This window comes from Streptomyces hygroscopicus, from assembly GCF_026168105.1.
GTDB lineage: Bacteria > Actinomycetota > Actinomycetes > Streptomycetales > Streptomycetaceae > Streptomyces > Streptomyces hygroscopicus_D.
The window spans coordinates 1-57,211 of the sequence record NZ_LBMW01000012.1; the positions used below are offsets into that span (position 1 = coordinate 1).

52 protein-coding genes and 1 tRNA gene (1 of these 53 cut by a window edge) are annotated in these 57,211 nt (G+C 71.1%); 28 read left to right on the plus strand and 25 right to left on the minus strand.

Features of this window, described 5'->3' with window-relative positions; all coding sequences use genetic code 11:
• Window positions 1-77: 77 nt before the first annotated feature.
• Complete coding sequence (locus AAW14_RS14230; RefSeq protein WP_265563818.1) at window positions 78-713, minus strand: TIGR03085 family metal-binding protein; 636 nt, start codon at window positions 711-713, stop codon at window positions 78-80.
• 82 nt (window positions 714-795) lie between these two features.
• On the opposite strand from AAW14_RS14230, the gene hisI reads away from it, so the two are divergent.
• The 11 genes from hisI to lgt all read left to right on the plus strand — a co-directional run bounded on the left by hisI (window position 796) and on the right by lgt (window position 9,790).
• Complete coding sequence (gene hisI / locus AAW14_RS14235) at window positions 796-1,197, plus strand: phosphoribosyl-AMP cyclohydrolase (protein WP_265563820.1); 402 nt, start codon at window positions 796-798, stop codon at window positions 1,195-1,197.
• A gap of 11 nt (window positions 1,198-1,208) precedes the next feature.
• A complete protein-coding gene (locus tag AAW14_RS14240) occupies window positions 1,209-2,696 on the plus strand; it encodes an anthranilate synthase component I (RefSeq protein ID WP_265563822.1) in 1,488 nt (495 codons plus the stop codon).
• A 55-nt stretch (window positions 2,697-2,751) separates the two neighbouring features.
• Complete coding sequence (locus AAW14_RS14245) at window positions 2,752-3,390, plus strand: TIGR02234 family membrane protein (RefSeq protein ID WP_265563824.1); 639 nt, start codon at window positions 2,752-2,754, stop codon at window positions 3,388-3,390.
• Window positions 3,391-3,506: 116 nt separating this feature from the next.
• Entirely contained in the window at window positions 3,507-3,743 is a 237-nt protein-coding gene (locus AAW14_RS14250; protein ID WP_265563826.1) for an HGxxPAAW family protein, read from the plus strand.
• Between the two features lie 105 nt (window positions 3,744-3,848).
• Complete coding sequence (locus AAW14_RS14255; RefSeq protein ID WP_265563828.1) at window positions 3,849-4,307, plus strand: DUF2752 domain-containing protein; 459 nt, start codon at window positions 3,849-3,851, stop codon at window positions 4,305-4,307.
• 172 nt (window positions 4,308-4,479) lie between these two features.
• Window positions 4,480-5,289, plus strand: a complete 810-nt coding sequence (gene trpC, locus AAW14_RS14260) for an indole-3-glycerol phosphate synthase TrpC (protein ID WP_265563830.1) — start codon at window positions 4,480-4,482, stop codon at window positions 5,287-5,289.
• A gap of 22 nt (window positions 5,290-5,311) precedes the next feature.
• The gene (trpM, locus tag AAW14_RS39735) at window positions 5,312-5,509 is read left to right on the plus strand and encodes a tryptophan biosynthesis modulator TrpM (RefSeq protein WP_416223300.1); all 198 of its coding nucleotides are present in this window, start codon (window positions 5,312-5,314) and stop codon (window positions 5,507-5,509) included.
• Between the two features lie 135 nt (window positions 5,510-5,644).
• On the plus strand, window positions 5,645-6,931 hold the full coding sequence (trpB, locus tag AAW14_RS14265; protein ID WP_265563832.1) for a tryptophan synthase subunit beta: 1,287 nt from the start codon (window positions 5,645-5,647) through the stop codon (window positions 6,929-6,931).
• On the plus strand, window positions 6,928-7,743 hold the full coding sequence (trpA, locus tag AAW14_RS14270) for a tryptophan synthase subunit alpha (protein ID WP_265563834.1): 816 nt from the start codon (window positions 6,928-6,930) through the stop codon (window positions 7,741-7,743). Before trpB ends, trpA begins: the two co-directional genes overlap by 4 nt.
• Window positions 7,744-7,862: 119 nt before the next feature.
• On the plus strand, window positions 7,863-8,639 hold the full coding sequence (locus AAW14_RS14275) for a DsbA family protein (protein ID WP_265563836.1): 777 nt from the start codon (window positions 7,863-7,865) through the stop codon (window positions 8,637-8,639).
• Between the two features lie 119 nt (window positions 8,640-8,758).
• A complete protein-coding gene (gene lgt / locus AAW14_RS14280; protein WP_265563838.1) occupies window positions 8,759-9,790 on the plus strand; it encodes a prolipoprotein diacylglyceryl transferase in 1,032 nt (343 codons plus the stop codon).
• A gap of 77 nt (window positions 9,791-9,867) precedes the next feature.
• Here lgt and AAW14_RS14285 read toward each other — a convergent pair whose 3' ends face one another.
• The 6 genes from AAW14_RS14285 to AAW14_RS14310 are packed head-to-tail and all read right to left on the minus strand — an operon-like array spanning window position 9,868 to window position 16,724.
• Window positions 9,868-10,710: an HpcH/HpaI aldolase/citrate lyase family protein gene (locus AAW14_RS14285; protein WP_265563840.1), complete on the minus strand. Its 843-nt coding sequence runs from the start codon at window positions 10,708-10,710 to the stop codon at window positions 9,868-9,870.
• Window positions 10,710-11,900, minus strand: a complete 1,191-nt coding sequence (locus AAW14_RS14290) for a CaiB/BaiF CoA transferase family protein (protein ID WP_265563842.1) — start codon at window positions 11,898-11,900, stop codon at window positions 10,710-10,712. The genes AAW14_RS14285 and AAW14_RS14290 overlap by 1 nt, the downstream gene beginning before the upstream one ends.
• Window positions 11,897-13,255, minus strand: coding sequence for an ADP-ribosylglycohydrolase family protein (locus AAW14_RS14295; RefSeq protein WP_265563844.1), 1,359 nt, complete (start codon window positions 13,253-13,255; stop codon window positions 11,897-11,899). Before AAW14_RS14295 ends, AAW14_RS14290 begins: the two co-directional genes overlap by 4 nt.
• Before the next feature lies 1 nt (window position 13,256).
• Window positions 13,257-14,411, minus strand: coding sequence for an ADP-ribosylglycohydrolase family protein (locus AAW14_RS14300; protein ID WP_265563846.1), 1,155 nt, complete (start codon window positions 14,409-14,411; stop codon window positions 13,257-13,259).
• A gap of 7 nt (window positions 14,412-14,418) precedes the next feature.
• Entirely contained in the window at window positions 14,419-15,576 is a 1,158-nt protein-coding gene (locus AAW14_RS14305) for an ADP-ribosylglycohydrolase family protein (protein WP_265563848.1), read from the minus strand.
• Window positions 15,573-16,724 (minus strand): ADP-ribosylglycohydrolase family protein, encoded by a 1,152-nt coding sequence (locus tag AAW14_RS14310; protein WP_265563850.1) that lies wholly within the window; start codon window positions 16,722-16,724, stop codon window positions 15,573-15,575. Before AAW14_RS14310 ends, AAW14_RS14305 begins: the two co-directional genes overlap by 4 nt.
• Window positions 16,725-17,018: 294 nt before the next feature.
• On the opposite strand from AAW14_RS14310, the gene AAW14_RS14315 reads away from it, so the two are divergent.
• From AAW14_RS14315 to AAW14_RS14330, 4 genes are all read left to right on the plus strand, one after another.
• A complete protein-coding gene (locus tag AAW14_RS14315) occupies window positions 17,019-17,750 on the plus strand; it encodes a VIT1/CCC1 transporter family protein (protein WP_265563852.1) in 732 nt (243 codons plus the stop codon).
• Between the two features lie 406 nt (window positions 17,751-18,156).
• Window positions 18,157-22,779 (plus strand): glutamate synthase large subunit, encoded by a 4,623-nt coding sequence (gltB, locus tag AAW14_RS14320; protein WP_265564113.1) that lies wholly within the window; start codon window positions 18,157-18,159, stop codon window positions 22,777-22,779.
• A complete protein-coding gene (locus AAW14_RS14325) occupies window positions 22,772-24,235 on the plus strand; it encodes a glutamate synthase subunit beta (RefSeq protein ID WP_265563854.1) in 1,464 nt (487 codons plus the stop codon). Before gltB ends, AAW14_RS14325 begins: the two co-directional genes overlap by 8 nt.
• 180 nt (window positions 24,236-24,415) lie before the next feature.
• Complete coding sequence (locus AAW14_RS14330; protein ID WP_265563855.1) at window positions 24,416-25,135, plus strand: vWA domain-containing protein; 720 nt, start codon at window positions 24,416-24,418, stop codon at window positions 25,133-25,135.
• A 55-nt stretch (window positions 25,136-25,190) separates the two neighbouring features.
• Here AAW14_RS14330 and AAW14_RS14335 read toward each other — a convergent pair whose 3' ends face one another.
• Both AAW14_RS14335 and AAW14_RS14340 read right to left on the minus strand, forming a co-directional pair.
• Complete coding sequence (locus AAW14_RS14335) at window positions 25,191-26,147, minus strand: acyl-CoA dehydrogenase family protein (protein WP_265563857.1); 957 nt, start codon at window positions 26,145-26,147, stop codon at window positions 25,191-25,193.
• The gene (locus AAW14_RS14340; protein WP_265563859.1) at window positions 26,147-27,322 is read right to left on the minus strand and encodes an acyl-CoA dehydrogenase family protein; all 1,176 of its coding nucleotides are present in this window, start codon (window positions 27,320-27,322) and stop codon (window positions 26,147-26,149) included. The genes AAW14_RS14335 and AAW14_RS14340 overlap by 1 nt, the downstream gene beginning before the upstream one ends.
• Before the next feature lie 47 nt (window positions 27,323-27,369).
• Here AAW14_RS14340 and AAW14_RS14345 point away from each other — a divergent pair, with 47 nt between their 5' ends.
• The 3 genes from AAW14_RS14345 to AAW14_RS14355 are packed head-to-tail and all read left to right on the plus strand — an operon-like array spanning window position 27,370 to window position 29,978.
• Entirely contained in the window at window positions 27,370-28,155 is a 786-nt protein-coding gene (locus AAW14_RS14345) for an SDR family oxidoreductase (protein ID WP_265563861.1), read from the plus strand.
• 15 nt (window positions 28,156-28,170) lie between these two features.
• Complete coding sequence (locus AAW14_RS14350) at window positions 28,171-28,782, plus strand: TetR/AcrR family transcriptional regulator (RefSeq protein ID WP_265563863.1); 612 nt, start codon at window positions 28,171-28,173, stop codon at window positions 28,780-28,782.
• A gap of 38 nt (window positions 28,783-28,820) precedes the next feature.
• A complete protein-coding gene (locus tag AAW14_RS14355) occupies window positions 28,821-29,978 on the plus strand; it encodes an acetyl-CoA C-acetyltransferase (RefSeq protein WP_265563865.1) in 1,158 nt (385 codons plus the stop codon).
• Here the strand turns inward: AAW14_RS14355 and AAW14_RS14360 are convergent.
• From AAW14_RS14360 to AAW14_RS14375, 4 genes are read right to left on the minus strand one after another with little or no spacing between them, the layout of a single operon-like run.
• Complete coding sequence (locus tag AAW14_RS14360; RefSeq protein WP_265563867.1) at window positions 29,962-31,020, minus strand: NAD(P)H-dependent flavin oxidoreductase; 1,059 nt, start codon at window positions 31,018-31,020, stop codon at window positions 29,962-29,964. The genes AAW14_RS14355 and AAW14_RS14360 overlap by 17 nt on opposite strands.
• Window positions 31,020-31,796, minus strand: coding sequence for a CoA-transferase subunit beta (locus tag AAW14_RS14365; protein WP_265563870.1), 777 nt, complete (start codon window positions 31,794-31,796; stop codon window positions 31,020-31,022). Before AAW14_RS14365 ends, AAW14_RS14360 begins: the two co-directional genes overlap by 1 nt.
• Entirely contained in the window at window positions 31,793-32,779 is a 987-nt protein-coding gene (locus tag AAW14_RS14370; RefSeq protein ID WP_265563872.1) for a CoA transferase subunit A, read from the minus strand. The genes AAW14_RS14365 and AAW14_RS14370 overlap by 4 nt, the downstream gene beginning before the upstream one ends.
• Entirely contained in the window at window positions 32,780-33,523 is a 744-nt protein-coding gene (locus tag AAW14_RS14375) for an enoyl-CoA hydratase family protein (protein WP_265563874.1), read from the minus strand. It abuts the gene before it with no gap.
• Between the two features lie 151 nt (window positions 33,524-33,674).
• Between AAW14_RS14375 and AAW14_RS14380 the strand changes: the two genes are divergently transcribed.
• Window positions 33,675-34,454, plus strand: coding sequence for an SDR family oxidoreductase (locus tag AAW14_RS14380; RefSeq protein WP_265564115.1), 780 nt, complete (start codon window positions 33,675-33,677; stop codon window positions 34,452-34,454).
• Between the two features lie 11 nt (window positions 34,455-34,465).
• Window positions 34,466-35,374 carry an SDR family oxidoreductase gene (locus tag AAW14_RS14385; RefSeq protein WP_265563876.1) on the plus strand — a complete coding sequence of 303 codons (909 nt, stop codon included), beginning with the start codon at window positions 34,466-34,468 and terminating at the stop codon, window positions 35,372-35,374.
• A 145-nt stretch (window positions 35,375-35,519) separates the two neighbouring features.
• Here AAW14_RS14385 and AAW14_RS14390 read toward each other — a convergent pair whose 3' ends face one another.
• Both AAW14_RS14390 and AAW14_RS14395 read right to left on the minus strand, forming a co-directional pair.
• A complete protein-coding gene (locus tag AAW14_RS14390) occupies window positions 35,520-36,263 on the minus strand; it encodes an ankyrin repeat domain-containing protein (RefSeq protein ID WP_265563877.1) in 744 nt (247 codons plus the stop codon).
• Window positions 36,264-36,374: 111 nt separating this feature from the next.
• A complete protein-coding gene (locus AAW14_RS14395; protein WP_265563880.1) occupies window positions 36,375-37,271 on the minus strand; it encodes a hypothetical protein in 897 nt (298 codons plus the stop codon).
• A 354-nt stretch (window positions 37,272-37,625) separates the two neighbouring features.
• On the opposite strand from AAW14_RS14395, the gene AAW14_RS14400 reads away from it, so the two are divergent.
• From AAW14_RS14400 to pyk, 7 genes are all read left to right on the plus strand, one after another.
• Window positions 37,626-37,976, plus strand: a complete 351-nt coding sequence (locus tag AAW14_RS14400; protein ID WP_265563882.1) for a chorismate mutase — start codon at window positions 37,626-37,628, stop codon at window positions 37,974-37,976.
• Window positions 37,977-38,136: 160 nt separating this feature from the next.
• On the plus strand, window positions 38,137-38,694 hold the full coding sequence (locus AAW14_RS14405) for a response regulator (RefSeq protein ID WP_265563884.1): 558 nt from the start codon (window positions 38,137-38,139) through the stop codon (window positions 38,692-38,694).
• Between the two features lie 47 nt (window positions 38,695-38,741).
• Window positions 38,742-41,273 (plus strand): aminopeptidase N, encoded by a 2,532-nt coding sequence (gene pepN, locus AAW14_RS14410; protein ID WP_265563885.1) that lies wholly within the window; start codon window positions 38,742-38,744, stop codon window positions 41,271-41,273.
• A gap of 192 nt (window positions 41,274-41,465) precedes the next feature.
• Window positions 41,466-42,821 (plus strand): pyridoxal phosphate-dependent decarboxylase family protein, encoded by a 1,356-nt coding sequence (locus AAW14_RS14415; RefSeq protein WP_265563886.1) that lies wholly within the window; start codon window positions 41,466-41,468, stop codon window positions 42,819-42,821.
• The gene (locus AAW14_RS14420) at window positions 42,818-44,227 is read left to right on the plus strand and encodes a lysine N(6)-hydroxylase/L-ornithine N(5)-oxygenase family protein (RefSeq protein ID WP_265563887.1); all 1,410 of its coding nucleotides are present in this window, start codon (window positions 42,818-42,820) and stop codon (window positions 44,225-44,227) included. The genes AAW14_RS14415 and AAW14_RS14420 overlap by 4 nt, the downstream gene beginning before the upstream one ends.
• 46 nt (window positions 44,228-44,273) lie before the next feature.
• Complete coding sequence (locus AAW14_RS14425; RefSeq protein ID WP_265563888.1) at window positions 44,274-44,984, plus strand: SIMPL domain-containing protein; 711 nt, start codon at window positions 44,274-44,276, stop codon at window positions 44,982-44,984.
• Window positions 44,985-45,175: 191 nt separating this feature from the next.
• Complete coding sequence (gene pyk / locus AAW14_RS14430; protein ID WP_265563890.1) at window positions 45,176-46,612, plus strand: pyruvate kinase; 1,437 nt, start codon at window positions 45,176-45,178, stop codon at window positions 46,610-46,612.
• Window positions 46,613-46,696: 84 nt separating this feature from the next.
• Here the strand turns inward: pyk and AAW14_RS14435 are convergent.
• Window positions 46,697-46,779 (minus strand) — tRNA-Leu (locus AAW14_RS14435).
• A gap of 98 nt (window positions 46,780-46,877) precedes the next feature.
• Between AAW14_RS14435 and AAW14_RS14440 the strand changes: the two genes are divergently transcribed.
• Window positions 46,878-47,528 (plus strand): ANTAR domain-containing response regulator, encoded by a 651-nt coding sequence (locus tag AAW14_RS14440; protein WP_265563894.1) that lies wholly within the window; start codon window positions 46,878-46,880, stop codon window positions 47,526-47,528.
• Between the two features lie 100 nt (window positions 47,529-47,628).
• On the opposite strand, the gene AAW14_RS14445 is transcribed toward AAW14_RS14440, so the two are convergent.
• The 9 genes from AAW14_RS14445 to AAW14_RS14485 all read right to left on the minus strand — a co-directional run.
• Window positions 47,629-48,345 (minus strand): ABC transporter ATP-binding protein, encoded by a 717-nt coding sequence (locus tag AAW14_RS14445; RefSeq protein WP_265563896.1) that lies wholly within the window; start codon window positions 48,343-48,345, stop codon window positions 47,629-47,631.
• Window positions 48,342-49,253, minus strand: coding sequence for an ABC transporter ATP-binding protein (locus AAW14_RS14450; protein ID WP_265563898.1), 912 nt, complete (start codon window positions 49,251-49,253; stop codon window positions 48,342-48,344). The genes AAW14_RS14445 and AAW14_RS14450 overlap by 4 nt, the downstream gene beginning before the upstream one ends.
• A gap of 5 nt (window positions 49,254-49,258) precedes the next feature.
• Complete coding sequence (locus AAW14_RS14455) at window positions 49,259-51,088, minus strand: branched-chain amino acid ABC transporter permease (RefSeq protein WP_265563900.1); 1,830 nt, start codon at window positions 51,086-51,088, stop codon at window positions 49,259-49,261.
• A gap of 5 nt (window positions 51,089-51,093) precedes the next feature.
• Window positions 51,094-52,026, minus strand: coding sequence for a branched-chain amino acid ABC transporter permease (locus AAW14_RS14460; protein WP_265563902.1), 933 nt, complete (start codon window positions 52,024-52,026; stop codon window positions 51,094-51,096).
• A 111-nt stretch (window positions 52,027-52,137) separates the two neighbouring features.
• Window positions 52,138-53,367, minus strand: coding sequence for a branched-chain amino acid ABC transporter substrate-binding protein (locus AAW14_RS14465; RefSeq protein ID WP_265563904.1), 1,230 nt, complete (start codon window positions 53,365-53,367; stop codon window positions 52,138-52,140).
• A gap of 288 nt (window positions 53,368-53,655) precedes the next feature.
• Complete coding sequence (locus AAW14_RS14470; RefSeq protein WP_265564117.1) at window positions 53,656-54,273, minus strand: Tat pathway signal sequence domain protein; 618 nt, start codon at window positions 54,271-54,273, stop codon at window positions 53,656-53,658.
• Window positions 54,270-54,692: a hypothetical protein gene (locus AAW14_RS14475; RefSeq protein WP_265563905.1), complete on the minus strand. Its 423-nt coding sequence runs from the start codon at window positions 54,690-54,692 to the stop codon at window positions 54,270-54,272. The genes AAW14_RS14470 and AAW14_RS14475 overlap by 4 nt, the downstream gene beginning before the upstream one ends.
• A gap of 62 nt (window positions 54,693-54,754) precedes the next feature.
• Window positions 54,755-55,243: a hotdog fold thioesterase gene (locus AAW14_RS14480; RefSeq protein ID WP_265563907.1), complete on the minus strand. Its 489-nt coding sequence runs from the start codon at window positions 55,241-55,243 to the stop codon at window positions 54,755-54,757.
• A gap of 50 nt (window positions 55,244-55,293) precedes the next feature.
• Window positions 55,294-57,211 carry the 3' portion of an FdhF/YdeP family oxidoreductase gene (locus AAW14_RS14485; protein WP_265563910.1) on the minus strand. The gene runs 374 nt beyond the window's last position, so the window shows 1,918 of its 2,292 coding nt (coding positions 375-2,292); the start codon falls outside the window, past its right edge; its stop codon occupies window positions 55,294-55,296.

Here is a 57,211-nt window from a genome sequence, read left to right on the forward strand (position 1 = left end):
TGTGCTCTTCCGATCTACGGCGGCGGCCCTGCCCGTGCCGCGGGGCCGCCGCCGTCGGCGCCGCCCTGACGATCCCCTCAGATCCCCAGCTGCTTCGTCTCCTGCAGGGCCGCGATCGCGTCCTTGTCGCCCTCCAGCTCCACGTCCGCCACCCGCTGCCGCCCGAGCGCGAACATCAGCAGTTCCGAGGGTTCGCCGGTGACCGTCACGACCGGCGTGCCCCGGTGCGCGACGGCCGTCTGCCCGTCCGGGCGGCGCAGCACCAGGCCCGTCGGCGCGCCGCGGCCGGTCAGCCGGGCGGCCCGCTCCAGCCGCGACCACAGGGCGTCCTGGAAGACCGGGTCGAGCTCACGCGGTGTCCAGTCCGCTTGCGCCCGGCGTACGTCCTCGGTGTGGACGTAGAACTCGACGGTGTTCGACATCTCGTCGATCTGCTTGAGCGAGAAGGGTGAGAACCGCGGCGGACCCGTACGGATGAGCTGGAGCAGCTCCTCGTACGGCTTGTCGGTGAACTCCGCCATCGCCCGGTTCAGACGAGAGGCGAGCTGCTTGATCAGGATGCCCCCGGCGGCGTCCGGGCGGCGCTCGCGCACCACGACGTGCGCGGCGAGGTCACGGGTGGTCCAGCCCTCGCACAGGGTGGGGGCGTCCGGGCCGGTGGCCTCCAACAGGTCGGCGAGGAGAAGTCGTTCACGCTTCGCATGGGTCGACATGCAGCCAGCGTACGACCGGGGGTACGGTCCGCCCACCGGACGGCGGCCGACGATGCCGGCGCGGCGCGGCACAATGGTCGGCATGACCAGCACGCCTGACCCCAGCAGGCCCAGCGCCCTGGACCCCGAGATCGCGGCGCGCCTCAAGCGCAGCGCCGACGGGTTGCTCCCCGCCATCGCACAGCAGTACGACACCGGTGAGGTGCTCATGCTCGGCTGGATGGACGACGAGGCGCTGCACCGCACCCTGACGACCGGCCGGTGCACATACTGGTCGCGCAGCCGGCAGGAGTACTGGGTGAAGGGCGACACGTCCGGCCACGTCCAGCACGTGAAGTCGGTCGCCCTGGACTGCGACGCCGACACCCTGTTGGTCAAGGTGGACCAGGTGGGGGCCGCCTGCCACACAGGCGACCGCACGTGCTTCGACGCCGACGTACTGCTCAAGGACGCCGCGTCCGGCGTGCCGTCCAAGGATCAGTAAGGTCAGCCGCCATGGACCTCGAGACCTTCCGCAAGCTGGCCACCGACCGCCGCGTCATCCCGGTCACGCGCAAGCTCCTCGCCGACGGCGACACCCCGGTCGCGCTCTACCGCAAGCTCGCCGCCGAACGCCCGGGCACCTTCCTGCTGGAATCCGCGGAGAACGGCCGCACCGCGTATCAATGGTCCCGCTACTCCTTCGTCGGCGTCCGCAGCGCCGCCACCCTCACGGAGAGGGACGGCCAGGCCCACTGGCTCGGCGTCCCACCCGTCGGCGTCCCGGCCGAGGGCGACCCGCTCGCCGCCCTGAGGGCCACCATCGAGGCCCTGCACACGCCCCACCAGGACGGGCTGCCGCCCTTCACCGGAGGCATGGTCGGCTATCTGGGCTACGACATCGTGCGCCGTCTGGAGAAGATCGGCCCCGGCGAGCGCGACGACCTCGGGCTCCCCGAGCTGACCATGCTCCTCACCAGTGACCTCGCGGTCATGGACCACTGGGAGGGCTCGGTCCTGCTGATCGCCAACGCGATCAACCACAACGACCTCGACACGGGCGTCGACGAGGCCTACGCCGACGCGGTGGCCCGCCTCGACGCGATGGAGGCCGACCTGTCCCGCGCGGTCGCCCAGCCGCCCGCCGTCCTCCCGCCGTCCGAACTGCCCGAGTACACGGCCCTGTGGGGCGGCGAGGACTTCCAGGAGGCCGTCGAGGACATCAAGGAGCGCATCCGCGCCGGCGAGGCCTTCCAGGTCGTCCCCTCGCAGCGCTTCGAAACGCCTTGCACGGCAAGCGCGTTGGACGTGTACCGGGTGCTGCGGGCGACCAATCCGTCCCCGTACATGTACCTGTTCCGCTTCGACGGATTCGACGTCGTCGGGTCCAGCCCGGAAGCGCTGGTGAAGGTCGAGGACGGCCGGGCCATGGTCCACCCCATCGCGGGCACCCGGCACCGCGGTGCGACCCCACAGGAGGACCAGGCCCTCGCCGAGGAACTGCTCGCCGACCCCAAGGAACGCGCCGAGCACCTGATGCTCGTCGACCTCGGCCGCAACGACCTCGGACGGGTCTGCGAGCCCGGCTCGGTCGAGGTCGTCGACTTCATGTCCGTCGAGAGGTACTCGCATGTGATGCACATCGTCTCGACCGTCACGGGCCGGGTCGCCGAGGGCCGTACGGCCTTCGACGTCCTGACGGCCTGCTTCCCGGCCGGTACCCTCTCCGGCGCCCCCAAGCCGCGCGCCATGCAGATCATCGACGAACTCGAGCCGTCCCGGCGCGGGTTGTACGGCGGCTGCGTCGGCTACCTCGACTTCGCGGGCGACTCCGACACCGCCATCGCGATCCGCACGGCCCTGCTGCGGGACGGCACGGCCTATGTGCAGGCGGGCGCGGGCATCGTGGCCGACTCGGACCCGGTCGCCGAGGACAACGAATGCCGCAACAAGGCGGCGGCGGTCCTGCGCGCGGTCCACACGGCGAACCGGCTGGGCCCGTAACGGGTTGGGCAGGTAAGGGGGCCCGGGTGACGGTTCGCCCGGGCTTCAGGCGATAGTGGTGTACGTGACTGCCGTACCTCACCCCCGATCCGAGGCCGCTGCACCCGTCCGGTCCGCCCGCCGAAGCCTCGCCCTCGCCCTGCTGTGCGGGGCGGTCGGCGCGGCCGTCGCGCTGCTCTCCTCCCGGCAGGGCTGGTCGGCGGGCACCGTGACGGTGGCCGGCGGCGACTTCCCGCTGACGGCGAAGGGCAGCGATGTCACGGGCGTGCCCGCGGCCCTGGCCATAGTGGGACTCGCCGCGCTCGTCGCCGTCTTCGCGGTCCGCAGAGCCGGGCGCATCCTCGTCTCGCTGCTGCTCGTGCTCTCCGGCGCGGGCACCATCGCGGCCGCGCTCCTCGGCGTGGGCGACAGCTCGGCGCTCGACGAGAAGGCGGCGCAGGCGGCCGGCGACACGTCGGCGACCGCAACGGCGCTGACGCACACCGCCTGGCCCTATGTCGCGGCCCTCGGCGGCGCTCTCCTCCTCCTGGCCGGACTGCTCGCCGTGCGCTACGGCCGTCTGTGGCCCGCGATGTCCGGCCGCTACGAGCGCGACGGCACACCCCGGCCGCGCAAGGTGAAGCCGGTCGACCCGGACCGCCCCGAGGACCTGTGGAAGGCGCTCGACCGGGGCGAGGACCCCACGGGCGCCTGACCGCCCTGCCGCCCCGCGACGGGCGACCCCGCGCTCACCGCATACGCGCGAGTACGGGACAATGGGCGCCGAGCGTCCGACTCACACATGTACATACAGCACACGAGGAGCAAGTCATGGCGGGCAGCAGCCACGGTCACACCCCGGCCGCCTGGACCGGTGTCACAATCGCCTTCATCGGTTTCTGCGTCTCGGGCGCCTTCACCGTGATGGCCCAGCCGATCGGCTTCTGGGCGGGCTTGGTGATCGTCGCGCTCGGCGGCGTCATCGGCGGCATCATGCGCCAGATGGGCCTCGGCCAGCCGAAGACGGAGGCGCACACGGCGCAGCCCGCGCGAGCGACGGAGAGCTGAGCCCTTCTCGACCTGCGTGCCAGAGGCGGTCCCGGGCGGTCGAGCGCCCCGGCCGCCTCTCGCGTTCCCGGGTGCGAGCAGCGGGCCGGACGGGGGGAGGGCAGAATGCGTGGGGTGAACACCGAATCCCCCGGCGTGACGCCGTCCCGTACCGATTCCGGAGCCGTCGCCGCGCTCCGGAGGATCGCGGTCCCCGCAGGGGTGCTCGCGAGCGTCGTGGGGGCCTTCGCGTACGTCGGGGCGGTGGACCCCAACGAACCCGGGCACTACCCGGTCTGCCCGCTGCTGCGCTACGCGGGCGTGTACTGCCCCGGCTGCGGCGGGCTGCGCAGCGCGCACGCCTTCGTGCACGGAGACGTCCTGGCGGCGCTCCACGACAACGCGCTGGCCGTCGTCGGCTATGCGGTCTTCGCCGTGGTGTGGACCGTCTGGGCGGTCCACGCGGTGCGAGGACGGCCGTTGAGAGTCACCCTGGAACCTGTGCACCTGTGGAGCCTCGGCGCCCTGCTCCTGGTCTTCACGGTTGTCCGGAACCTACCGTTCGGCGGTTGGCTGCATCCTTGATCAACCGACGAACGTCCAGGTAATGGGACCGGCGTCAACCGGATGCGAGGCCTACGCCCACCTCCGGATACCATCACAGTGACCATCGGTTTCGCCGCCGAGGCGGTCCCGGTGGCCGGGCTCAACCCCCGAGCCCCTTCAATCGTCAACCGTCAGGAAGGGGGCCGCTCGCGTGAGTGTGCTCGACGAGATCATCGACGGAGTCCGTGCCGACCTCGCGGAGCGGCAGGCGCGCGTCAGCCTCGACGAGCTCAAGGAGCGCGCGGCGAAGGCTCCCGCGGCCAAGGACGGCGTCGCCGCGCTGCGCGGCGACGGCGTCAAGGTGATCTGCGAGGTAAAGCGCTCCAGCCCGTCCAAGGGCGCTCTCGCCGCGATCGCCGATCCCGCGGCCCTCGCGGCGGACTACGAGGCCGGCGGCGCGGCCGTCATCTCCGTCCTCACCGAACAGCGCCGCTTCGGCGGCTCCCTGGCCGACCTGGAGGCCGTGCGGGCCCGGGTCGACATCCCCGTGCTGCGCAAGGACTTCATCGTCACCTCCTACCAGCTCTGGGAGGCACGGGCGTACGGCGCCGACCTCGCGCTGCTGATCGTCGCCGCCCTCGACCAGTCCGCCCTCGAGTCCCTCATCGAGCGCGCCGAGTCCATCGGACTCACGCCGCTCGTCGAGGTGCACGACGAGGAGGAGGTCGACCGGGCGGTGGACGCCGGAGCGAAGGTGATCGGCGTCAACGCGCGCAACCTGAAGACCCTCGAGGTCGACCGCTCCACCTTCGAGCGGGTCGCCCCGGAGGTCCCCGAGGGGATCGTGAAGGTCGCCGAGTCCGGGATCCGCGGGCCCCATGACCTGATCGCGTACGCCAACGCGGGCGCCGACGCGGTGCTCGTGGGCGAGTCGCTGGTGACCGGGCGCGACCCGAAGACGGCGGTCGCCGACCTGGTGGCGGCGGGTACGCACCCCGCGCTGCGGCACGGGCGCGACTGACACCCCGGTAGGGTTGAGGCCGATGATGCTTCCGATCACCGTGGCGACCAGGGATCCGTACGCCCGCCTCGCCCGTGGGTGCCGGCCGCGTGGCTGCCGGGCGCCCGCGCGGCGGGTGCACGGGCGACGGGTGCGGTATGTCATCGGTGACGAGCCGGGACAGGTGAACGGCATGCGATGGCGCGGCCTGCGTACGCGCCGGTCATCCGCGCTGAGCTGAACCGGGTTCACCCGGTCGGCCGGGGTGCCCCGTCGGCGTCGGTTCGCCGACGCCATCGGGGACGGCGCGCGTACGCGATCGACATCACCCTCAGTCCGGCCAACCCGGGGCTTTCGCCCCCTGCGAGGTAATCGCATGCCCAGCGAGTTCTTCATTCCCGACCCGGAGGGTCAGGTTCCCAGTGCCGAGGGGTACTTCGGCGCGTTCGGCGGCAAGTTCATCCCGGAGGCCCTCGTCGCCGCCGTGGACGAGGTCGCCGTCGAGTACGACAAGGCCAAGGCAGACCCCGAGTTCGCGCGTGAGCTCGACGACCTGCTCGTCAACTACACCGGCCGGCCCAGCGCCCTCACCGAGGTGCCGCGGTTCGCCGAACACGCCGGGGGCGCCCGGGTGTTCCTCAAGCGCGAGGACCTCAACCACACCGGGTCCCACAAGATCAACAATGTGCTCGGCCAGGCCCTCCTCACCAGGAGGATGGGCAAGACGCGGGTCATTGCGGAGACCGGCGCCGGCCAGCACGGCGTCGCCACCGCCACCGCCTGCGCCCTCTTCGGGCTCGACTGCACCATCTACATGGGCGAGGTCGACACCCGGCGGCAGGCACTCAATGTCGCCCGTATGCGGATGCTCGGCGCCGAGGTCATCGCCGTGAAGTCCGGCTCCCGCACCCTCAAGGACGCCATCAACGAGGCGTTCCGCGACTGGGTCGCCAACGTCGACCACACCCACTACCTGTTCGGCACCGTGGCGGGCCCCCACCCCTTCCCCGCCATGGTGCGGGACTTCCACCGCGTGATCGGCGTGGAGGCGCGGCGGCAGCTGCTCGAGCGCGCCGGACGTCTGCCCGACGCCGCCGTCGCCTGCGTGGGCGGCGGCTCCAACGCCATCGGGCTCTTCCACGCCTTCATCCCGGACACGTCCGTGCGGCTCATCGGCTGCGAGCCGGCGGGCCACGGCATCGAGACCGGTGAACACGCCGCCACCCTCAGCGCGGGCGAGCCGGGCATCCTGCACGGCTCGCGGTCGTACGTCCTCCAGGACGACGAGGGTCAGATCACCGAGCCGTACTCGATCTCCGCGGGCCTCGACTACCCGGGCATCGGCCCCGAGCACTCCTACCTCAAGGACAGCGGCCGCGGCGAGTACCGGGCGATCACCGACGACGCGGCCATGCAGGCCCTGCGCCTGCTCTCCCGCACCGAGGGGATCATCCCGGCCATCGAGAGCGCCCACGCGCTCGCCGGTGCCCTGGAGGTCGGCAGGGAGCTGGGCAAGGACGGGCTGATCGTCGTCAACCTGTCCGGGCGCGGCGACAAGGACATGGACACGGCCGCCCGGTACTTCGGCCTGTACGACACGGACGCGTCCGTCGCCGCGGATGCCGCCGGCGACGCCGCGGAGATCGAGGGGGACGCCAAGTGAGCGGGAACATCCATCTGCTGTCCGACACCCTCGCCGCTGCGAAGGCAGAGGGCCGCTCCGCGCTCATCGCCTATCTGCCGGCCGGCTTCCCGACCGTGGACGGGGGCATCGCCGCGATCAAGGCGGTCCTCGAGGGGGGTGCCGACGTCGTCGAGGTGGGTCTGCCGCACAGCGACCCGGTCCTTGACGGTCCTGTCATCCAGACCGCCGACGACATCGCCCTGCGGGGCGGCGTCAGGATCACGGACGTCATGCGGACGGTCCGGGAGACGTACGAAGCGACCGGGAAGCCGGTGCTCGTGATGACGTACTGGAATCCGATCGACCGGTACGGCGTCGAACGCTTCACCGCCGAGCTGGCCGAGGCGGGCGGCGCGGGCTGCATCCTGCCGGACCTGCCCGTGCAGGAGTCGGCCCTGTGGCGGGAGCACGCCGAGAAGCACGGGCTCGCCACGGTCTTCGTGGTCGCGCCCAGCAGCAAGGACGACCGGCTCGGCGAGATCACCGCGGCGGGCTCCGGCTTCGTCTACGCGGCCTCGCTCATGGGCGTCACCGGCACCCGCGAGACGGTGGGCGCGCAGGCCCAGGACCTGGTCCGCCGCACCCGGGCGACCACGGACCTGCCGGTCTGCGTCGGCCTCGGCGTCTCCAACGCCACGCAGGCCGCCGAGGTGGCGGGCTTCGCCGACGGAGTGATCGTCGGCTCGGCGTTCGTGAAGCGGATGCTGGACGCCGAGGACGAGGCGGCCGCCCTGGCGGCCGTGCGGGCGCTGGCGGGCGAGCTGGCCGAGGGCGTACGCGGCAACGCATGACCCCTGCCCGTCCTCACCCGTAGGGGCGGGCGCGTACGAAACAGATGATTCCCTCACTCGAACGGGTGGACCTGGGGCCGGGGAGGCGCGTTGCACCTCCCCGGTTCGTTCTGCCGGATGTGAGCGAGAAGAACCGTGACGGAAAGCGCACCGCCCGTGAGCGGCTGGCGGCCGAGCGAGAGAAGCAGAAGGCCGCGGACAAGCGCCGTCGGGCGCTGATCGTGGGCGCCTCGATCGTGTGCGTCCTGGCCCTGGCGGCGGTGGGGGGCGTTCTGGCGGCGAACGCCGGGAAGAGCGGCAAGAGCGGTGCCGCAGGTCCCGTCGTGGCGCCCTCGGGGGCGACGGGCAAGGACGGTCTCGCGATCCCGGTGGGCAAGGGTTCCGCCAGATCGGCCCTCACCGTGTGGGAGGACTTCCGCTGCCCGGCGTGCGGCGCCTACGAGGCCGCCTACCGCCCGACGATCCACCAGCTGGTCGACGCCGGAAAGCTGAAGGCGGAGTACCACCTGGTCACGCTCATCGACGGAAACCTGGGCGGCAGCGGCTCCCGCCACGCGGCCAACGCGGCGGCGTGCGCACAGGACGCCGGCAAGTTCCGGGACTACCACGACGTGCTGTACGAGAACCAGCCCAAGGAAACGCAGGACTCGTACTCGGACGACTCCAAGCTCATCGAGCTGGCGGGCAAGGTGGGCGGACTCCGCACCCCGGCGTTCGAGAAGTGCGTCCGGGACGGCACGCACAACAGCTGGGTGGAGAAGTCGAACGCCGCGTTCCAGAGCGCCAGCTTCACCGGCACGCCGACCGTGTTCCTCGACGGCAAGAACATCTCGTCGGACCAGACGATGACACCGGCGAAGCTGAAGCAGATGGTGGAGGCGGCGAACAAGGGCTGAGGCGCGGGGCGGGCCGGGGCGCCCCCGGCGGACACCCCCAGCCGGGCGGGTTGTGTTATGGACCCGTTGCCGGGTGGGTTGCCACGCTGCGTGTCCGGCAGGGTAGCGTCGTTCCTGCCATGGAACTTGCCTACATTCCCAGCCCCTCGCGCGGAGTGCTGTATCTCGGCCCCATTCCGCTGCGCGGCTACGCCTTCTGCATCATCATCGGTGTCTTCGTGGCCGTGTGGCTCGGCAACAAGCGCTGGATCGCCAGGGGCGGCCGATCCGGCACGGTGGCCGACATCGCGGTCTGGGCCGTGCCCTTCGGCCTCGTCGGCGGTCGGCTCTATCACGTGATCACCGACTACGAGCTGTACTTCAGCGACGGCCGCAACTGGGTGGACGCATTCAAGGTCTGGCAGGGCGGCCTCGGCATCTGGGGCGCGATCGCGCTCGGCGCGATCGGCGCGTGGATCGGCTGCCGTCGCCGGGGGATCCCGCTGCCCGCGTACGCCGACGCCGTGGCGCCCGGCATCGCCTTCGCGCAGGCGATCGGGCGCTGGGGGAACTGGTTCAACCAGGAGCTGTACGGACGGCCGACCCATGTGCCGTGGGCGCTGCACATCACGTCGTCGTCGGACGGGCGGGTGCCGGGGTACTACCACCCGACGTTCCTGTACGAGTCGCTGTGGTGCATCGGGGTCGGATTCCTGGTGATCTGGGCGGACCGCCGCTTCAAGCTGGGGCACGGGCGGGCGTTCGCGCTGTACGTGGCCGCGTACTGCGTGGGCCGCGGCTGGATCGAGTACATGCGGGTCGACGACGCGCACCACATCCTGGGCCTGCGGCTGAACGACTGGACCGCGCTGCTGGTGTTCCTGCTGGCGGTGACCTACATCGTGGTGTCGTCGAGGCTGCGGCCGGGACGCGAGGCAGTCGTGGAACCGGGCGCCTTCGACGGCACGCCCGAGGGCGCCTCCGGCGGCGAGGCCGAGGGAGACGGCGGTTCGGCGGAGCCGGGGAAGAAGCCCGAGCCGGAGGACGCGAAGCGTGAGGTCCCGGAGGCGGCGGAGTCTCAGGAGACCACTGAGACGGCTGATACCCCGGAGACTTCAACGGGCGAGGCCGAGTCGGCGAAGGACGAGGCCGGGTCGGCGAAGAAGGGCTGACACGCGTTCGTACGTTGCACGGGGGCGCCGTATCGCTGGATACGGCGCCCCCGGCCCGCGTACGGAACCGGAGGCGCTCAGCGGCTCCGTTGTGTCAGGGACAGGGTGCGTCGGGCCTCCCTCACCGTCGCCGTGTCGATGAAGCGGCCGTCGGGCAGGGCCTGGGCGCCCGGTTCCAGGGCCGCGGCCTTCAGGGTCTCCTCGGCCTGTGCGATCTCCTCCGCGGTGGGCGTGTAGGCGCGTTCGATGACCGGGAGCTGGCGGGGATGGATCGCCGCACGGCCCAGGAAGCCCAGCGCGCGGCCATGGGCGCAGGAGGCGGCCAGGCCCTCGAGGTCCCTCGTGTCCGGGTAGATCGACTGAACGGGCGGAGGCAGCGCGGCGGCCCGCGCGGCCACCACCGCACGGGCCCGTGACCAGTCCAGGCCCGCGTCCTCCCGTACCCCCAGGTCCGCCCGCAGGTCCGCCTCGCCCAGCGCGATGCCCCGTACGGAGGGGTGCGCCGACGCGATGGTGAACGCGCGTTCCACGGCCAGGGCCGACTCCAGGAGGGCGTAGAGGGGGAGGGGCCCGCCCCCCGCCGGGACGGCTCGTTCGGCCACGCGGACCACCTCCGACGGCGACGTGACCTTCGGCAGCCGCAGCCCCGACAGGCCGGGGAGCCCGGACAGCGCCGCGAGGTCTCCCTCCGCCCAGGGGCTGTCCGTGGAGTTCACCCTCACGTGCACCGGCACCGGCGGGCGATGCGCCAGTCGTTCCGCCGTCGCCGCCCTTGCGTATCCCTTGCGGTCCGGGGCGACCGCGTCCTCCAGGTCGATCAGCACCACGTCCGCCCCCGAAACCAGCGCCTTGCCGACCACCTCCGGGCGGTCCCCGGGCGCGTACAGCAGGGTGAGCGGGGGGAAGGCCGGGCCCGCCATCACAGGGCACCCTCCGCTTCGAGCGCGGCGATCTCCGGGCCCGTTAGGCCGAGCTCGCTCAGGATCGCCACCGTGTCCGCGCCGTGCGGTCGGCCCGCCCAGCGGATCGCGCCGGGCGTGGCGGAGAGACGGAACAGGACGTTCTGCATCCGCAGCCGGCCCAGCTCGGGGTCGTCGGGGATCGTGGTGATCGTGTTCAGCGCCGTGTACTGCGGATCGGTCAGGACGTCCCGTACGTCCTGGATCGGTGCCACCGCCGCCTCCGCCTTCTCGAACGCCTTCAGGACCTCCGCGCGGCTGCGGCGGGCGATCCAGCCGCCGACCGCCTCGTCCAGCACGTCCGCGTGCCGGGCCCGGTCCGTGCCCGTCGCGAACCACGGTTCGTCGATCAGGTCCGGGCGTCCGACCAGGCGCATCACCCGCTCGGCGACGGACTGCGCGGAGGTGGAGACGGCGACCCAGCTGCCGTCCGCGGTGCGGTAGGTGTTGCGCGGGGCGTTGTTCTGCGAGCGGTTGCCGGTGCGCTGCTGGAGGTGGCCCAGCTGGTCGTACCAGATCGGCTGCGGCCCGAGGACCGTGAGGATCGGCTCGATGATCGCCATGTCCACCACCTGGCCCGTGCCGGTGCGGTCGCGGCCCGCCAGGGCCGTCATCACCGCGTAGGCCGTGGTCAGGCCCGCGATCGAGTCGGCGAGCCCGAAGGGCGGGAGCGTCGGAGGTGCGTCGGGTTCCCCGGTGATGGCCGCGAACCCGCTCATGGCTTCCGCGAGCGTGCCGAAGCCGGGACGGTTCGCACAGGGGCCGAACTGGCCGAAGGCGGTCACCCGGGCGAGGACCAGACGGGGGTTCGCGGCCGACAACTCGTCCCAGCCCAGGCCCCACTTCTCCAGGGTGCCCGGGCGGAAGTTCTCGATGATCACATCGGCGGTCGCGGCGAGACGCAGCAGCGTCGTCCGGCCGCCGGACTTCGACAGGTCGAGAGTCATCGTGCGCTTGTTGCGGCCCAGCAGCTTCCACCACAGACCCACCCCGTTCCTCGTCGGGCCGTGTCCACGGGACGGGTCCGGCCGGGCCGGGTGCTCGACCTTGATCACCTCGGCACCGAAGTCACCGAGCAGGGTGGCGGCGAGAGGGCCCGCGAAGAGGGTCGCGATGTCCAGGACACGGAGGCCGGTGAGGGGCGCGGTCATGAGCGGTGGGCTTCCCGGTGGGTGAGGTGGGCCAGGGCGTCGAAACCGATGCCGTTGAAGTCGCCGACGGATGTGGTCAGCCGGTTCTTGAGCGGGGTCGTCCAGCGGTCGGGGAGCGCGGTGGGGTGTCCGGCCAGCACTCCCGCGATGCTGCCGGCCGTCGCGCCGGTGGAGTCGGTGTCCAGGCCCCCGGCGACCGCCCGGCAGATCGAGCCGGTGAAGTCGCCGTCGGCATGGGTGAGGGCGGCGGCGATCAGGGCGGTGTTGGGGATGGCGTGGACCCAGTGATAGGTGCGGTGGGCGGTGTGGAGTTCGTCGACGACCGCGTCGAAGTCCCGCGTGCTGCTCGCCAGTTGGATCGCGTGGCGGACGGCGCGGGCAAGGCGGGAGGCGGGCGGGACGACGGTGAGGCCGGTGCGCAGACAGTGGTGGACGTCGTGCCCGCCGGTGGCCGCCTCGGCGATGGCGGCCGCCGTGAACATCGCCGCATAGACCCCGTTCGCGGTGTGGGTGAGGGTGGCGTCACGATGGGCCTGCTCGGCTGCGGCGGCCGGGTCGCCGGGGTTCGTCCAGCCGTGCACGTCGGCGCGGATCAGGGCGCCGATCCACTCGCGGAACGGGTTGCGGTGGCGGGCCGTGCGCGGCGGTTCGATGCCGCACAGGAGGTTGCGGTAGGCGACGCGTTCGGCGGTGAAGGTGCGGCCCGCGGGGAGTACGTCGAGCCAGAGCCGGGCCACGTCGGCGGCGGTGAATTCCTTGCCGTACCGGGTGAGCAACAGAAGGTTCAAAAGGGGGTAGTTGAGGTCGTCGTCCTCAGGCATTCCGTCGATGTTCTCGGCGAGGGAGGTCGCGGCGGAGCGGCGGTTCCAGGGGTGCCGGCGCGCGAGTTCGTCGGGTAGGCCGCGGGCCGTGAACCAGGTGCTGAGGGGCCAGTTGCCGGTGGCCCGGGCCAGTTGGCGGATGCCGTCCAGAGGGAGCTTCTCCACGGGTTTGCCGAGGAGGCAACCGGCGGCCCGGCCGAGCCAGGAGGCTTCCAGACGGGCCTCGGACGCAGGTGCGGCGGCCGAAGCGGAGGGCCAGGCCGGGCACAGCTCCTTGATCCGCGCCAGCTCCGTCGGCTCGACTTCCGCCAACCTGCCGGGCAGGTCCGCCAGTTCGTCCAGCAGGTCCCTGGCCAGCACACGCAAGTACGGTGACGCCGGTACCGACGACGCGCCCGCGCGCAGCGGGGCCCCCGGGCCGCCCGCCGCCCTCCACCTCGCCGCGACCGCCGAGGGCTCACGGCCGTCCTGTTCCGCCTGGTGGAGTTCGTGGCCGAGCAGGTCCTCCGGCTGGACCCAGGTGAGTCGGAGCACCTCAGCCTCCGATCCCGGCGAACGCCGCCTCATGGGCCCGGCGGCGTCGTACGTCCCGGGCGAAGATCTCCCGGGTGACCTCCGTGAGCGTCCGTGCCGGTGCGTCCAGGTCGAGACGGCTCGCTTCCGCGACCGTCTTCGCCCAGGGCGACGGGACCTCCGAGCCCAGAGCGCCTGTGATCGCGCCCGCCATCGTCGCGATGGAGTCGCAGTCCCGTCCGTAGTTCACCGAGCCGAGCACCGCATGGCGGAAGTCGCCGCGTGCCACGACCATCATGCCCAGAGCCACCGGGAGTTCCTCGATCGCGTGCAGCCGCGACGGGCGGCGGGCGCCGAGTGACGGAGCCCGGTAGTCGGGGCCGACCGTGTCGTAGGGTGCCACCGCCTCCCGCAGCGGCCCGAGCGCCGATTCGAAGTCCGGGCAACGGGAGGCAGCTTCGCAGACCGCCTCGATCGCGGGGCGGGTGCCGTCCTTCGCCAGGCACAGGCACGCGGCCACGACCGAGTCGGGGGTCGCCCCCGGCGCGCACGCCGCCGCCACCGCCGCCGCGAACACACCGGCCGCTTCCCTGCCGTAGGACGACTGGTGTGCCCCGGCCACGTCCAGCGCCTCGGCGTACGCGCCCGCCGGGTTGGCCGCGTTGACCAGGCCGACCGGCGCCATGTACATCGCGGCGCCGCAGTTGACGATGTTGCCGACGCCCGCCTCGCGCGGATCGGCATGGCCGTAGTGCAGCCGCGCCACCAGCCACTTCTCCGCGAGGAAGATCCGCTGGAGCAAGATCGCCTCCGTCTGGAGTTCCGGGATCCAGCGGGGAGTGGTCATCAGGTCGGGTACCAGGTGCCCGGCGATCGAGTACGCGTCGAGGTGGTCGCGGACGGCCGCGTACACCCGTACCAGCGCATGCGTCATCAACGTGTCGTCGGTGACGTGGCCGTCGCCCTTGTGGTACGGCGCGATGGGGCGGGCCGTGCGCCAGGTGTCACCGTCCCAGGGTCCGACGATTCCGTACACGCGGCCGCCGTGCCGTTCGACGATCTGCTCGGGGGAGTGGCCCTCCACGGGACCGCCGAGGGCGTCACCGACGGCGGCGCCGACCAGGGCGCCGGTGATGCGTTCGTCGAGGGGGATCGTCTCGTCAGAAGTGGGCGTCATGTCCGAATCATCCACCTGTGGCGGTCAGTTCCGTCGCCTCCAGGAGTTCGGCGAGGCGTACGAGGTCCGTGCCGGTCAGACGGGGCAGGGCACAGCCCGGGAGGGTGCGGCAGGCGTCGCGCCAGGCGGGCGGGATCGCCTCGCCGCCGTCGAGCGCTCCGGTCAGCGCGCCGACCAGCGCCGGGGCGGAGTCGGCGACCCGTGACAGACAGGCCGCGGCGGGCACGGCCTCCGCGATCCGGCCGCGGGCCGCCGTCGCGAGGGCGAGCGCGACCGGGACGGTCTCCGCAGCGGCCACCCCGTAGCTGTAGACATGGTCGACGATCTGGTGCTCGAGCTGGGGGACCACGGGGAAGGCCCCGTCGCTGTCCCGCGCCATCCGCAGCGCGTGCCGGGCATTGCGGCCGATCTCGGTGGACTCGGGGAGCTCGGCCAGCGCGGCTGCGACGCAGGCGTCGACCGCCTCGCCGGACAGGGCGAGCGAGAGGGCCGCGGCCATGGCCCGGGCGCCGTGCACCCCGTCGCCGTCCTGGGTGTAGCGGGCGTCGAACTCGGCCAGTTCGGCGGCGAGTCGGGGATCCCCCGGATGAGCGACGGCCAGTACGCAGGCCCGTACGCAGGCCGCGTCGTCGAAGTAGTGCGGGTTGTCGTGCCCGGTGGCGGGCGGGCGCAGGCCGGTGGCGAGATTGCCGAGCCCCGCGCGTACGGAGATGCGGGCGCGCAGGGGCGGGAGCGCCGGCTCCGCCCCGGGAGCCAGGTCCGCGGCGGCGGCGACCTCGTCGGCGGCGGCGCTCCAGGCCAGATCGATGGCCGCACGCATCCTCCGCCGCCGGTCGAGGCCCGCGAGCGCGCTGCCGCCCGCGGCCCGCAGCACCGCCTCGGCCGCGAACGCCGCCCACTCGGCGTCGTCCGACGGCCCGAGCCTGAGCGGCTCCGGCGGCTGGTTGAGCGCGATCGGCACGGGCAGGGTGGTGGTCGCGTTCTCCTCGGCGAAGGTGTCCAGCTCCCGGCTCAGCCGCCGGGTCCACTCGGGCATACGGGCGGCCCGGTGCCGCGCGGCGGGCCAGCCGGCGGCGTCGCCCACGGCGAGTCCGAGCAGGAGGCCCTCGACCCGGCGGGGACCGGTGGGACGGGCGTCGGCGGTCGTATGGGCGGTCGTGCTCACGGCTCCACCACGTCCTCCGCCGCCTCCACGTACGCCGCTTCCGCGTACGCCGCCGGATCCGGCTGCGCCCGTACGTCACCTGGTACGGGACCGCCGAGCCGTACGCCCTTTCCGGCGCCCCACAGCCGCGCGACCGCCGCCCCCCACCTCTCGCCGTCCCCCGGCGTCAGCAGCTCCGCCACATCCAGCACATGGTGTCCCTCCATGGACGGCAGACAGCGGCCCCGCGCCGGGCCGATCGCCGCCGCCCACTCGGCCGGGATCGCCGAGACCCCGCAGGTCGCGCCCGCCAGCGCGCCCGCGACCGCCGCCGTGGTGTCCGCGTCGCGGCCCATGTTGACCGCGGTGAGCACCGACTCCGTGAAGTCGCCGTCCGCCGCCGCGTACGCGCCGAAGGCCAGGGCCACCGCCTCGGGGGCAAGGTCGGTCCACGGGTAGCCGTCGATCACCACCGCGGAGCGCACCGCGCGGATGCCTCGACGGGCCGCGGCCACCGCGCGGCGCAGGGACCGGGCCGTCCACGAGTCGTCGGGGACCACCGCGAGGGCCGAGGCCGCCACGGCGGCCGTCGGGGCGCCCCCCATCGCCGCCGCGACCCCGGCCGCGACCGCCTGGCCGCCGTAGATGCCCTCCCCCTGATGGCTCACCGAGCCGTCGATCGCCACCAGCCGGGCCGCCTCCGCGGGCCGGCCCGCGGCGAAGACACCGGAGGGGGCCGCACGCATGGCGAGGCCGTCGCTCCACGCGTGCCGGTGCTGCGCGGAGACGGGTGCCGCAAGGCCCCGGCGAAGGTTCTCCAGGGTGCCCCGCTCACTGAATCCCGCCCCGCGCAGCGGCCCCTCCTCCCGGTCGGCGATCCACTCGTGCCAGGCCGACTCCACGTGCGCCACGGTGAGCGCCGAGCCGTGCCGGGCCAGCAACAGCCCGGAGAAGATCGCGTACTCGGTGTCGTCCGTGCCCGACGGCCGCTCGGCCACGTATCCCGTGATGCGGCCCCAGCGGGCGCGGATCTCGGACGGCCTCAGATTCTCGGCGGGCGCGCCCAGCGCGTCGCCGACGGCGAGGCCGAGCAGCGCGCCGCGCGCCCGTTCCCGAAGACCGGTGGCGTCCCCGGGCGCCGGGTCCGGGGGAATACGGGCGATGGCCATTCGGTGCCTCTTTCTCTCAGGGCACTCCCCTGATCTTTTCTCTCAGGGCACTCCCCTGATCTCGGAGCACGCGGCCCCTTTGCGGATCTGTCCCACCGCAGCCGCCCGCCGGAGCCTTGTGCGGCACGGCATCACCCGGCCGACATATGTGCAGTGCACATCTCGGATGAGCGCCGCGAGGCAAAAGTGCAGGTTAGCCCAGCCTTTCCTTGCTGGCGGGGAAGCAATTTCCGGCGTACTTTCACTGTTGTCGAAAAGTGGAAAGAGTCCAATCACGCACCTGGGGGACCGGGCATGGCCATCATCGAGACCGAGGCGACGCTGCACGAGGCGCACCGGGACAACCACACCCACCGCGATGTCAACGGTGGCTGGCTGCGTCCGGCCGTCTTCGGCGCGATGGACGGACTGGTGTCCAACCTTGCCCTGATGACGGGTGTCGCCGGCGGAGCGGTCGGCCAGCAGACCATCATTCTCACCGGGCTCGCGGGTCTGGCCGCCGGGGCCTGCTCCATGGCCGCGGGCGAGTACACCTCCGTCGCCTCCCAGCGCGAGCTGGTCGAGGCCGAACTCGATGTCGAGCGGCGGGAGCTGAGGAAGCACCCGGAGGACGAGGAGATGGAGCTCGCGGCGTTGTACGAGGCGCGCGGTGTCGAGCCGGCCCTGGCCCGGGAAGTCGCCAGGCAGCTCTCGCGGGACCCCGAGCAGGCCCTGGAGATACACGCGCGCGAGGAACTCGGCATCGACCCGGGCGACCTGCCCTCCCCGATGGTCGCCGCCGTCTCCAGCTTCGGGTCGTTCGCGCTCGGCGCCCTCCTTCCCCTGCTGCCGTATCTGCTCGGTGCCCACGTGCTGTGGCCCGCCGTGCTGCTCGCCCTCGCGGGACTCTTCGCGTGCGGTGCGGTCGTGGCCAAGGTGACGGCCCGCACCTGGTGGTTCAGTGGAATGCGGCAGCTTGCCCTGGGCGGTGCCGCGGCGGGTGTGACGTACGTCCTGGGCAGTCTTTTCGGTACCGCAGTAAGCTGATCGGTACTGCCTAGCTCGGCTATTTATGCAAGTGACTGTATAAATTTTCGTTACTTGGCGGTTTCGGCTGCTTGACCACGGGGCATGAGCCGTAAGCACCGCGGGCAATGACGCCTGTGCCGCACACATCGCGGTAGGGCGGCAAGCCCGCCGCACCCGGGTCGACGGACACCGATCTGTCCGCTTGTGCCCCCGCTTCCATCGTCCGGCGTGAAACCCGCGCCACGCCCCGGCGATGTCCGCATGTTGGAACGGCCTATCCGGTTCCCGGCAACCGCTCCATCATGTAACCTGCACGAAATTTTGCACTCACGCAGAGGGCCAACGTCGTCCCTCGGCACCGCTCCCCCAGAGCCTGAAAGGCCTGGGAGGCGCCCACAGCCACATGACGACGACGGGAGAGCCGATGCGTACGCCGCGCCAGCCGTCCCAGCACTCTGCGAATGGCCGGAACTGGTCGTTCATGGATGCTCGCCCTGCTGCGCAGGGTATGTACGACCCCCGCAACGAGCACGACGCCTGTGGCGTCGGCTTCGTGGCCACCCTCACCGGCGAGGCGAGCCATGCGCTGGTCGAGCAGGCGCTCACGGTTCTGCGCAACCTGGAGCACCGCGGCGCCACCGGCTCCGAGCCCGACTCGGGTGACGGCGCGGGCATCCTCTCCCAGGTGCCCGACGCCTTCTTCCGTGAGGTGGCCGGATTCGAACTGCCCGAGGCGGGCGCCTACGCCGTTGGCATCGCCTTCCTGCCCGAGGCGCGCGCCGCCGAAGCCGTCTCACATATCGAGACGATCGCCGCCGACGAGGGCCTGACCGTTCTCGGATGGCGCGACGTTCCGGTCGCCCCCGAGCTGCTCGGCGCCACCGCCCGCTCCACGATGCCCGTCTTCCGCCAGCTCTTCGTCGCCGGGGGCACCTCCCAGACGGAGTCCGGGGGAGGCGTCAGCAAGGGCATCGCGCTCGACCGCAAGGCGTTCGTGCTGCGCAAGCGCGCCGAGCGCGAGGCCGACGTGTACTTCCCCTCGCTGTCCGCGCGCACGATCGTCTACAAGGGCATGCTGACCACCGGCCAGCTGGAGCCCTTCTTCCCGGACCTGTCCGACCGCCGTTTCGCCACGGCCATCGCGCTGGTCCACTCGCGCTTCTCGACGAACACCTTCCCGAGCTGGCCGCTCGCCCACCCGTACCGCTTCGTCGCGCACAACGGCGAGATCAACACGGTCAAGGGCAACCGCAACTGGATGCGTGCCCGCGAATCGCAGCTGATCTCCGACCTCTTCGGTCCCGAGGAGAAGCTGGAGCGGATCTTCCCGATCTGTACGCCCGAGGCGTCCGACTCGGCCTCCTTCGACGAGGTACTGGAACTGCTGCACCTCGGCGGCCGCTCCCTGCCGCACTCCGTGCTGATGATGATCCCGGAGGCGTGGGAGAACCACGACTCCATGGACCCGGCCCGGCGCGCGTTCTACCAGTACCACTCCACGATGATGGAGCCCTGGGACGGCCCCGCCTGCGTCACCTTCACCGACGGCACCCAGGTCGGCGCCGTGCTCGACCGCAACGGCCTGCGTCCCGGCCGCTACTGGGTCACCGACGACGGCCTCGTCGTCCTCGGTTCCGAGGTCGGAGTCCTCGACATCGACCCCGCCAAGGTCGTCCGCAAGGGCCGTCTGCAGCCCGGACGCATGTTCCTCGTCGACACCGCCGAGCACCGCATCATCGAGGACGACGAGATCAAGGCGGCCCTCGCCGCCGAGCAGCCCTACCTGGAGTGGCTGGAGGCCGGTGAGATCGAGCTGGGCGACCTGCCCGAGCGCGAGCACATCGTCCACACCCACGCCTCGGTCACCCGCCGCCAGCAGACCTTCGGCTACACCGAGGAGGAACTGCGCGTCATCCTCGCGCCGATGGCCAAGACCGGCGCCGAGCCGATCGGCTCGATGGGCACCGACTCGCCCATCGCCGCGCTGTCGGAGCGCCCCCGGCTGCTCTTCGACTACTTCACCCAGCTGTTCGCTCAGGTCACCAACCCGCCGCTGGACGCGATCCGCGAGGAACTGGTCACCTCGCTGCGCTCCTCGCTGGGCCCGGAGGGCAACCTTCTCGAGCCGACCGCGGCCTCCTGCCGCAGCGTCCTGCTGCCCTTCCCGGTGATCGACAACGACGAGCTGGCCAAGCTCATCCACATCAACGCCGACGGCGACATGCCGGGCATGAAGGCCGCGACGCTCTCCGGCCTGTACCGGGTCTCCGGCGGCGGTGACGCCCTCGCCGCGCGCCTGGCGGAGATCTGCGCCGAGGCCGACGCCGCCATCGACAACGGCGCCCGCCTGATCGTCCTGTCCGACCGCCACTCGGATGCCGAGCACGCCCCGATCCCGTCGCTGCTGCTCACCGCGGCCGTCCACCACCACCTCATCCGCACCAAGCAGCGCACCCAGGTGGGCCTGCTGGTAGAGGCCGGCGACGTCCGCGAGGTCCACCACGTGGCGCTGCTCATCGGCTACGGCGCCGCGGCCGTCAACCCCTACCTGGCGATGGAGTCCGTCGAGGACCTGGTCCGCGCCGGCACCTTCCTGCCGGGCACCGAGCCCGAGAAGGCCATCCGCAACCTGATCTACGCCCTGGGCAAGGGCGTGCTCAAGGTCATGTCCAAGATGGGCATCTCGACCGTCGCCTCCTACCGCGGCGCCCAGGTCTTCGAGGCCGTCGGTCTCGACGAGGCCTTCGTCGACGAGTACTTCAACGGCACGGCCACCAAGATCGGCGGCGTCGGCATCGACGTCATCGCCAAGGAGGTCGCCGCCCGCCACGCCAAGGCGTACCCGGCCTCGGGCATCGCGCCCGCGCACCGCGCGCTGGAGATCGGCGGCGAGTACCAGTGGCGCCGCGAGGGCGAGCCGCACCTGTTCGACCCCGAGACGGTCTTCCGCCTCCAGCACTCCACGCGCACCGGCCGCTACGACGTCTTCAAGAAGTACACCGAGCGCGTGAACGAGCAGTCCGAGCGCCTGATGACGCTGCGTGGTCTGTTCGGCTTCAAGTCCGGCCGCGAGCCGATCTCCATCGACGAGGTCGAGCCGGCCTCCGAGATCGTCAAGCGCTTCTCCACCGGCGCCATGTCGTACGGCTCCATCTCCAAGGAGGCGCACGAGACGCTCGCCATCGCCATGAACCGGCTGGGCGCCAAGTCCAACACCGGCGAGGGCGGCGAGGACCCGGAGCGCCTGTACGACCCGGCGCGCCGCTCGGCGATCAAGCAGGTGGCCTCCGGCCGCTTCGGCGTGACCTCCGAGTACCTGGTCAACGCTGACGACATCCAGATCAAGATGGCCCAGGGCGCCAAGCCCGGCGAGGGCGGGCAGCTGCCCGGCCACAAGGTGTATCCGTGGGTGGCCAAGACCCGTCACTCGACGCCGGGTGTCGGTCTGATCTCCCCGCCGCCGCACCACGACATCTATTCCATCGAGGACCTTGCCCAGCTGATCCACGACCTCAAGAACGCCAACCCGGGGGCACGCATCCACGTGAAGCTGGTGTCGGAGGTCGGTGTCGGCACGGTGGCCGCGGGTGTGTCCAAGGCGCACGCGGACGTCGTCCTCATCTCCGGCCACGACGGCGGTACCGGCGCCTCCCCGCTGACGTCGCTCAAGCACGCCGGCGGTCCCTGGGAGCTCGGCCTCGCCGAGACCCAGCAGACGCTGCTTCTCAACGGCCTGCGCGACCGTATCGTCGTGCAGACGGACGGCCAGCTCAAGACCGGCCGTGACGTGGTCGTCGCCGCTCTGCTCGGCGCCGAGGAGTTCGGTTTCGCCACCGCGCCGCTCGTCGTCTCCGGCTGCGTCATGATGCGCGTCTGCCACCTGGACACCTGCCCGGTCGGCATCGCCACCCAGAACCCGGTGCTGCGCGAGCGGTTCTCCGGCAAGGCCGAGTTCGTCGTGAACTTCTTCGAGTTCATCGCCGAGGAGGTCCGCGAGATCCTGGCCGAGCTCGGCTTCCGCTCCATCGCCGAGGCCGTCGGCCACGCCGAGACGCTCGACGTGACCCGGGCGGTCGACCACTGGAAGGCGCAGGGCCTGGACCTGGAGCCGCTGTTCCATGTGCCCGAGCTGCCCGAGGGCGCGGTGCGTCACCAGATCGTCCCGCAGGACCACGGCCTGGAGAAGGCGCTCGACAACGAGCTGATCAAGCTCGCCGCCGACGCCCTGGCCGCGTCCAGCGCGACCGAGGCCCAGCCGGTGCGCGCCCAGGTCGCGATCCGCAACATCAACCGCACGGTCGGCACGATGCTCGGCCACGAGGTGACCAAGAAGTTCGGCGGCGCAGGCCTGCCCGAAGACACGATCGACATCACCTTCACGGGCTCGGCGGGCCAGTCCTTCGGTGCCTTCCTGCCGCGCGGTGTCACGCTGCGCCTGGAGGGCGACGCCAACGACTATGTCGGCAAGGGCCTGTCCGGCGGTCGTGTCATCGTCCGCCCGGACCGGGGCGCCGACCATCTCGCCGAGTTCTCGACGATCGCCGGCAACACCATCGCGTACGGCGCGACCGGCGGCGAGCTGTTCCTGCGCGGTCGTTCGGGCGAGCGGTTCTGCGTCCGCAACTCCGGCGCGCTGGTGGTCTCGGAGGGCGTCGGCGACCACGGCTGCGAGTACATGACCGGCGGGCACGCGGTCGTCCTCGGTGAGACGGGCCGCAACTTCGCGGCCGGTATGTCGGGCGGCATCGCGTATGTCATCGACCTCGACCGCGAAAACGTCAACGCCGGCAACCAGGGGGCCATCGAGGCCCTGGACGACGCCGACAAGCAGTGGCTGCACGACGTGGTGCGCCGCCACGCCGAGGAGACCGGCTCCACGGTCGCCGAGAGGCTCCTCGCCGAGTGGTCCGAGTCCGTGGAGCGGTTCAGCAAGATCATCCCCAGCACGTACAAGGCAGTGCTCGCCGCCAAGGACGCCGCCGAGCGAGCCGGTCTCTCCGAGACCGAGATCACCGAGAAGATGATGGAGGCGGCGACCAATGGCTGATCCCAAGGGTTTTCTCAACCACGGCCGCGAGGTCGCCGAGTCCCGCCCCGTGGGCGAGCGTGTCAAGGACTGGAACGAGGTCTACGTTCCCGGCTCGCTGCTGCCGATCATCAGCAAGCAGGCCAGCCGGTGCATGGACTGCGGCATTCCGTTCTGCCACAACGGCTGTCCGCTGGGGAACCTGATCCCCGAGTGGAACGACTTCGCGTACCGCGAGGACTGGACCGAGGCGTCCGAGCGTCTGCACGCCACCAACAACTTCCCGGAGTTCACGGGTCGGCTGTGCCCCGCTCCGTGCGAGTCCGCGTGTGTGCTCGGCATCAACCAGCCGCCGGTCACCATCAAGAACGTCGAGGTCTCCATCATCGACAAGGCGTGGGACAGCGGCGACGTGAAGCCGCAGGCTCCTGAGCGCCTGTCCGGCAAGACGGTCGCGGTCGTCGGCTCGGGCCCGGCCGGTCTGGCCGCCGCCCAGCAGCTGACCCGGGCCGGACACACGGTCGCGGTGTACGAGCGCGCCGACCGCGTCGGCGGTCTGCTCCGCTACGGCATCCCCGAGTTCAAGATGGAGAAGCGGCACATCAACCGCCGTATCGAGCAGATGCGCGCGGAGGGGACCCGCTTCCGTACGGGCATCGAGATCGGCCGCGACCTCAAGGCGACGGACCTGCGCAAGCGGTACGACGCCGTGGTCATCGCCGCGGGCGCCACCACCGCCCGCGACCTCGCGGTCCCCGGCCGCGAGCTCAAGGGCATCTACCAGGCCATGGAGTACCTGCCCCTGTCCAACAAGGTCCAGGAGGGCGACTACGTCAGCCCGCCGATCTCGGCCGAGGGCAAGCACGTGGTCGTGATCGGCGGCGGTGACACGGGCGCGGACTGCGTGGGCACGGCCCACCGCCAGGGCGCGGCCTCCGTCACCCAGCTGGAGATCATGCCCCGCCCGAACGGCGAGCGGAACCCGGTCAACCAGCCCTGGCCGACCTTCCCGATCCTCTACAAGGTCACCTCGGCCCACGAGGAGGGCGGCGAGCGCATCTACGCGGCCTCCACCACCCACTTCGAGGGCGACGAGGACGGCAACGTGCAGTGGCTGCACCTCGCCGAGGTCGAGTTCGTGGACGGCAGGCTGACCCAGAAGCCGGGCACGGAGCGCAGGATCCCGGCCCAGCTGGTGACGCTGGCCATGGGCTTCACGGGCACGGACCAGGAGAACGGCCTGGTCGAGCAGTTCGGCCTGGAGCTGGACGAGCGCGGCAACATCGCGCGCGACGCCGACTTCCAGACCAATGTCCCGGGTGTCTTCGTGGCGGGTGACGCCGGCCGCGGCCAGTCCCTGATCGTGTGGGCGATCGCCGAGGGCCGCTCGGCGGCACGCGGTGTCGACCGCTTCCTCACGGGCGCCAGCGACCTGCCGGCCCCGATCCGTCCGACGGACCGCGCGCTGGCGGTCTGACGCACCGGACGAGAAACATGTGACCTGACGGTCACTCATACGCGTCCCGTACAAAGGCGTACGGAACACCAGACGGCGCCTGCCCGCAGTCCCCGACCGGACCTGGGCAGGCGCCGCCGCCTTCCCGCAGCCTCATGGCGTAGCCTCGGCCTCCCGTCCCCGTGGCGAAAGGGAGTCGCTGTGGCACCGATCAGCCTCCGCAAGATGGAGGAGGCCGCGCCCGCGCTGGTGAGTCTGTACAAGAGTGCCGGGGTGTCCCTCACCAAGCACGGGCTGAGCGGACAGCGGGCAGCCGTCTACCTGGTGGTCGACTACTCCGGGTCAATGAAGCCGTATTACCGGGACGGCAGCGTGCAGGCGCTCGCCGACCGGGTGCTCGGGCTGTCGGCGCACCTGGACGACGACGGGACCGTGCCCGTCGTCTTCTTCTCCACGGACATCGACACCGTCACCGAGATCTCCCTCGCCGATCACCGCGGCCGGATCGACCGGATCGTGGCCGGGCTCGGGCACATGGGCAGGACCAGCTACCACCTGGCGATGGACACCGTCATCGACCACTACCTCGACGGCGGCTCCACCGACCCCGCGCTCGTGGTCTTCCAGACCGACGGCGGCCCCATCAACAAGCTCGCCGCGGAACGGTATTTGTGCAAGGCGGCGAAGCTGCCTCTGTTCTGGCAGTTCATCGGGTTCGGTGATCCGGGCAGCAAGCAGTTCGACTTCCTGCGGAGGCTCGACGAGCTGCCGGTGCCGCAGAAACGGGTCGTGGACAACGCGGGCTTCTTCCATGCCGGCCCGGATCCGCGGAAGGTGTCCGACGCCGAGCTGTACGACCGGCTGGTGGGCGAGTTCCCGCAGTGGCTGGCGGCAGCGCGAGCCAAGGGGATCGTGGCCTGACCCCGGGTCCGCGACGGTCGGGTCGGGAGCGAGACGCCCGAACGGTACCGCGCCCTCAGGCAGGAGGGCGAACGCCGCTCAGGACGGCGGCCCGGCATTCCGTCGGCGTACCCCACGCCGTGCGCAGAGCACGGGCCTTCGTCAGCCAGAGGGAGAGGTCGTGCTCGGCGGTGTAGCCGATCGCGCCGTGCAGCTGGAGCGCGGTCCGAGCGGTCGCGTACGCCGCCTCGCAGGCCGCGGCCTTGGCGGCGGCCACATCCGCGGAGGTCATCGTCAGCGCGGCGCCGAAGAGCACCGGCCGCGCGAACTCCAGGGCGATCTTGGCGTCGGCCAGTCGATGTCTCACCGCCTGGAACGAACCCACCGGCACGCCGAACTGGACGCGCTGTTTGACGTACGCCACGGTTTTGTCGAGGAGGGCGAGACCGACGCCGAGGGCCTGCGCTGCCGTGGCGAGACGGGCCCGGGCGAGGGCGTCCGGGGGGACGGCGGGGGAGAGGAGCGCGCCGCCCGGGAGCGGAGTGGCGAGCCGACGGGCCGGATCCAGGGACGGCCGCACCCCCGGCCGGCAGCCGGGCGACCGCCACACCTTTCCGTCCTCGATCGTGAGGACGACGTCGGCCGCGTCCCCGTCCAGCGCGTACGGTGCGCCCACCGTGGCCAGGGCCGTGCCGGAGGCCAGCCGGGGCAGCAGCCGCTCGGCCTGCTCGGGCACGTCGGCGAGCAGGGACGCGGCGAGCACCGTCTCCACCAACGGACCCGGCACCGCATGCCGCCCCAACTCGACGAAAGCCACGGCGAGTTCCACGGGCAGCGGCCCGACCCCCTCGTACGCCTCCGGGACCGCCAGCGCGAAGACGCCTGCCTCCGCGAGCCGGGACCACAGCGCCCGTCCGGCCGCATGGTGGCCGGCGCTCCACGACCGTACGACGGACGGGGTGCCGGCGGCGGTCAGCAGAGCGTCCAACGAGCGGGCGAACGCCCGCTGTTCGCCGGTCGGAAGGAAGCGCATCAGCGGCGGCCCTTCGGCAGGCCGAGCAGGCGCTCGGCGATGATGTCGCGCTGGATCTCGTTCGTGCCGGCGTAGACGGGACCCGCGAGGGAGAAGACATAGCCCTCGGACCAGTCGGTGTCCGCCAACTCGCCCTCGTCACCCAGCAGATCGAGCGCGGTCTCGTGCAGGGCGATGTCGTACTCGGACCAGAAGACCTTGTTCAGACTGGACTCCGGGCCCAGCGACTCGCCGTCCAGGAAGCGGGACGCGCCCGCGTAGGTGAACAGCTGGTAGGCGCGGGCGCCGATCAACGCGTCGGCGACCCGGTCCCGGACGTCCCCGGGGCACCCCCGGGCGTGCCACAGCTCGACCAGCCGGGCGGCGGCGGCCAGGAAGCGGCCGGGCGAGCGCAGCGTCAGTCCGCGCTCGGTGCCCGCCGTCGACATGGCGATCCGCCAGCCCTGGCCCGGCTCGCCGATCACGTCCTCGTCGGGGACGAACACATCGTCCAGGAAGAGCTCGGCGAAGGCCGGCTTGCCGTCGAGACGGCCGATCGGTCGGACCGTCACTCCGGCCACGCGCAGATCGAACATGAGGTAGACGAGGCCCTGGTGCGGCGATCGGGGCACCGCCCGGGTGAGCGAAGCCGAGCGTGGCGCAGGCTCCGGGTCGCTGCGGAACAGCCCGAACGCACGGTCCGCGAACGCCGCCCGCGACGACCATGTCTTCTGTCCCCTCAGCAGCCACCCGCCCGCCGTGCGGACCGCCTTCGACGTGAGCGACGCCAGGTCCGAGCCCGCCTCCGGCTCGGACCACGCCTGCGCCCAGATCACCTCGCCCGACGCCATCGGAGGCAGGACGCGCGAGCGCTGCTCCTCCGTGCCGTACTCGAAGAGGGTGGGCGCGAGGAGGCTGATGCCGTTCTGGCTGACCCGGCCCGGTGCGCCCGCCGCGTAGTACTCCTCCTCGAAGATCAGCCAACGGATCAGCCCCGAGTCCCGTCCGCCGTACGCCGTCGGCCAGGACACCACCGACCAGCGGTCCGCCGCCAGTTCGGCCTCCCAGAGGCGGTGCGCCGCGAAGCCCTCCTCGGTCTCCAGGGAGGGCAGCGGGACCGCGGGCACGTGTGCGTCGAGCCAGGCCCTGGCCTCGGCGCGGAACGCCTCGTCGACGGGCGAGGGGGTCAGGTCCACGGTCACCGTCCTTCCCTAACAAGTGTTTGGTAGGTTAGCGTGGCCGTATGACAGACGTCGAGGGTCCGGCGTACGTCCCCGGGCACGGGCTGCTGGAGGGGCGCACCGCCGTCATCACCGCGGCGGCCGGGGCCGGTATCGGGGGAGCGACGGCGCGCCGGTTCCTGGAGGAGGGTGCGCGCGTGCTGATCAGCGACACGCATGAGCGCCGGCTGGGGGAGTGCGAGGCGGAACTCGCCCGGCGCTTCGGGGGCGCGGTGGCGGCGGCCGTCTGTGACGTCACCGATGAGACCCAGGTGCGGGCCCTCTTCGACAGCGCCCGTCGGCTGCACGGCCGGCTCGACATCGTCGTCAACAACGCAGGCCTGGGCGGCACCGCCGCGCTCGTCGACATGGGTGACGAGCAGTGGTCGAAGGTGCTGGACGTGACACTGAACGGCACATTCCGCTGCACCCGTGCGGCCCTGCGCTCGATGAGGGAGACGGGCGGCGGCGTGATCGTCAACAACGCCTCCGTGATCGGCTGGCGCGCCCAGGCCGGACAGGCGCACTACGCCGCCGCGAAGGCGGGCGTGATGGCCCTGACCCGGTGTGCGGCGATCGAGGCGGCCGAGTACGGAGTGCGGGTCAACGCGGTCTCGCCGAGCATCGCCATGCATCCGCACCTGGTGAGGGTCACCTCGCCCGAGCTGCTGGAGGACCTGACCGCGAGGGAGGCCTTCGGACGCTACGCACAGCCCTGGGAGGTGGCCAACGTGATCGTCTTCCTGGCCTCCGGCTACTCCTCGTACATGACCGGTGAGGTCGTCTCCGTCAGCAGCCAGCACGCCTAGGACCACAATGGATCCGTGCCGACCAAGAAGAAGCCCCAGGTGACCGCCGCGCCCGCCCGCCGCCGCGAACTCCTCGACACCGCCGCCGAGGTCTTCGCCGAGCAGGGCTACAACGCCACCACCGTACGCAAGATCGCCGATCACGCCGGGATGCTCGCGGGCAGCCTCTACTACCACTTCGACTCCAAGGAGTCGATGCTGGAGGAGATCCTGCGCACGTTCCTCGATGAGCTCTGGGACGGCTACGACACCGTCCTGGAAGCCGAACTCGGCCCGCGCGAGACCCTCGAGGCTCTGGTCACCGAGTCCTTCCGGGAGATCGACCGGCACCGCGCCGCCGTCGCGATCTACCAGAAGGAGTCCAAGCAGCTCGTGGCGCAGGACCGGTTCGTGTTCCTCGCCGAGTCGCAGCGCAAGTTCGAGAAGGCATGGCTGTCCACGCTGGAGCGTGGGGTCGCCGCCGAGGTCTTCCGGTCCGACCTCGACGTGCGGCTCACCTACCGGTTCGTGCGCGACACGGTGTGGGTCGCCGCGTCCTGGTACCGGCCCGGCGGACACCACAGCGCGGAGGAGATCGCCCGGCAGTACCTGTCGATGGTGCTCGACGGGATCGCCGTACGTACGTAGCCGCACGTGAACACCCGTTCTATGTGAGGGAGTCGACCATGGCCGAGGCCTATATCGTCGAAGCGGTCCGCACGCCCGTCGGGCGGCGAAGGGGCGGGCTGAGCGGGGTCCATCCGGCCGACCTGGGCGCCCATGTGCTCAAGGCCCTGGTGTCCCGCTCCGGCGTGGATCCGGCCGCTGTGGAGGACGTCGTCCTCGGCTGCCTGGACACGGTCGGGCCGCAGGCAGGCGACATCGCCCGCACCTGCTGGCTGGCCGCCGGGCTGCCCGAGGAGGTACCGGGGGTGACGGTCGACCGGCAGTGCGGTTCCTCGCAGCAGGCCGTGCACTTCGCGGCACAGGCCGTGCTGTCCGGCACACAGGACCTGGTGGTGGCGGGCGGGGTCCAGAACATGTCCCAGATCCCGATCGCCTTCGCCTCCCGCCAGGCCGCGGAACCGCTGGGGCTCACCGAGGGGCCGTTCGCGGGCAGCCGAGGATGGCGCGCCCGCTACGGTGACCAGCCCGTCAACCAGTTCCACGGCGCCGAACTCATCGCCGCCAAGTGGGGCATCAGCCGCCGCGACCAGGAGAAGTTCGCGCTGCGCTCGCACCAGCGGGCGGTCCGGGCGATCGATGAGGGCCGTTTCGGCCGGGAGACCGTCGCCCATGGCGAGGTCACGGTCGACGAGGGTCCGCGCCGGGACACCTCGCTGGAGAAGATGGCCGAGCTGAAACCGGTCCTCGAGGGCGGCACCGTCACCGCCGCCTGCTCCTCCCAGGTCTCCGACGGCGCGGCGGCCCTGCTGCTGGCCTCGGAGCGGGCGGTACGGGAACACGGGCTGACCCCGCGCGCCCGCATCCACCATCTCTCCGCGCGCGGCGAGGACCCGATCCGCATGCTCTCCGCCCCGATCCCGGCGACCGCGCACGCCCTGAAGAAGACCGGCCTCACGATCGACGACATCGACCTCGTAGAGATCAACGAAGCGTTCGCCCCTGTCGTCCTCGCCTGGCTCGAGGAGACCGGCGCCGACCCGGAGAAGGTCAACGTCAACGGCGGCGCCATCGCGCTCGGTCACCCGCTGGGCGCTACTGGCGCCAGGCTGATGACCACCCTGCTCCATGAACTCGAGCGCACCGGGGGCCGGTTCGGCCTCCAGACCATGTGCGAGGGCGGCGGCCAGGCCAACGTGACGATCATCGAACGGCTCTGAGCGCTTCCAGGGACTTCAGCACCTCCTCCGCCTCCGTCATGATCCGGTCCATCAGCTCCGCACACGACGGCAGGTCGTCGATCACCCCGGCGACCTGCCCCGACGCCATCACACCGAGGTCCGTCCGCCCGTCCACCATCGCGGACCTGAGCAGCATCGGCGTGTTGACGGCAAGCAGGACCTGACTCCACGACAGGTCCTTGCCGTGCTTCATGGCGAGGCCGTCCCGCACCATCTGCCGCCGGCTCAGCCCGGACAGCTTCCGGAAGCCTGCCGCACGCCGCACCGCACGCAGCAGCGCCGTCGTACGGCCGGAGCGCTCGAGAGCGTCGACCAGTTCCGTCCGCAGCATGCGGTGCGGCAGCCCGTCCACGGCCCGCGTCACCGTGACGTCCTTCACCGTCGCCGCCAGATACCGCGCCTTGACCGCGTCCGGGACCTTGGAGTCCGAGGTCAGCAGAAAGCGCGTGCCCATCGCGATGCCCGCCGCCCCGTACGCCAGCGCCGCGACCAGCCCCCGCCCGTCATGGAACCCGCCCGCCGCCACGACAGGAATGTCCACGGCGTCCACCACTTGCGGGAGCAACACGGTCGTCGCCACCTCGCCGGTGTGCCCGCCACCTTCTCCGCCCTGCACGATCACCGCGTCCGCACCCCAGCCGGCCACCTTCTCCGCATGCCTCCGCGCTCCCACGGACGGGATCACCACCACCCCCGCCGCCTTCAGCTCGGCGATCAGCTCGCGGGAGGGCGCCAGCGCGAAGGACGCGACCCGTACGCCCTCCTCGACGATGATCCGCACCCGGTCGCCCGCGTCCCCGGCGTCCGCGCGCAGATTCACTCCGAACGGCGCGTCCGTCCGCGATCCGACCTCCCGTATCGCCTCCCGCAGCCGGCCGGGTGTCATGGTCGCGGAGGCCAGAATTCCCAGCGCGCCCGCGTTCGCCGCGGCGGAGACCAGGCGCGGCCCGGCCACCCAGCCCATACCTGTCTGCACGACGGGGTGGCGGACCCCGACGAGCCGCGTCAGCGCGGTGTCCATCAGCGCCCGCCGCCCTCGGCGGCGGGACCGGGGACCTCGGCGACCCGGTCGGGCACCTCGCGCTCCCGTATCCCCTGGGGGTCGATCACCTCACGGATCAACCGCAGTTCCTCCCGCGTCGGTTCTCGGGTGCAGGGCACGTCGTCCGGGACAGTCAGCTCGAAACCCGTCGCCTGCCGTATCTCCTCCACCGTCACCCCCCGGTGCAGTGAGACCAGCCGCATCGAGTGATCCGGGGTGGCGAAGTCGAAGACGCCGAGGTCGGACACCACGCGCGGGATGCGATGGAACCGGGCGCTCAGAGGGTTCCGGGCCGCGCCGTCGTAACCGACACCGCACACCATGTCGACCCGCTCGACGAACACCCTCCGGGAGTGCCGCGGTATCCAGTAACTGGTCGGATTGTTCAGGGTGTTGACCGGCGCCCCGCGCACCCCGAGCAACTGCCGCCGCGGCCGTGCCCAAGCGCCGATGCACGAGATGTTCTGGTTGCCGAAGCGGTCGATCTGGCTCGCGCCCATCATGACGTGCCGCCGCCCGCCGGTGACCAGCGCCAGATGCTGTCGGTACGGCAACCAGCCTTCGATCGTCCCGTCCATGCCCACGAGCATCGCCTCGCCGTCGGTGAGCAGCAGATCCGGCGCAAAGGTGTGCCGGGCGAGCCGCGCCCCGACGGACGGAACCGGACCCATGGGGCTCGCGAGGATCTCCCCCGCGTGGCGCCATGCCTCCGCACAGGCGATCACGCAGTACTCGGCGCGTGTCGCTGCGCTCATGACCGCTCCTTGTGCCAGGCCTGGACGGCCGATTGATAGGCGTGCTCGTCGCCGGTGAGGAATTGCTCCGCGAACCGGGGCCAGGGTGTGGTCGCGTAGTGTCTCTGGAATACCTCGTCCCTCTCCCGGTCGGGTGCGCAGGACGTGAAGTGCGCGCCGTTCGGAGCCTCCACCACGCCGGTCACGGTGTGGCGTTTGACCAGCAGGGTCTGCGGTGCGGCCTCCTTCGTCAGCTCCGCCGTGTCCACGATGCGCTCGCACGAGACGTATGCCGTGTCGGCCGCCTCGCAGAACAGGTCGTCGAAGTACGGGTCCGGGCCCAGGTACTGGCCGTTGCCCAGCCGGTCGGCGCGGTTGACATGGACCAGGGCCGCGTCCATCCGCAGCGCGGGCATGGCCACGAACTCCTCGTGCGGACCCGTCCCGGCGCCGTCCTCGCACGACCCGGCGGCCTCTCCTCGAGCCCCGGGCGCCGCGGCTGGAACCGGACTGGCGCCCTCCTCGACCGATTCCGGACCTGCGGCCCACCCCCCGGCGCCGAACGGCCACCCCTCCTCGTACGGCGAAGTCACCGTCCGCAGGCCGGGGTTGACGCGCATCACGTCCGAGCCAATGGCCGCCCGCACCGGAAGGAACGGCAGCCGGTTCGCCGCCGCGTGCAGCCCCCACATGAACATCGCCTCGTCGACCTCCATCACCTCGAACGCGCCGCTCTCCCGGGCCGCGCGGTAGTGCGGTTCGAGTGGAATCGAGTCGAGGGTCGCGAACGCTGCGACCAGTCTCCGGATCCGCCCGGCTGCCGCGAGCATGCCGACGTCCGGGCCGCCGTAGGAGACGACCGTGAGGTCCGTGATCGCGGAGCGGAGCAGCGCCCGCACCAGGGCCATCGGTTTGCGGCGCGAGCCCCAGCCGCCGATGCCGAGGGTCATGCCGCTCTCCAGCCGGGAGACGACCTCGTCGGCGGTCATGGTCTTGTCCCTCATCTAGGTGCCCTCCTTTCCGAAGGTGTCGCGGACGCGGTCGGCCACGCCGCTGAGATTCGCCTCGAAGGTGAAGCCCTGCTCGAAGCGGTAGCTGCGGCGCACGTCGACCGGGTCGATGCCGTTGATGGCGGCCTTGGCCAGCCGGAGCAGCTCGCCGTCCTTGGCCGCGATCTCGCGGGCCAGCTCCAGGGCCGCCGCGCGCAGTGCGTCCCGTGGCACGACCCGCCACACCGAGCCGTGTGCCCGCAGCTCGGACGCCGTGGCCGTGCGCGAGGTGTAGTACAGGGCGCGCATCAGATGCGGGGGGACCAGCCGTGCCAGATGCGTGGCCGCGCCCAGGGCGCCGCGGTCCAGCTCCGGCAGCCCGAAGACGGCGTCCTCGCTCGCCACGATCGCGTCCGCGTTGCCCGCCAGGCCTATTCCGCCGCCCAGGCAGAAGCCCTGCACCGCCGCCACGACCGGCACCTCGCACTCGTACACCGCAGCGAAGGCTTCGAAGCAACCGCGGTTGGCTCCGATCAGCGCGCTTCTGCCCTCGGCCTGTATCTCCTTGATGTCCACACCCGCGTTGAATCCGCGACCCTCCGCGGCCAGCACGAGGCAGCGGACCTCCGTGTCGCGGCCCGCCGACCGCACGGCGTCGGCCAGGGCGAACCAGCCGGTCACCGGCAGGGCGTTCACCGGCGGGAAGTCGACGGTGACGACGGCGACCCCTTTTTCCGGGCACGAGGTGGAGACACCCATGGGCACATCAGCTACCTTTCCACCAAACGTTTGTTAGGTGCGATTCGAAGTTAGCAGTCGCCGCATCCCGACGGGAGGGCCTGTGGACAACTCGGAAGACCCCGCCCGCGGCGCATCACCAGGCGGACAACTCGCCGCGGCCGGCCGCGGACTGAGCGGCCGGACCGCCGTCGTCACCGGCGGGACCCGCGGCGTCGGCGCCGGAATCGCGCGAGCGTTCACCGAGGCCGGCGCCGATGTCGTGGTGTGCGCACGCCGCCCGCCCGAGACACCCTTGAGGGGCACCGAGTTCGTGCCGCTCGACGTGCGCGACCCGGTTGCCGTACGGGACTTCTTCGAAGCGCTGCCCCGGGTCGACGTGCTCGTCAACAACGCTGGCGGCGCCCCGTACCGGTGCCTCGCGGACGCCGCTCCGGAGCGGCACGCCCGGGTCGTCGAACTCAATCTCGTCGCACCGCTGACCGTGTCCCTCGCCGCGTACCAGCACCTCAGGCGCGCCCGGGGAGCCGTCGTGATGATCGGCAGCGTAAGCGGCACCCGCCCCTCACCGGGCACCGCCGCGTACGGGGCGGCCAAGGCGGGGCTGGAGAGCCTCGCCCGCTCCATGGCGGCGGAATGGGCGCCGGAGGTGCGGGTCAACACGCTCGTCGCCGGGATGGTTCACACCGAGCTCTCCCACCTCCACTACGGCGGCGAGGACGGCATCGCGGCTGTCTCCCGCACCGTGCCGCTCGGGCGGCTCGCCGAGCCCTCCGACATCGGCGCGGCCGCTGTCTTCCTCGCCTCGGAAGCCGCCGCGTACATCACCGGTGCGAGCCTGCTGGTGCACGGGGGCGGGGAGCGGCCGGCGTTCCTCGACGCGGCGACCGCCGACAAGGCGCATGGCAGGAGACGTTGTACCGACAAGTCGATCCATCGACACGGCCTGTAAGGGGACATGACGTGACGGGTATCGCCGACGGCCGGGTAGTGGTCGTCACCGGCGCCGGCCGCGGTCTGGGCCGCGCCCACGCGCTCGCGTTCGCGGCCGAGGGCGCCAAGGTCGTGGTCAACGACCTCGGGGTCGGCCTCGATGGCACGCCCGGAGTCGACAGCCCGGCCGGGCGGGTCGTCGACGAGATCCGCGCGGCCGGCGGCGACGCGGTCGCGCACGGCGGCGACATCGCGACGGGAGCCGGGGCCGCCTCCCTGGTGGCGACCGCCCTCAAGGCCTACGGACGGCTCGACACCCTCGTCAACAACGCCGGTTTCCTGCGGGACCGGATGCTGGTCAACCTCGACGAGGACGACTGGGACGCCGTCCTGCGGGTGCATCTGAAGGGGCACTTCCTGCCGCTGAAGCACGCGGCCGCCCACTGGCGGGCCGAGGCGAAGGCGGGCCGCGCGCCGTGGGCCCGGGTCGTCAACACCAGTAGCGGAGCCGGGCTGTTGGGCTCGGTGGGGCAGGGGAACTACAGCGCGGCGAAGGCCGGCATCGTCGCTCTCACACTGGTCGCTGCGGCCGAACTCGGGCGCTACGGCGTACAGGTCAACGCCATCGCCCCCGCCGCGCGCACGCGGATGACCGAGCGCACGTTCGCCGAGACCATGGCCGCACCCGATGCCGGTTTCGACGCGATGGCCCCCGAAAATGTCTCGCCCCTGGTCGTCTGGCTCGGCTCCGCCGCGAGCGCCGGGGTCACCGGTCGTGTCTTCGAGGCCGAGGGCGGAAGGATCACCGTCATGGAGGGCTGGCGGCAGGGTCCGACCGCCGACAAGGGTGCGCGCCGTACTCCGGCCGAGGCGGGCGAGACCGCGCTGAAGCTGCTGGCGGAGGCGGTGACACCGGGCGCGGTGTACGGGGCCGAGTAGCAACCGCGTCGGGCGCCGTCGTCTCATGCGCCGAGCGTGTCGGCGGCCGTCGCCTCATGCCGTGGGCGCGCCGGGCGCCTCGCCTCACGCCCTGAGTGCGCCGGGCGCCGTGCCTCACGCGCTGAGCGCGTGGGGCGCCGTCGTCTCACGCCCCGAGCGCGCCGGGCCCGGCTTCCAGCAGGCGCGTTATCACGCCGTGCCCCGTCTGCTGGTCGTTCGCCGCCGTGGGCCGGCCGTCGCGCAGGAGCGCCACCTCGACGGTCACCGTCCCGGGTTCCTCCTCCCAACGGCGCGTGACGTACCGGTGCCCCGGGCCGTACGTCGCCTCCAGGGCCGCCCGGAGCTCCGCCGCGACGTCCAGGGCCAGCCAGCGCCGGGCCTCGGCCAGAGCCTCCCGCCGCGCCCGTGCCCCGTGGGCCAGCAGGGCCCGTACGCAGCCGGGAGATCCGCGGCGGGCGGCCGCCACCAGCGGCGGTTCGCCCGTAGGACCCGGAAGGTCCGGGTCCGCGCCCGCCGCCAGCAGGGCCTGGACGACCTCGGCGTGCCCCCGCTGGACCGCCCACGTCAGCGCCCGGAACCCGTACCCCTCCTCCAGATCGGGCGTCGCCCCGGCCGCCAGCAGTGCCCCGACGACCTCGGTGTGTCCGCCACAGGCGGCACCGCACAGCGGCGCGTCGGCCTCCGCGCTGAGACGGTCGGGGTCGGCCCCGGCCGCCAGCAGCAGCCGGACGACGCCGGGCGCGTCACTCACCGCCGCCAGATACAGGGCCGTCTGACCCTCCGCGTCGGCCGACTCGGGGCTCACACCCGCGCGCAGCAGCCGCAGGACGGCGTCCTCGTTCCCTTCGTGCACCGCCGTGAACAGCCCCGGCGGCTCGTGCGTGTTCATGTCTCGACCCTCGCTCCCCGAGGGTGCCGGGGGCAAAGACATGTGAGGTGTTCTGTGCCACCTCCGTGCCGCCGTGCTGCCTCTCACCTCACGCCCGGCATCGGCCGGGCCTCATGTGTCGCATTCCAGCACGGTCCGGCACAGCCCGCAGCGGGCCCGCACCCGCCCCCGGACGGGAACCCGGATCCGCTGGTGGCAGGTCGGGCACGGGAAGGAGACACGCAGCGGGCCACGGCCGCCCGGGGTGAAGGAGTACGGGACACCCGGATGCGGCCCGGGGGCGGACTGGTCCTGGGCGTAGCGGCGGTCCCTGGCATAGCGGCGGCGGCCCGCCCAGCCGGCCGACGTCAGCGGCGGCTGCTGTTCGTCGCGGCGGGCCTGCGCCAGGCCCTTCGTGTACGCCGTGTACGCCTGAGGGCTGGTGAACCAGATCGCCGGGTCCTCGCCGAACACCAGCGCCCGCTTGGCGAGCACGTACCCGAACTCCTCGGGGGTCAGATAACCGAGCTTCTGCGACGACGCCCCGTCCTCGCGGTAGGCGTCCAGGAGCAGCCAGCCCGCACCCAGGTAGGTGGCCGCCGTGTCGGTGAGGATCTCGTTGTCGCGCGTGCTGGGGAAGGACAGGCCGAGGCGGTGCAGATAGACGTGCATCACCTCGTGTGCGAGAGCCGCACCGATGTCCCGGCGATGGGTGCGGAACCGGTCGTTCAGTTCCACGAAGTACTCGGGACCCGCGGCGAGTTCGACGTTGGCCGCGTGTGTCATCTCACGGAAGCTGACGACCATCCGGGCGTCCGGGAGCCGGTAGTGCCGCACCAGCTCGTGCGCCACGCGCTGTGCGCCCAGATGCAGGTCGTCCTGGTCGGAGAACGCCACGTCGGCGGGCAGCACACTGGTCGCGAAGGTGCGGACGGTGTCGTACGAGAGCCGTTTGTACAGCGCGGTGATGGCCGCCCGCACCGTGTCCAGATGTGGATAGCCGTGCTCGACCGGTCCGCCGTTCGCCACGTCCGCACCCCCTGAAGACGTCAGCTGTGCTTCCACTGTAGGCGCGCTCCCTCCCGGTGGCAGGGCCTGCGCGAGCGCGAGGACCTCGTGTCGCACGGACCTTCGGCCGGGCGTACCGCCCCCGGCCGGACATCGCTTCGTGCCGTCCCGGCCCCGCGGTCCTTCGCGGTCGCACCCGTCGCACCCCTGGCGGGTACGGAGGACGCCCGCCGCCCCGGCCGGGGGCGTTCCACGGAACGCGGCGGGCGGACGCCGTGGCACGGGCAGGGGAGCGAGCCGCCCGCCGCACGGGCGACGATCCGCACTCCGGACAGGAACGATCGAGTATCTGCGCGCCCCGTAGGGTGGTCGCCCATGACCACCCGCCACAACGCGACCGGAGACATCGACCCGGCCGTCCGCGCCGAACTCGCCCGGCTGCGTGACAGCATCGACAACATCGACGCCGCCGTCGTCCACATGCTCGCCGAACGCTTCAAGTGCACGCAGCAGGTCGGCCACCTCAAGGCCGCGCACCAGCTGCCGCCCGCCGACCCGGCCCGCGAGGCCGCCCAGATCGCCCGGCTGCGCCGGCTCGCCGAGAACGCCAAGCTCGACCCCGCGTTCGCGGAAAAACTGCTGAATTTCATCGTCGCCGAGGTCATCCGCCACCACGAGCGCATCGCCGAGGGCGCCACGGCCGTCCCCGACGCCCCGGGGGAGTGACATCCGGCCGCCGGCCGGGCATCCTGCGCTGAACGCTCCGCGCCGGGCCGGCGGACGCACCGTGACCGGGCCGGGCGAGTGACTCTTTGTCAGGTCAAAGGAACGTGCGGTAGGACGGTTCGGGCATAAGCTGGTTGCCCAAGCGAGGGGACGTCGGACCATGCCGTCTGATGCCAAGATCCTCATCGTCGACGACCATGAGGGCACGCTCTACGCGCTGGAGAGCGCCCTGGCCCCGCTGGGCCACCGGCTGACCCGTGCCACCAGCGGCGACGCCGCGCTCAAGGAGGTCCTGCGCGGCCAGATCGGGCTTCTGCTCCTCGATGTGCGCATGCCCAAGGTGAGCGGTCTCGATGTCGTGCGCTACATGCGGCGGGTGGAACAGACACAGCACATTCCGATCATCCTGCTCACCGGCTTCGGACCCGATGCGGAACTCACCGTGGCCGCTTTCGGCCTCGGTGTCGCCGACCTCATGATGAAACCGGTGGACCCCTGGGCCCTGCGCACCAAGGTCCGTTACCTCTACGACGCCCACCAGCGCTCCCAGGCCCTGGAAGAGGAAGTGCGCACCCTGCGCGCACGCCTCGGGAAGCATCCCGCACCCCCGGTCCGCGCCCTGCCCCACCCGGACGCGCGCGTTCCGGCCCAGCGGGAGGACTTCGCCCAGGGACCGGCCCGCGAAACCACCTCGCCGCAGGGCGAGAGACGGACATAGGGCTTGTACCGGACCGCCCCTGTGCCCTGCCGACGGCATCAGGCAGCATGTCCCTCATGTCCGTACTGACGCGCGACGAAGCGCAGACCCGTGCCCGGCTCCTCGACGTCCACCGTTACGAGATCGCCCTCGATCTCGCCCGTGGCGAGAAGACCTTCGACTCCCGCACCGTCATCCGCTTCACGGCCCGCGCCGCCGCGGACACCTTCGTCGAGGTAAAGCCCGCCGAACTGCGCTCGGCCACCCTGGACGGACAGCCCCTCGACCCCGGGACCCTCGCCGAGGACCGGCTGCCGCTCAAGGGCCTCACCGAGGGCGAGCACGAACTGCGCATCGACGCCGTCATGCGCTACTCGCACACCGGCGAGGGCATGCACCGTTTCACCGACCCCACCGACGGCGAGACGTACGTCTACACCCAGATGTTCATGGACGACGTCCAGCGCGTCTTCGCCGCCTTCGACCAGCCCGACCTCAAGGCCGTCTTCGACCTGACCGTGACGGCGCCCGAGGGCTGGAGCGTCCTCGCCAACGGCATCACCACCCACGAGGAGGACGGCACCTGGCGGGCCGCCACCACCCCGCTCATCTCCACCTACCTGGTCGCCGTCGCCGCCGGCCCCTGGCACTCCGTGCGCACCGAACACCGCGGGCTGCCCTTCGGCGTCCACTGCCGCCGCTCGCTCGCCCCTCACCTCGACGCCGACGCGGACGAACTCTTCGAGATCACCCGCCAGTGCTTCGACCGCTATCACGAGAAGTTCGAGGAGCCCTACCCCTTCGACTCCTACGACCAGGCGTTCGTCCCCGAGTTCAACGCCGGGGCGATGGAGAACCCCGGTCTCGTCACCTTCCGCGACGAGTTCGTCTACCGTTCCGCGGTCACCGACACCCAGCGCCAGACCCGCGCCATGGTCATCGCCCACGAGATGGCCCACATGTGGTTCGGCGACCTCGTCACCCTGCGCTGGTGGGACGACATCTGGCTGAACGAGTCGTTCGCCGAGTACATGGGTTACCAGACCCTCACCGAGGCCACCCGCTTCACCGACACCTGGACCGACTTCGGCGTCGCCCGCAAGTCCTGGGGCTACGACGCCGACCAGCGGCCCTCCACCCACCCCGTGGCCCCCGAAGCGGTCGACGACACCGCCTCCGCGCTCCTCAACTTCGACGGCATCTCCTACGCCAAGGGCGCCTCCGCGCTGCGGCAACTGGTGGCCTGGCTCGGCGAGAAGGACTTCCTCGCCGGCATCAACAGCCACTTCGCCCGCCACCGCTTCGGCAACGCCACCCTCGCCGACTTCATCGACTCCCTCGCCGACGCCACCGATCGCGACGTGCACGCCTGGGCCGACTCCTGGCTGCGCACCACCGGCGTCGACACCCTCACCCCGCAGCTCACCCAGGCCGAAGACGGCACCTGCTCCCTCACCGTCGGGCACGACGGCAGTCGCCCGCACCGCATCGCCGTCGGCCTCTACGACCAGAACCTCGCCGACGACGGCACCCTCACCCTGCGCGAACGCCTCGACCTGGACATCCCGCAGAGCGCGCCGCAGCCTCTCGGCAAACGCCCCGCCCTGCTCCTGCTCAACGACGGCGACCTCACCTACGCCAAGGTCCGCTTCGACCCCGGGTCCTTCGAGACGGTACGCGGAGCCCTGTCCGGCCTGCCCGAACCGCTCACCCGCGCGGTCGTGTGGAACGCCCTGCGGGATGCCGTACGCGACGGCCAACTCCCCGCCACCGCCTACCTGGAGACCGCCCGCACCCACCTGCCGCACGAGAGGGACCTGGCCCTCGTCGAAGGCGTCCTGGCCTTCGCCTCCGCCCATATCGCCGACCGCTATCTGCCCTCCCCCAAGCTCTCGACCCCGCTCGAGCAGGGAGGTAACCCCATCGACCGGCCCGCCGCGCTCGCCGGCCTCACCCACATCTGCCGTGACCTCATCCGCCGCACCGAGGACGGTTCCCACCCGGGACTGCGCCTGATCGCCGTACGCCACTTCATCGACGCCGCCGCCCACCCCGACACCATCGCCGCCTGGCTCGCCGACGGCACCGTGCCCGGCGGTCCCGAGCTCGATCCCGAACTGCGCTGGCGCATCCTCGGCCGCCTCGCCGTCCTCGGCGCCGTGGACGAGCGGGCGATCGCCGAGGAGCTCGACCGCGACCCCAGCGCCACCGGCCAGGAAGGCGCCGCCCGCTGCCGTGCCGCGCTGCCCGACCCCGCCGCCAAGCGGGAGGCCTGGGAGGCGATGTTCGCCACCGACGACCTCTCCAACTACCTGTTCACCGCGACCGCGCAGGGCTTCTGGCAGCCCGAACAGGCCGATCTCGTCGAGGAGTACGTCGACCGCTACTGGACCGACGCCCCCGCCGTCGCCGCCCGCCGCGGCCCCGCCATCGCCTCCGCCGCGGGCCGCTGGGCCTTCCCCCGCTACGCCGTCACCGCGAACACCCTCCTCCGTGGCGAACAGTGCCTGCGCGAGGCGGACCCCGTCCCCGCCCTGCGCCGCAGGCTCGTCGACGAACTCGACGACCTGGGGCGGGCGTTGCGCATCCGCGAGGCGTAGCCTCCCCGTCGGCCCGTGCCCGGTCCGTCACCGGGCGCAGGCCGACGGCGCATACGTCCCCCATATCTCACGCCGCACCTACTTGCTGCGGCAGTACCCCCTTTCGGGTCGGATCGTCGTTCTCCGCGGGCGGGCAGAACCTCCGTGCATGCAGGCTTTGATTCCCCTTGACGCGCGCTTGGAGGACGTCCCATGAGCTTGCCGCCCCTCGCCTCAGGACCCGAAGGCCCCGGCGCCCTGCGGCCTTTGCTCGAGACGGTCCTCGGCGCCCTGGAACAGGGCGCACGGGCGCGCGGGGGACCACTGCCCGCGGGCGGCCCCGAAGCGGTCGCCGCCCGGGTGCGTGCCGCCGTCGGCGACGTACTGCCCCCGGAGGGCGACCCGGATGCCCTACGAGCTCTCGTCCACACCGTCGCCGAGGGCGCCGCCGACCCCGCCGACCCACTGTGCGCCGCCCATCTGCACTGCCCGCCGCTCGCCGTCGCCACCGCCGCCGACCTCGCCGCCAGCGCCCTCAACCCCTCCCTGGACTCCTGGGACCAGGCCCCGGCCGCCTCCGAGCTCGAAGCCCTGGTCACCCGGACCCTCGCCCAGGAGGCCGGCGCCGCCGACGCGCTGATCACCACGGGCGGCACCGAGTCCAACCAGCTGGCCCTCCTCCTTGCCCGCGAAGCCCACGGCGGCGTCCGGCTCGTGTGCGGATCCCATGCCCACCACTCCCTGACCCGCGCCGCCTGGCTCCTCGGCATGCCCGAACCGGTGGTCGTCCCCGCCCCGGACGGCACCCTGGACCCCGCCGCGCTCAAGGCGGTCCTCACCGAGCTGAGGGGCCCCCTGATCGTCGCCGCCGGCGCGGGCACCACCGACGCGGGGCTCATCGACCCCCTGCCCGAGATCGCAGACCTGTGCGCCGCCCATGGCGCCCGCCTGCACATCGACGCGGCGTACGGAGGCGGCCTGCTCTTCACCGACCTTCACCGTCCCAAGCTCACCGGCCTCGAACGCGCCCACACGGTCACGCTCGATCTGCACAAACTCGGCTGGCAGCCCGTCGCCGCCGGCCTCCTCGCCGTCCACGACCCCCGCGACTTGCGCGCATTGCGGCAGCACGCCGACTACCTCAATGCGGACGACGACATCGAGGCGGGCCTGCCCGACCTCCTCGGCCGCTCCCCGCGCACCAGCCGACGCCCCGACGTCCTCAAGATCGCCGTCACGCTCAAGACGCTCGGCCGCACCGGACTCGGCACCCTCGTCGACCGCGTCTGTGCCCGCGCACAGGAGTTCGCCGACCTCGTCCTGGCCCACCCCGCCTTCGAGCTGCACGCCCCGCCGACCATCAGCACCGTCCTGTTCCGGCCGGTCGGGGCATCCGACGACACCGTCGCCGCCGTCCGCCGCACCCTCCTCCAGGACGGCCGCGCCGTCCTCGGCCGTGCCCGGCTCGGCGGCCGTCTCTGGCTCAAGGCCACCCTCCTCAACCCGCACGGCCGCCCCGGCGACCTGGCCACACTCCTGAACCTGGTGGAAGGAAGCACGCCCCGATGACCCACCTTTCACACCCCGAGCCCGAAGAGCCCCGTGACCTGGTCGGCATCGGAATCGGCCCGTTCAACCTCTCCCTCGCCGCCCTCGCCAACCCCCTCGCCGAACTCGACACCGCCTTCTACGAACAGCGCCCCGGCTTCGACTGGCACCCGGGCCTCCTCATCGACGGTGCGACCCTCCAAGTTCCCTTCCTGGCCGACCTGGTGACCCTCGCAGACCCCGCGAGTCCCTGGTCGTTCCTGAACTACCTGAAGACCTGTGACCGCCTGTTCCCCTTCTACTTCGCCGAGCGCTTCCACATCCACCGCGCCGAGTACGACGCCTACTGCCGCTGGGTCGCCGGCAACCTCCCCGGAGTCCATTTCGGCCACCAGGTCGACGCCGTCCGCTGGAGGGCCGAAAGCGACGTCTTCGAGGTCGACTTCACCCGGCTCGGCACGGACGGCGAGGCCGAGGCGCTCGGCCGTACGTACACGCGCAACATCGTCCTCGGCGTCGGCACCGAACCGTATGTGCCCGAACCGCTGGCGCACCTCGCCGAAGCACCCGGCGTGCCCGTCATCCACGCCGCGGACTACCTCCGCCACCGCGAGGCACTCCTCGCCGCCGACCACATCACCGTCGTCGGCGCGGGCCAGTCCGGCGCCGAGGTGTTCCTCGACCTCCTCCGCCACCGCCCCGTCGGCCGGGAGAGGATCCACTGGCTCGCCCGTACCGAAGCCTTCGCGCCGATGGAGTACTCCAAGCTCGGCCTGGAGCACTTCACCCCCGACTACACCCGCTACTTCCATGCCCTCGCCGAGCCCGTGCGCGACCGCCTCCTGGCCGCCCAGTGGCAGCTCCACAAGGGCATCGACGCCGGGACCATCGCCGCCATCCACGACGAGCTCTACCGGCGCACCCTCCACGGCGGCTGGCCCGACGCCGTCCTCACCCCCGGCGTCCGCGTCCGCGCCGCCGGGTGCCTCGCCACCACCAAGATCGAACTCCATCTCGAACACACCCAGCAGGCCGCCCGGACCCGCCTCACCACCGGTGCCGTTGTGCTCGCCACCGGCTACCGCGAACGCCCTCTCGGCCGTCTCCTCGCCGGACTCGACCCCTATCTGCGCCGCGACGACAGCGAGCGGCCCTGCATCGACGACCAGTTCCGCATGGTCCTCGATCCATGTGTCACCGGCTCCGTCTACGTCCAGAACGCCGAACTGCACACCCATGGCGTCGGCGCCCCCGACCTCGGCCTCGCCGCCTGGCGCAGCGCCGCGATCCTCAACTCGCTCACCGGCAAGGAGCCCTACCCGATGCCCCGGCGGACGGCCTTCACCACCTTCGGACTCCACGAGCCGGACCACATTCCGCCCGCCCGACGGTCCCAGGTCCTCGCTCCGCTCATCGACGGACGGTAAGGAAGCCGCTCTGACCTTCGGGGGCGTCGGTGACAGAGTGGGAGGTATGAACTCCAGCCCCGTGGAACCCCGGCCGCCCGCCTACGGCACTCCCGACGCGCCGCGCATCGCCGTCCGAGGAGAGGCCCATCTCGAAGTCGACCCCGAGATCGCCCGCATCGGTGTCACGGTCACCGCCCGCGGCACCGACCGCCGCGCCGCCCTGGACGACCTCACCCGCCGCAATGCCGGGGCCCTCGACCTCATCAAGTCCTACGGGGAGGCGGTCGAGAGGCTGGAGACCGGAGCCCTCTCGATCAGTCCCGAGCTGACGCAACGCGGCCGCGGCGAACGCGTGCGCGCCTATCACGGCCTGGTCCACATCACCGCCGAACTCACCGACTTCACCGCACTGGGCGAACTCGCCACCCGCCTCGCCGACCTCGAGCTCACCCGCGTCGACGGCCCCTGGTGGGCCCTGCGCCCCGACTCACCCGCCCACCGTGCGGCCAGGCAGCAGGCCGTGCGCGAGGCGGTGCAGCGTGCCCGTGAATACGCCGAGGCGCTCGGCACCACCCTCACGGCGCTCGTCGAGCTCGCCGACACCGGTGCCGGGGGCGCCCAGACGTACGGATACGGAGCCCGGTCCTTGGCCCGGCCCGCCGGCTCCGCGGCGGACGCCGTCGGCGGCAGCGCCCCCATGGACCTGGAACCCCAGCGGCAGGACGTTCGCGCCGAGGTGAACGCACAATTCACCATGGCGCCGCCCCGGCTGTAGTGATCCCGTCCCGCATCCGTGGTCGCGGCAATGCGGGGCGTGTTCCGGTCACGCCTGAAATTCTCTCCGGGATGCTCATCGGAGCGCGTCACCGCACAATTCAATACTTGTCAATAACGCTTCATGCAAAGGTTGTTGAGTGGTCATGCGGGACCAATTCTCTACCGGCCGGTAAGGCCTAGGCTCGGAGCATGCGCCGAGCAAAGATCGTTTGTACTCTGGGCCCCGCAACCGACTCGTACGACCAGATCAAGGCATTGGTCGAAGCCGGAATGGATGTCGCCCGCTTCAACCTCAGCCACGGCAGCTATGCCGAACACGAGGAGCGCTGTCGTCGCGTGCGAAAGGCCTCCGACGAGACCGGCCGCAGTGTGGGAATCCTCGCGGATCTTCAGGGCCCGAAGATCCGCCTCGGCCGATTCACCGAAGGGCCCGTACTCCTTGAACGCGGGGACACCTTCACGATCACCGTCGAGGAAGGCGTCGAAGGCGGCCGCCAGATCTGCGGAACCACCTACGCCGGACTGGCCGCCGATGTCACTGCGGGTGAACGCATCCTCGTCGACGACGGCAAGGTCACCCTCGAGGTCACCTCCGTCGAGGGCCCCCGCGTCCACACCCTCGTCGTCGAGGGCGGCATGGTCTCCGACCACAAGGGCCTCAACCTCCCCGGCGTCGCCGTCTCCGTCCCCGCGCTCTCCAAGAAGGACGAGGCCGACCTCCGCTGGGCCCTGAGCACCGGCTTCGACGTCATCGCCCTCTCCTTCGTCCGCAGCGGCAAGGACATCAAGGATGTCCACCGCATCATGGACGAGGAGGGCCGCCGTCTGCCGGTGATCGCCAAGGTGGAGAAGCCGCAGGCCGTCGAGAACATCGACGAGATCGTGGCGGCGTTCGACGGCATCATGGTGGCGCGCGGCGACCTGGGCGTCGAGATGCCCCTGGAGCAGGTCCCGATCGTCCAGAAGCGCGCGATCAAGCTCGCCAAGCGCAATGCCAAGCCGGTCATCGTCGCCACACAGATGCTCGACTCCATGGTGGACAACTCGCGCCCGACCAGGGCGGAGGCCTCGGACGTGGCGAACGCGGTGATCGACGGCACGGACGCGGTGATGCTGTCGGGGGAGACCAGCGTCGGCAACTACCCCGTCGAAACGGTCAGGACGATGGCCCGCATCGTCGAGGCGGCGGAGGAGGACATCCTCGCCAAGGGCCTGCCGCCGCTGACCGAGAGCAACAAGCCGCGCACCCAGGGCGGGGCGGTCGCCCGCGCGGCGGCGGAGATCGGCGACTTCCTCGGTGCCAGGTTCCTGGTCGCCTTCACCCAGTCCGGTGACACCGCCCGTCGCCTCTCCCGCTACCGCTCCCCGATCCCGCTCCTCGCCTTCACCCCCATGCCGGCCACACGCTCCCAGCTCAACCTCACCTGGGGCGTGGAGACGTTCCTGGGCCCGCACGTCGACTCCACCGACGCGATGGTCGACCAGGTCGACGAGCTGCTGCTGAAGTACGGACGCTGTGAGCGGGGCGACATCGTTGTGATCACGGCGGGCTCCCCGCCCGGCGTCCCGGGCTCGACGAACCTGGTGCGGGTGCACCACATCGGGGAGGACGACAGCCCCCGGTAGATCACCCCGGGTCACCGGGTGTGACCCTGTGCAACGGAAAGCGGGGGCCCACACGAATGTGGGCCCCCGCTTCGCGGCGAGTTGTACCGGGTGCGGGATTCGAACCCGCAAGCCCTTTCGGGCAGAGGTGTTTGAGACCTCCGTGTATACCGTTCCACCAACCCGGCTCGGCACTTCGGAGAGTGTACCGGGTCATCATCGTCCGGCGCCGCTAGGTAGGCTGCATAAGCAGCACAACCTGCCCGGCCCGTAACGAGGAGCCCCCGTGACCGCCCCCGAGTCGCCCCAGCCCGTCGCCGACGACGACAAGTCGCATGTGCCTCCGCTGACGACCCGCGTCGTCATCGCCGAGGACGAGGCGCTCATCCGGCTCGACCTCAAGGAGATGCTCGAGGAAGAGGGCTACAACGTCGTAGGTGAGGCCGGCGACGGTGAGCAGGCCGTCGAACTGGCCCGTGAGCACAACCCCGACCTGGTGATTCTCGACGTGAAGATGCCGAAGCTCGACGGCATCTCGGCGGCCGAGAAGATCGCCGAGGAGCGCATCGCCCCGGTGCTCATGCTCACCGCCTTCTCGCAGCGCGACCTCGTCGAGCGGGCCCGGGACGCGGGCGCCATGGCGTACCTGGTGAAGCCGTTCAGCAAGAGCGACGTCGTACCGGCGATCGAGATGGCCGTGTCGCGGTTCAACGAGCTGAAGACGCTGGAGCAGGAGGTCGCGGACCTCACACAGCGGCTGGAGACACGCAAGCTCGTCGACCGGGCGAAGTCGATCCTGCAGACCGAGTACGGGCTCACCGAGCCCGCCGCCTTCCGCTGGATCCAGAAGACCTCCATGGACCGCCGCATGTCCATGCAGCAGGTCGCGGAGGCCGTCATTCAGGACGCCGAGGAGAAAAAGGCAGCGAAGGGCTGAGGCCCGTCCTCCCCGTACGAGTGAGGCCCGCACCCCCGGAAGGCCGGGGGGGGGGCGGGCCTCTTCGTGAGCTCCGGTCGGATCTCCCGGAAGGAGCCGCTCAGTCCTCGCCCAGGTACGCCTTCCGCACCGACTCGTCGTGCAGCAGGTCCTGCCCGGTTCCGGAGAGGACGATGGTGCCGACCTCCATCACATGGCCGTGGTCGGCCAGCGACAGCGCCGCCTGGGCGTTCTGCTCGACGAGGAGGATCGTCGTGCCCTGTGACTTCAGCTGGGCGATGGTCGCCATGATCTTCTGCATCATGATGGGCGACAGACCCATCGACGGCTCGTCGAGCATGAGCAGCTTCGGCTGGGACATCAGGGCCCGGCCCATCGCCAGCATCTGCTGCTCGCCGCCGGAGAGGGTGCCCGCCGCCTGCTTCCTGCGCTCCCCGAGAATGGGGAAGAGGTCGTAGGCCCGCTGGATGTCCTGCTCGATGCCCGGCTTGTCGCTGCGCAGGAACGCTCCGAGCCGCAGGTTGTCCTCGATGGTCATGCGGGGGAAGATGTGCCGCCCCTCGGGGGAGTGGGCGAGCCCCAGCGAGACGATCTGGTGGGCCGGGAACTTCTTGAGCGACTTGCCGTTGAACTTGATCTGGCCGCCGACCGGCTTCAGGAGGCCGGAGAGGGTGCGCAGGGTGGTGGTCTTGCCCGCGCCGTTGGTGCCGATGAGGGTGACGACCTCGCCGGCGTCGACCTTGAAGGAGATGCCCTTGACGGCTTCGATCTTGCCGTAGGCGACCCGGAGGTCCTCGACTTCGAGCAGTGCGGTCATCGGTCGTTCTCCTTGCCGGGCGCGGCGTCCGTGGTGTTCTCGGCGTGCGCCTCGGCGGCCTCGACCTCGGCGACCTCTTCGTCGCCGGGGGCGTCCTCGAAGGGTTCGCCGAGGTAGGCGGCGATGACGCGCTCGTCGCCCTGCACGGTCGCGCTGTCGCCCTCGACGAGCTTCTCGCCCTGGACGAGGACGGCGACGCGGTCGCAGAGGTTGAAGATGAAGCGCATGTCGTGCTCGATGACGAGGATCGCGATGCCCATGTCCCGGATGGCGAAGACCAGTTCCTCGGTGGCCCGGGTCTCCTGCGGGTTCATACCGGCGGTGGGCTCGTCGAGGAGCAGCAGGCCCGGTTCGCTGGCCAGGGCGCGGGCGATCTCCAGCTTGCGCTGTTCGCCGTAGGGCAGGTTGCGGGCGAGGTGTTCGGCCTTGTCGGCGAGGCCCACGAACTCGAGCAGCTCCATGGCGCGTTCGCGGGAGGCGGCTTCGGCCTTGTGGAAGCCCGGGCCGCGCAGCACGGCCGACCAGAATCCTTCCTTCGTGCGGGTGTGCCGCCCGACCAGCACATTCTCCAGGACCGTCATATTGGCGAAGAGCCGGATGTTCTGGAAGGTGCGGGCGATGCCCGCGGCGGTGACCTTGAAGGACTTGGGCGGCAGGACGTTGCCCTTGTAACGGACTTCGCCCTCCGTCGGGACGTACAGGCCCGTCAGGCAGTTGAAGAAGGTGGTCTTGCCGGCCCCGTTGGGGCCGATGAGGCCGACGATCTCGCCGCTGTTGACGGTGAGATCGACGCCTCGTACGGCGGTGAGGCCGCCGAATCGCATGGTGACGCCGCGTGCGTCGAGCACGACCTCGCCCGGAGCGGTGGCGTCCGGGGTGGCGCCCTTGGTGGTGGTGTCGGTGGTCATCGTGTTCAGGCCCCTGTCGTGCTGAGGACTGTGGGCGCTTCCGCCTCTTCGTGGAATTCGAGCTGGCGGCGCCGGTTCGGGATGAGGCCCTCCGGACGGAAGCGCATCAGCAGGATGAGTGCGATACCGAAGGCGAAAAGCTGGTAGTCGCCGAGGAACTGGAGCTTGTTGGGAATGAGGAAGAGCAGCGCGGCGCCGATGAGCGGGCCGCTGATCGTGCCCATGCCGCCGAGGACGACCGCAGCCAGCAGGAAGGCGGAGTTGGGCGGGATGGGACCGGCGAACTGGTACTGCTCGGGCGTGACTGTGTAGGTGACGTGGGCCTGGACGGTGCCCGCGAGACCGGCGAGGGAGGCGCCGACGGCGAAGGCGATGAGCTTGACCTTGAAGCCGTTGATGCCCATGGCCAGGGCTGCGGTCTCGTCCTCGCGGATGGCCACCCAGGCGCGGCCGATGCGGGAGTTGCCGCTGCGTCGGAAGACGAGCACCACGACGGCTGTGATGATCAGCATCAGGAAGAAGTAGTTCGCGAACCGGCCGATGGTGACCCCGGCGATGTCGTGCTGGGCACCGAAGTCGAAGCCGAGGATGTCGAGGTTCGGGATCGAGGAGATGCCGTTCGAGCCGTTGGTGAGGGACGGTCCGGAGGTGCCGTCCAGGTTGTTCGCCGTGATGCGGAAGATCTCACCGAAGCCGAGGGTGACGATGGCGAGGTAGTCGCCGCGCAGTCGCAGGGTGGGGGCGCCGATGAGGACGCCGAAGACGAGCGAGGCGGCGGCGCCGATGAGGACGGCGGCCCAGAAGGGGAAGTGCACGTGGAAGGGCGAGCTCGGGGAGCCGGAGACCAGGGCGGCGGCATAGGCGCCGACGCCCAGGAAGGCGACGTAGCCGAGGTCGAGCAGGCCGGCGAGGCCGACGACGATGTTCAGGCCCAGGGCGACCGTGGCGAAGATCAGGATGTAGACGCCGAGGGTCGCGTACTGGTCGTTGGTCTGGGTGAAGGGGAACAGCGCCGCCGCGACGAAGGCGCCGCAGGTGGTGATGGACTGGTGGCGGGCGGTGAGCTGGGAGGCCTGACCGACCAGACCGGACTTGTTGAGTGCGGCGAAGCCGAATCCGACGGTGATCAGGAAGCCGATGAAGAGCTCGTCGTACGGGGTGCCGATGCCGTAGGTGAAGACGGTCAGGCCCAGCCCGAGGATTGCGACGATGATCAGGATCTCGGCGTAGGCGGGCAGACTGCGCAGCGGGCGGCGCGTGCCGGAGGTGGCGAAGGCGGCCTTGACCACCGCCAATCCGTACGCGGCCTGGTGCTTGCGGCGCTCCCAGCGGGTGGCATCGGGGTCGATGAAGTCGGGAGTCGGCTGTTCGAAGGGAAGAGCGAGGGCTCCGACGAGGGCGGCGAGGCTGGTGATTGCCACGAAGAAGCCGCCGGGCTCGAGGTTGACAAGGCCGCCGAGTTCGGTGCTGATCGCGAGGACCGTGTACCAGGCGGTGGCGAAGGTGGCCAGGGCGGCGAGCTTGAGGGCCGCGTCGCCGCCGGCGGGGATGAGCCAGCGCAGGCCCTTGATGCCGTAGGTGGCGAGGCCGAACACAGTGGTGAGGACTCCGCCTATGAGGACGAGGACCTGCAGGCCGCCCGGGTAGCCGTAGATGGTGAGGTCACCGGGGAAGGCGTCGGTCCATGTCCAGGCCGTGAACGTCGAGACGATGGTGAGGGCGCCGCCCGCGGTGGCGAGGGCGCGGCCGATGTGCGACGGGATGCCGAAGAGCCCGGACGGGGCACCCGTGGCGGGGGTGCTGGGGGTGCCGGAAGCGGTGGTCTGTGTGGTCATCGGTGTCACGCCCTGTCCGCGACGCGCTCACCGAGCAGACCCTGGGGCCTGAACAGGAGCACGAGGATGAGGAGTACGAACGCCCAGACATCTGCCCAGGACTGGCTGCCGAACTTCCCCATGCCGGGGATGTTCGAGATGTAGGCGGTGGCCAGGGTCTCGGCGATGCCGAGGACGACGCCGCCGATCATGGCTCCGTAGATGTTGCCGATGCCACCGAGGACGGCCGCGGTGAAGGCCTTAAGGCCGAGGATGAAGCCAATGCGGAAGTCGATCTGACCGTACTTCAGTCCGTAGGCGACGGCTCCGACGGCGGCGAAGGTGGCGCCCAGTGCGAAGGCGATCACGATGATGCGATCGGTGTTGACGCCCATGAGCTTGGCGGTGTCAGGGTCCTGGGCGGTGGCCTGCATGCCTCGTCCGGTGCGGGTCTTCATGACGAAGTAGCCGAGGACGGCCATGCTGATGGGGGCCGCGACGAGGAGGAAGATGTCACCGGTCTGGATGGTGACACTGCCGATGTGGAAGGGGCCTCCGCTGATCTGCGGGAAGGTGCGGGCGGACTTCGCGTCGGGGTACCAGGCCCAGACCGCCTGCTGCAGCGCGAGGGAGAGGCCGATGGCCGTGATCAGTGGGGCCAGGCGTGGCGCGTTGCGCAGGGGCCGGTAGGCGAACCGTTCCGCTCCCACGGCGACGAGGACGGCGACCAGGATCGCGCCGATGAGCATCAGCGGCAGGGCGACCCACATGGATGTGCCGTTGGGCAGGATGTAGACGTAGACCGTGAGGGCGCCGAAGGCTCCGGTCATGAAGATCTCGCCGTGGGCGAAGTTGATGAGCTGGACGATGCCGTAGACCATTGTGTAGCCGATGGCGACCAGGCCGTACATGGATCCTAGTAGCAGGCCGTTGACCAGCTGCTGCGGCAGTGCGTTCACCGCATGTCCTCCGAGACTTTCGGATGTTCGACGTATGTGGCCGGATGCGAGTCCGCGCGGGGCGCCTGTGGAACAGCGCCCCGCGCGGCTCGTGGGTGGTGAGGGCTCGGATCAGCCCGTGTAGGTACCGGACTGCACCGGCTTCCAGGCACCGTTCTGCACGGCGTACACGGTGAGCTGCTTGTTGGTGGCGTCGCCGAACTCGTCGAAGGAGACCTTGCCGGTCACACCGTCGAACGAGACGTTCTGCACCGCGGCGGTGACCTTCGCGCGGGCGTCGGAGGGCAGCTTGCCGCCGTTGTCCTCGACGACCTTCTTCACGGCCTCGATGATCGCCCAGGCGGAGTCGTAGGAGTAACCGCCGTAGGCCGCGTACGCCTCCTTGTAACCGGCGGACTTGTAGTTGGCCACGAACTGCTTGGCGGAGTCGAGGGTGTCGACCGGGGCGCCGACGGAGGTGGCGAGGTCGCCGGTGCTGTCGCTGCCGGCCAGCTTGATGTACGTCGGGTCGTACATGCCGTCGCCGCCGACCACCGGGATCTTGGCGCCGGTGGCCTTGATCTGCTTGCTGAGCGGGCCGGACTGCGGGTACTCGCCGCCGTAGTAGACGGCCTCGGCGCCGGAGTTCTTCACCTCGGTGGCGACCGCGGAGAAGTCCTTGGTGTCGGGGTTGATGTGCTCGGTGCCCACGATCTGGCCGCCGAGCTTCTTGAACTCCTCGGTGAAGGTGGCGGCGAGGCCGGCGCCGTAGGTCTTCTTGTCGTCGATGACGAAGACCTTCTTCTTCTTGGCGGTGTTGTACACGTACTGCGCGGCGAACGGGCCCTGGATGGCGTCCGTGGTCGCGGTGCGGAAGTACGACTTGTACGGGCGGGCCTTCGTCTTCTGCCAGTTCGTGCCCTGGGTGAGGGCCGGGTTGGTGTTGGCGGGGGAGACCTCGACGAGCTTGGCGTCGTCGAAGACCTTCTGCATGGACTGGGCGACGGAGGAGTTCAGCGGACCGACGGCGCCGAGGACGCTGTTGTCCGCGACGAGCTTGGAGGCGTTCTGCTGGCCCGAGGAGGGCTGCGCCTGGTCGTCGAGGGCTTCGATCTTGAAGGTGACGCCCTTGACGTAGTTCTGCTTGTTGGCGGTGTTGACGGCGAGGTCGACGGAGTTCTTGATGCCGAGGCCAATCGCGGACAGGTCGCCGGTCAGCGGGGCGTCGACGCCGATGGTCACGGTGGTGCCACCGCTGCTGCCGGACGAGCCCTTGTCGCCGCTTCGTGAGCCGCAGGCGGTGAGGGTGAGTGCTCCCGCCGCCAGCGCGGCGGTAATGGCGATGAGCGAACGTTGACGCACGATCAGTCCTTTCCCTGGCACGGCCCTCCCCCCTGGAAGTGGCCGAGTCGAACGCTGGGCCAGAAGTGACTTTCCGACCGCGCGGTGACTGGCCGTGACTCTAAGCGTGTGCAGGGAACGTGGAGGAGGGTCTGACCAATGCTGTGACGCTCTTGTTATGACACGAGGTAATGCAGAGCGGTACTCGGTGGGTGGAACAGCGGAATTCAGGCCGATTCGCCCCGTCCACATAGTGAGAACCTGCAGGACGTGCGCCGCCGTGTTCAGGCGTCTCGACTGTTTTGGTGATTACCTGAACCTGTTGCTGCAGGCGGCTTGCAGGGCTTCCGAGAGGTCGTGTGCATAGCGTGATCCGAGGATGAAACTCTGCATCTGTATTGCGCGTGTATTACGCAGAGTTACATCCAGGAAAGGCAGCCCGGCGCCCTCCGGCACCTTTCCGCATTCCGTCACATGCATGGTGATTGCAATCGTGCGGGTGGAGCCCGCGTTTGTGCGGAAAGGGGGGCGGGGGGCCGAGGACACGGAAAGCCCGGCGTAGGGCTGGGTTATGCGGGTCACGGTGACCGGCGGGCCGGACTGCACGCGCAGCGCGACCGCGAAGGTGAAGGCCCTGGTGGGAGTGGACTCGGGAGCGGCCCCGGAGTTCAGATAGATCATGTCGACGACCTGGGCGGGGTACGGCGGCGCCGGGGGCGGCGGCATCTGCGGCCGGGTGGCGTAGAGGTAGCCGCCGCCCGCGAGGAGGACGGCGGCCGCCGCGGCCGTGAGGACGGCACGGCGGTGCCGGTCGTACCGCCCCGCGAGGCGTCCGCGCGGACGGACGAGCAGAGGCGGCGCCTCCCGGTCCGGGGCGTCTTTCGGCCGGGTGCCCTCGCCCGGCTCGACGGGACCGACGCCGCTCACTGCCACGGGCCCTTGCTCGGACCGCCGCGGCGGTACCAGTCGGCACACCCCTCGCGCGCCCTGTGGTCGATCAACACATCGGCGGCCCGGGCGCCTTGACGTTTCTTCACGGCCCGTGCGGCGTCCACGACCGTGCGAAGGATCTCGTACTGTCCGTTGGACAGCCCCATCGTCTGGTAGTCCCCGTACGTGTCGCCGTCCAGCACCCTGCGCGACCAGGACGCCACCACCCGCGCGCACAGCTCCTCGGGAGGTGTGGCCCGTGACGACGCCGGGGCGGAGACGGTCCGCCCCGTCCTCGGTCCGTCCACGGTGCCGGAGTTGCCGCAGCCGGTCGCCAACCCGCCCGTCAGGAACACCAGTCCGGACCACAACCCGAACACCGTCAACCCCGGCCGGGGGACTGCTCCCGTTCCCATGCCATGAAGCTAGGGCTCCGGGTGCCCGGGATCAACGGTGGTGCGCACGTCGGCTTCGGACCTCAGCCCGTCACGGGCACAGGTGCCTCGTCGCCGGGGTTCACATCGCGCAGCAGGCAGGTGAGGCGGGCGGTGCACACGCGCCTGCCCCTCTCGTCGCTGATCACGATCTCGTACGTCGCGGTGGAGCGCCCCCGGTGGACGGGGGTGGCGACGCCGGTGACCAGGCCCGAGCGCACCCCGCGGTGGTGGGTGCAGTTCAGGTCCACGCCGACGGCGATCTTGGAGCTGCCGCCGTGCAGCATGGAGCCCACGGAGCCGAGGGTCTCGGCGAGGACCGCCGAGGCGCCGCCGTGGAGCAGTCCGTACGGCTGGGTGTTGCCCTCCACCGGCATCGTGCCGACGACGCGCTCCGCGGAGGCCTCGAGGATCTGCACGCCCATACGGGTGCCGAGGTGTCCGGCGGAGAAGAGGGCGGGCAGGTCGACGCCGAGCGCGGCGTACTCGTCAAGGACTTCCTGCGGGAACTTCACGGTGTGCTGCTCACCCATGGGGTACGGCTCCGTTCATCGGTGTCACTCGGCTCTGGCTGAGCAAACGCTCAGTCGGCCGCCGATTGTTCCAGGCGGACCACGACGGACTTGCTCGCGGGGGTGTTGCTCGTGTCCGCGGTGGCGTCCAGCGGGACCAGCACGTTGGTCTCCGGGTAGTAGGCGGCCGCACAGCCGCGGGCGGTGGGGTAGTGCACGACGCGGAACCCGGGGGCCCGTCGCTCGACACCGTCCTTCCACTCGCCGACCAGGTCGACGTACGAGCCGTCCGCCACGTTCAGCGCGCGGGCGTCCTCGGGGTGGACGAGGACCACGCGGCGGCCGTTCCTGATGCCGCGGTAACGGTCGTCGAGGCCGTAGATCGTGGTGTTGTACTGGTCGTGCGAGCGCAGGGTCTGCAGCAGGAGCCGGCCCAGGGGCAGCTCCGGGTACTCCACGGGGGCCGCGGTGAAGTTGGCCTTGCCGGTGGCGGTGGGGAAGCGGCGCTCGTCGCGGGGGGCGTGGGGGAGCGCAAAGCCGCCGGGGCGGCCGGCAGAGCCCGTCACGCGCGCGTTGAAGTCCTCGAAGCCCGGCACCACCCGGGCGATGCGGTCGCGGATGGCCGCGTAGTCCTTCTCGAACTCCTCCCACGGGACCCTGCTGCCGGCGCCGAGCACACGGCGCGCGAGGCGGCACACTATGGCGGGCTCGGACAGCAGGTGGGGGCTCGCGGGCGCCAGACGGCCGCGGGAGGCGTGCACCATGCCCATGGAGTCCTCGACCGTCACGAACTGCTCGCCGCCGCTCTGAACGTCGCGCTCGGTGCGGCCGAGGGTGGGCAGGATCAGGGCACGTGCGCCGGTGATCGTGTGCGAGCGGTTCAGCTTGGTCGACACATGCACGGTCAGACGGGCGCGGCGCATGGCCGCCTCGGTGACCTCCGTGTCGGGCGACGCGGACACGAAGTTGCCGCCCATCGCGAAGAACACCTTCGCCTCGCCGTCGCGCAGGGCGCGGATGGCCCGTACGACGTCGAAGCCGTGCCGACGCGGTGGCGCGAACCCGAACTCCTTCTCCAGGGCGTCCAGGAAGGCGGGCGCGGGCCGTTCGAAGATGCCCATGGTGCGGTCGCCCTGCACGTTCGAGTGACCGCGCACCGGGCACACGCCCGCGCCGGGGCGGCCGATGTTGCCGCGCAGCAGAAGGAAGTTGACAACCTCGCGGATGGTGGGAACGGCGTGCTTGTGCTGGGTGAGGCCCATGGCCCAGCACACGATGGTGCGCTCGGAGGCGAGGACCATGTCGAGCGCCTTCTCGATCTCCTCGCGGGTGAGCCCGGTCGCGGTGAGCGTCTCCTCCCAGTCGGCGGCGCGGGCGGCCTCGGCGAACTCCTCGAAGCCATGGGTGTGTTCGTGCACGAACTCCTCGTCGACCGCGCCCTCCGTCTGCAGGACCAGCTTGTTCAGCAGGCGGAAGAGGGCCTGGTCGCCGCCGATGCGGATCTGCAGGAACAGGTCGGTCAGGGCGGCGCCCTTGAGCATGCCCTGGGGCGTCTGGGGGTTCTTGAACCGCTCCAGGCCCGCCTCGGGCAGCGGGTTGACGCTGATGATCTGCGCGCCGTTCGCCTTGGCCTTCTCCAGGGCCGAGAGCATCCGCGGGTGGTTGGTGCCGGGGTTCTGCCCGGCCACGATGATCAGGTCGGCCTTGTGGAGGTCCTCGAGCAGGACGCTGCCCTTGCCGACGCCGAGCGTCTCGGAGAGCGCCGAACCGGACGACTCGTGGCACATGTTCGAGCAGTCGGGGAGGTTGTTGGTGCCCAGCTCGCGGGCGAAGAGCTGGTAGAGGAAGGCGGCCTCGTTGCTCGTGCGGCCCGAGGTGTAGAAGACGGCCTCGTCGGGGGAGCCGAGCGCGGTGATCTCCTCCGCGATGATGTCGAAGGCGCGCTCCCAGGTGACCGGCTCGTAGTGCTCGCCCCCTTCGGGGAGATAC

Coding starts and splice junctions, on each gene's coding strand:
- AAW14_RS14230 (WP_265563818.1), bottom strand. CDS start 713: ATGTCGACCCATGCGAAGCGTGAACGACTTCTCCTCGCCGACCTGTTG.
- hisI (WP_265563820.1), top strand. CDS start 796: ATGACCAGCACGCCTGACCCCAGCAGGCCCAGCGCCCTGGACCCCGAG.
- AAW14_RS14240 (WP_265563822.1), top strand. CDS start 1,209: ATGGACCTCGAGACCTTCCGCAAGCTGGCCACCGACCGCCGCGTCATC.
- AAW14_RS14250 (WP_265563826.1), top strand. CDS start 3,507: ATGGCGGGCAGCAGCCACGGTCACACCCCGGCCGCCTGGACCGGTGTC.
- AAW14_RS14255 (WP_265563828.1), top strand. CDS start 3,849: ATGCGTGGGGTGAACACCGAATCCCCCGGCGTGACGCCGTCCCGTACC.
- trpM (WP_416223300.1), top strand. CDS start 5,312: ATGATGCTTCCGATCACCGTGGCGACCAGGGATCCGTACGCCCGCCTC.
- trpB (WP_265563832.1), top strand. CDS start 5,645: ATGCCCAGCGAGTTCTTCATTCCCGACCCGGAGGGTCAGGTTCCCAGT.
- lgt (WP_265563838.1), top strand. CDS start 8,759: ATGGAACTTGCCTACATTCCCAGCCCCTCGCGCGGAGTGCTGTATCTC.
- AAW14_RS14285 (WP_265563840.1), bottom strand. CDS start 10,710: ATGGCGGGCCCGGCCTTCCCCCCGCTCACCCTGCTGTACGCGCCCGGG.
- AAW14_RS14290 (WP_265563842.1), bottom strand. CDS start 11,900: ATGACCGCGCCCCTCACCGGCCTCCGTGTCCTGGACATCGCGACCCTC.
- AAW14_RS14300 (WP_265563846.1), bottom strand. CDS start 14,411: ATGACGCCCACTTCTGACGAGACGATCCCCCTCGACGAACGCATCACC.
- AAW14_RS14310 (WP_265563850.1), bottom strand. CDS start 16,724: ATGGCCATCGCCCGTATTCCCCCGGACCCGGCGCCCGGGGACGCCACC.
- AAW14_RS14315 (WP_265563852.1), top strand. CDS start 17,019: ATGGCCATCATCGAGACCGAGGCGACGCTGCACGAGGCGCACCGGGAC.
- gltB (WP_265564113.1), top strand. CDS start 18,157: ATGCGTACGCCGCGCCAGCCGTCCCAGCACTCTGCGAATGGCCGGAAC.
- AAW14_RS14325 (WP_265563854.1), top strand. CDS start 22,772: ATGGCTGATCCCAAGGGTTTTCTCAACCACGGCCGCGAGGTCGCCGAG.
- AAW14_RS14335 (WP_265563857.1), bottom strand. CDS start 26,147: ATGCGCTTCCTTCCGACCGGCGAACAGCGGGCGTTCGCCCGCTCGTTG.
- AAW14_RS14345 (WP_265563861.1), top strand. CDS start 27,370: ATGACAGACGTCGAGGGTCCGGCGTACGTCCCCGGGCACGGGCTGCTG.
- AAW14_RS14355 (WP_265563865.1), top strand. CDS start 28,821: ATGGCCGAGGCCTATATCGTCGAAGCGGTCCGCACGCCCGTCGGGCGG.
- AAW14_RS14360 (WP_265563867.1), bottom strand. CDS start 31,020: ATGGACACCGCGCTGACGCGGCTCGTCGGGGTCCGCCACCCCGTCGTG.
- AAW14_RS14365 (WP_265563870.1), bottom strand. CDS start 31,796: ATGAGCGCAGCGACACGCGCCGAGTACTGCGTGATCGCCTGTGCGGAG.
- AAW14_RS14370 (WP_265563872.1), bottom strand. CDS start 32,779: ATGAGGGACAAGACCATGACCGCCGACGAGGTCGTCTCCCGGCTGGAG.
- AAW14_RS14375 (WP_265563874.1), bottom strand. CDS start 33,523: ATGGGTGTCTCCACCTCGTGCCCGGAAAAAGGGGTCGCCGTCGTCACC.
- AAW14_RS14390 (WP_265563877.1), bottom strand. CDS start 36,263: ATGAACACGCACGAGCCGCCGGGGCTGTTCACGGCGGTGCACGAAGGG.
- AAW14_RS14400 (WP_265563882.1), top strand. CDS start 37,626: ATGACCACCCGCCACAACGCGACCGGAGACATCGACCCGGCCGTCCGC.
- AAW14_RS14405 (WP_265563884.1), top strand. CDS start 38,137: ATGCCGTCTGATGCCAAGATCCTCATCGTCGACGACCATGAGGGCACG.
- pepN (WP_265563885.1), top strand. CDS start 38,742: ATGTCCCTCATGTCCGTACTGACGCGCGACGAAGCGCAGACCCGTGCC.
- AAW14_RS14415 (WP_265563886.1), top strand. CDS start 41,466: ATGAGCTTGCCGCCCCTCGCCTCAGGACCCGAAGGCCCCGGCGCCCTG.
- AAW14_RS14420 (WP_265563887.1), top strand. CDS start 42,818: ATGACCCACCTTTCACACCCCGAGCCCGAAGAGCCCCGTGACCTGGTC.
- AAW14_RS14425 (WP_265563888.1), top strand. CDS start 44,274: ATGAACTCCAGCCCCGTGGAACCCCGGCCGCCCGCCTACGGCACTCCC.
- pyk (WP_265563890.1), top strand. CDS start 45,176: ATGCGCCGAGCAAAGATCGTTTGTACTCTGGGCCCCGCAACCGACTCG.
- AAW14_RS14445 (WP_265563896.1), bottom strand. CDS start 48,345: ATGACCGCACTGCTCGAAGTCGAGGACCTCCGGGTCGCCTACGGCAAG.
- AAW14_RS14450 (WP_265563898.1), bottom strand. CDS start 49,253: ATGACCACCGACACCACCACCAAGGGCGCCACCCCGGACGCCACCGCT.
- AAW14_RS14455 (WP_265563900.1), bottom strand. CDS start 51,088: ATGACCACACAGACCACCGCTTCCGGCACCCCCAGCACCCCCGCCACG.
- AAW14_RS14475 (WP_265563905.1), bottom strand. CDS start 54,692: ATGGGAACGGGAGCAGTCCCCCGGCCGGGGTTGACGGTGTTCGGGTTG.
- AAW14_RS14480 (WP_265563907.1), bottom strand. CDS start 55,243: ATGGGTGAGCAGCACACCGTGAAGTTCCCGCAGGAAGTCCTTGACGAG.